Source organism: Paenibacillus sp. 598K (assembly GCF_003851045.1).
GTDB lineage: Bacteria > Bacillota > Bacilli > Paenibacillales > Paenibacillaceae > Paenibacillus_D.
On record NZ_BFBX01000073.1, the window covers coordinates 1 to 57671 of the forward strand.

Annotated in this window: 51 protein-coding genes (1 of these 51 running past the window's edge); 37 read left to right on the top strand and 14 right to left on the bottom strand. The window is 58.2% G+C overall.

The features are described from left to right. Positions 1–65 precede the first annotated feature (65 nt). A complete protein-coding gene (locus tag PA598K_RS20890) occupies positions 66–2036 on the top strand; it encodes an endonuclease MutS2 (RefSeq protein ID WP_260405521.1) in 1971 nt (656 codons plus the stop codon). Positions 2037–2041: 5 nt separating this feature from the next. On the opposite strand, the gene PA598K_RS20895 is transcribed toward PA598K_RS20890, so the two are convergent. After that, positions 2042–2704, bottom strand: a complete 663-nt coding sequence (locus PA598K_RS20895; protein WP_128658828.1) for a thiamine diphosphokinase — start codon at positions 2702–2704, stop codon at positions 2042–2044. 252 nt (positions 2705–2956) lie between these two features. On the opposite strand from PA598K_RS20895, the gene PA598K_RS20900 reads away from it, so the two are divergent. Next, entirely contained in the window at positions 2957–3631 is a 675-nt protein-coding gene (locus PA598K_RS20900) for a trimeric intracellular cation channel family protein (protein ID WP_128658829.1), read from the top strand. Next, positions 3628–4116 (top strand): low molecular weight protein-tyrosine-phosphatase, encoded by a 489-nt coding sequence (locus tag PA598K_RS20905; protein WP_128658830.1) that lies wholly within the window; start codon positions 3628–3630, stop codon positions 4114–4116. The genes PA598K_RS20900 and PA598K_RS20905 overlap by 4 nt, the downstream gene beginning before the upstream one ends. A gap of 42 nt (positions 4117–4158) precedes the next feature. On the opposite strand, the gene PA598K_RS20910 is transcribed toward PA598K_RS20905, so the two are convergent. Continuing rightward, complete coding sequence (locus PA598K_RS20910; protein ID WP_128658831.1) at positions 4159–4908, bottom strand: alpha/beta hydrolase; 750 nt, start codon at positions 4906–4908, stop codon at positions 4159–4161. 281 nt (positions 4909–5189) lie between these two features. On the opposite strand from PA598K_RS20910, the gene pdhA reads away from it, so the two are divergent. The 12 genes from pdhA to PA598K_RS20970 all read left to right on the top strand — a co-directional run bounded on the left by pdhA (position 5190) and on the right by PA598K_RS20970 (position 19121). Continuing rightward, entirely contained in the window at positions 5190–6257 is a 1068-nt protein-coding gene (gene pdhA / locus PA598K_RS20915; protein WP_128658832.1) for a pyruvate dehydrogenase (acetyl-transferring) E1 component subunit alpha, read from the top strand. A gap of 15 nt (positions 6258–6272) precedes the next feature. Then, a complete protein-coding gene (locus tag PA598K_RS20920) occupies positions 6273–7250 on the top strand; it encodes an alpha-ketoacid dehydrogenase subunit beta (protein ID WP_128658833.1) in 978 nt (325 codons plus the stop codon). A gap of 207 nt (positions 7251–7457) precedes the next feature. Continuing rightward, positions 7458–8783 carry a dihydrolipoamide acetyltransferase family protein gene (locus PA598K_RS20925; protein WP_128658834.1) on the top strand — a complete coding sequence of 442 codons (1326 nt, stop codon included), beginning with the start codon at positions 7458–7460 and terminating at the stop codon, positions 8781–8783. Positions 8784–8789: 6 nt separating this feature from the next. Beyond that, the gene (gene lpdA / locus PA598K_RS20930; protein ID WP_128658835.1) at positions 8790–10208 is read left to right on the top strand and encodes a dihydrolipoyl dehydrogenase; all 1419 of its coding nucleotides are present in this window, start codon (positions 8790–8792) and stop codon (positions 10206–10208) included. A gap of 495 nt (positions 10209–10703) precedes the next feature. Continuing rightward, positions 10704–11498 (top strand): thymidylate synthase, encoded by a 795-nt coding sequence (gene thyA / locus PA598K_RS20935; RefSeq protein WP_128658836.1) that lies wholly within the window; start codon positions 10704–10706, stop codon positions 11496–11498. A 20-nt stretch (positions 11499–11518) separates the two neighbouring features. Then, positions 11519–12016, top strand: a complete 498-nt coding sequence (locus PA598K_RS20940) for a dihydrofolate reductase (protein ID WP_128658837.1) — start codon at positions 11519–11521, stop codon at positions 12014–12016. Between the two features lie 149 nt (positions 12017–12165). After that, positions 12166–13653, top strand: coding sequence for a glutamate synthase subunit beta (locus PA598K_RS20945; RefSeq protein ID WP_128658838.1), 1488 nt, complete (start codon positions 12166–12168; stop codon positions 13651–13653). A 160-nt stretch (positions 13654–13813) separates the two neighbouring features. Continuing rightward, positions 13814–14131: a hypothetical protein gene (locus tag PA598K_RS20950; protein WP_128658839.1), complete on the top strand. Its 318-nt coding sequence runs from the start codon at positions 13814–13816 to the stop codon at positions 14129–14131. 30 nt (positions 14132–14161) lie between these two features. Beyond that, positions 14162–15253 carry a hypothetical protein gene (locus tag PA598K_RS20955; RefSeq protein WP_128658840.1) on the top strand — a complete coding sequence of 364 codons (1092 nt, stop codon included), beginning with the start codon at positions 14162–14164 and terminating at the stop codon, positions 15251–15253. A gap of 28 nt (positions 15254–15281) precedes the next feature. Further along, positions 15282–17744 (top strand): type IA DNA topoisomerase, encoded by a 2463-nt coding sequence (locus PA598K_RS20960; protein WP_128658841.1) that lies wholly within the window; start codon positions 15282–15284, stop codon positions 17742–17744. A gap of 35 nt (positions 17745–17779) precedes the next feature. Beyond that, positions 17780–18238, top strand: coding sequence for a GNAT family N-acetyltransferase (locus PA598K_RS20965; RefSeq protein ID WP_128658842.1), 459 nt, complete (start codon positions 17780–17782; stop codon positions 18236–18238). 103 nt (positions 18239–18341) lie between these two features. Next, positions 18342–19121 carry a MerR family transcriptional regulator gene (locus tag PA598K_RS20970; protein WP_185602137.1) on the top strand — a complete coding sequence of 260 codons (780 nt, stop codon included), beginning with the start codon at positions 18342–18344 and terminating at the stop codon, positions 19119–19121. 242 nt (positions 19122–19363) lie between these two features. On the opposite strand, the gene PA598K_RS20975 is transcribed toward PA598K_RS20970, so the two are convergent. Next, complete coding sequence (locus tag PA598K_RS20975) at positions 19364–20104, bottom strand: HAD family hydrolase (RefSeq protein ID WP_128658844.1); 741 nt, start codon at positions 20102–20104, stop codon at positions 19364–19366. Positions 20105–20245: 141 nt separating this feature from the next. Then, positions 20246–20467: a hypothetical protein gene (locus PA598K_RS20980; RefSeq protein ID WP_128658845.1), complete on the bottom strand. Its 222-nt coding sequence runs from the start codon at positions 20465–20467 to the stop codon at positions 20246–20248. Positions 20468–20652: 185 nt separating this feature from the next. On the opposite strand from PA598K_RS20980, the gene PA598K_RS20985 reads away from it, so the two are divergent. From PA598K_RS20985 to PA598K_RS21020, 8 genes are all read left to right on the top strand, one after another. After that, positions 20653–21375 (top strand): phosphonate ABC transporter ATP-binding protein, encoded by a 723-nt coding sequence (locus PA598K_RS20985; RefSeq protein WP_128658846.1) that lies wholly within the window; start codon positions 20653–20655, stop codon positions 21373–21375. Between the two features lie 82 nt (positions 21376–21457). Then, complete coding sequence (locus PA598K_RS20990; RefSeq protein ID WP_128658847.1) at positions 21458–22069, top strand: DUF3298 and DUF4163 domain-containing protein; 612 nt, start codon at positions 21458–21460, stop codon at positions 22067–22069. 241 nt (positions 22070–22310) lie between these two features. Then, entirely contained in the window at positions 22311–22874 is a 564-nt protein-coding gene (locus PA598K_RS20995; protein WP_128658848.1) for a response regulator, read from the top strand. 100 nt (positions 22875–22974) lie between these two features. Continuing rightward, the gene (locus tag PA598K_RS21000) at positions 22975–23463 is read left to right on the top strand and encodes a CcdC family protein (protein ID WP_128658849.1); all 489 of its coding nucleotides are present in this window, start codon (positions 22975–22977) and stop codon (positions 23461–23463) included. 85 nt (positions 23464–23548) lie between these two features. After that, positions 23549–25189, top strand: coding sequence for an APC family permease (locus tag PA598K_RS21005; protein ID WP_128658850.1), 1641 nt, complete (start codon positions 23549–23551; stop codon positions 25187–25189). Between the two features lie 149 nt (positions 25190–25338). After that, entirely contained in the window at positions 25339–26022 is a 684-nt protein-coding gene (locus PA598K_RS21010; protein ID WP_128658851.1) for an MOSC domain-containing protein, read from the top strand. 1 nt (position 26023) lies between these two features. Next, on the top strand, positions 26024–26773 hold the full coding sequence (locus PA598K_RS21015) for an SDR family NAD(P)-dependent oxidoreductase (RefSeq protein ID WP_128658852.1): 750 nt from the start codon (positions 26024–26026) through the stop codon (positions 26771–26773). A 64-nt stretch (positions 26774–26837) separates the two neighbouring features. After that, on the top strand, positions 26838–27839 hold the full coding sequence (locus tag PA598K_RS21020) for a phosphotransferase (protein ID WP_128658853.1): 1002 nt from the start codon (positions 26838–26840) through the stop codon (positions 27837–27839). A gap of 299 nt (positions 27840–28138) precedes the next feature. Here the strand turns inward: PA598K_RS21020 and PA598K_RS21025 are convergent, their stop codons facing one another. Continuing rightward, positions 28139–29119, bottom strand: a complete 981-nt coding sequence (locus tag PA598K_RS21025; RefSeq protein WP_128658854.1) for a YpdA family putative bacillithiol disulfide reductase — start codon at positions 29117–29119, stop codon at positions 28139–28141. Positions 29120–29297: 178 nt separating this feature from the next. Here PA598K_RS21025 and PA598K_RS21030 point away from each other — a divergent pair, with 178 nt between their 5' ends. From PA598K_RS21030 to PA598K_RS21055, 6 genes are all read left to right on the top strand, one after another. Continuing rightward, entirely contained in the window at positions 29298–29828 is a 531-nt protein-coding gene (locus PA598K_RS21030; protein ID WP_128658855.1) for an ADP-heptose synthase, read from the top strand. Between the two features lie 39 nt (positions 29829–29867). Next, positions 29868–30350: a hypothetical protein gene (locus PA598K_RS21035; RefSeq protein ID WP_128658856.1), complete on the top strand. Its 483-nt coding sequence runs from the start codon at positions 29868–29870 to the stop codon at positions 30348–30350. A gap of 4 nt (positions 30351–30354) precedes the next feature. Next, positions 30355–30906: a hypothetical protein gene (locus PA598K_RS21040; protein ID WP_128658857.1), complete on the top strand. Its 552-nt coding sequence runs from the start codon at positions 30355–30357 to the stop codon at positions 30904–30906. A 284-nt stretch (positions 30907–31190) separates the two neighbouring features. Then, positions 31191–32147 (top strand): AAA family ATPase, encoded by a 957-nt coding sequence (locus tag PA598K_RS21045; RefSeq protein WP_128658858.1) that lies wholly within the window; start codon positions 31191–31193, stop codon positions 32145–32147. Between the two features lie 15 nt (positions 32148–32162). Further along, entirely contained in the window at positions 32163–33305 is a 1143-nt protein-coding gene (locus tag PA598K_RS21050; RefSeq protein ID WP_128658859.1) for a DUF58 domain-containing protein, read from the top strand. Next, positions 33302–34615: a DUF4129 domain-containing protein gene (locus PA598K_RS21055; protein WP_128658860.1), complete on the top strand. Its 1314-nt coding sequence runs from the start codon at positions 33302–33304 to the stop codon at positions 34613–34615. The genes PA598K_RS21050 and PA598K_RS21055 overlap by 4 nt, the downstream gene beginning before the upstream one ends. Before the next feature lie 87 nt (positions 34616–34702). Here PA598K_RS21055 and PA598K_RS21060 read toward each other — a convergent pair whose 3' ends face one another. Continuing rightward, complete coding sequence (locus tag PA598K_RS21060; protein WP_185602138.1) at positions 34703–35785, bottom strand: diguanylate cyclase; 1083 nt, start codon at positions 35783–35785, stop codon at positions 34703–34705. A gap of 147 nt (positions 35786–35932) precedes the next feature. Between PA598K_RS21060 and PA598K_RS21065 the strand changes: the two genes are divergently transcribed. From PA598K_RS21065 to PA598K_RS21085, 5 genes are all read left to right on the top strand, one after another. After that, positions 35933–36637, top strand: a complete 705-nt coding sequence (locus tag PA598K_RS21065; protein ID WP_185602139.1) for a response regulator — start codon at positions 35933–35935, stop codon at positions 36635–36637. Positions 36638–36705: 68 nt separating this feature from the next. Then, positions 36706–37071, top strand: a complete 366-nt coding sequence (locus tag PA598K_RS21070) for a response regulator transcription factor (protein ID WP_128658863.1) — start codon at positions 36706–36708, stop codon at positions 37069–37071. Then, complete coding sequence (locus PA598K_RS21075) at positions 37064–39910, top strand: ATP-binding protein (RefSeq protein WP_128658864.1); 2847 nt, start codon at positions 37064–37066, stop codon at positions 39908–39910. The genes PA598K_RS21070 and PA598K_RS21075 overlap by 8 nt, the downstream gene beginning before the upstream one ends. A gap of 12 nt (positions 39911–39922) precedes the next feature. Beyond that, positions 39923–40915 carry a hypothetical protein gene (locus PA598K_RS21080; protein WP_128658865.1) on the top strand — a complete coding sequence of 331 codons (993 nt, stop codon included), beginning with the start codon at positions 39923–39925 and terminating at the stop codon, positions 40913–40915. An 86-nt stretch (positions 40916–41001) separates the two neighbouring features. Next, complete coding sequence (locus PA598K_RS21085) at positions 41002–43299, top strand: poly(ethylene terephthalate) hydrolase family protein (RefSeq protein WP_128658866.1); 2298 nt, start codon at positions 41002–41004, stop codon at positions 43297–43299. Positions 43300–43318: 19 nt separating this feature from the next. On the opposite strand, the gene xerS is transcribed toward PA598K_RS21085, so the two are convergent. Further along, the gene (xerS, locus tag PA598K_RS21090) at positions 43319–44398 is read right to left on the bottom strand and encodes a tyrosine recombinase XerS (RefSeq protein ID WP_128658867.1); all 1080 of its coding nucleotides are present in this window, start codon (positions 44396–44398) and stop codon (positions 43319–43321) included. Between the two features lie 889 nt (positions 44399–45287). Between xerS and thrS the strand changes: the two genes are divergently transcribed. After that, the gene (gene thrS / locus PA598K_RS21095) at positions 45288–47216 is read left to right on the top strand and encodes a threonine--tRNA ligase (RefSeq protein ID WP_128658868.1); all 1929 of its coding nucleotides are present in this window, start codon (positions 45288–45290) and stop codon (positions 47214–47216) included. A gap of 67 nt (positions 47217–47283) precedes the next feature. On the opposite strand, the gene PA598K_RS21100 is transcribed toward thrS, so the two are convergent. Both PA598K_RS21100 and PA598K_RS21105 read right to left on the bottom strand, forming a co-directional pair. Then, positions 47284–48225: a catalase family peroxidase gene (locus PA598K_RS21100; protein ID WP_128658869.1), complete on the bottom strand. Its 942-nt coding sequence runs from the start codon at positions 48223–48225 to the stop codon at positions 47284–47286. A gap of 131 nt (positions 48226–48356) precedes the next feature. Next, positions 48357–49064, bottom strand: a complete 708-nt coding sequence (locus PA598K_RS21105) for a MerR family transcriptional regulator (RefSeq protein WP_128658870.1) — start codon at positions 49062–49064, stop codon at positions 48357–48359. A 172-nt stretch (positions 49065–49236) separates the two neighbouring features. On the opposite strand from PA598K_RS21105, the gene PA598K_RS21110 reads away from it, so the two are divergent. Continuing rightward, positions 49237–51735: an ATP-binding cassette domain-containing protein gene (locus PA598K_RS21110; protein ID WP_128658871.1), complete on the top strand. Its 2499-nt coding sequence runs from the start codon at positions 49237–49239 to the stop codon at positions 51733–51735. Between the two features lie 150 nt (positions 51736–51885). Next, complete coding sequence (locus tag PA598K_RS21115) at positions 51886–52257, top strand: (2Fe-2S) ferredoxin domain-containing protein (protein WP_128658872.1); 372 nt, start codon at positions 51886–51888, stop codon at positions 52255–52257. On the opposite strand, the gene PA598K_RS21120 is transcribed toward PA598K_RS21115, so the two are convergent. The 5 genes from PA598K_RS21120 to PA598K_RS21140 form a co-directional block, all read right to left on the bottom strand. Next, entirely contained in the window at positions 52254–53339 is a 1086-nt protein-coding gene (locus PA598K_RS21120) for a sensor histidine kinase (protein WP_128658873.1), read from the bottom strand. The genes PA598K_RS21115 and PA598K_RS21120 overlap by 4 nt on opposite strands. Further along, positions 53336–54019 carry a response regulator transcription factor gene (locus PA598K_RS21125; protein WP_128658874.1) on the bottom strand — a complete coding sequence of 228 codons (684 nt, stop codon included), beginning with the start codon at positions 54017–54019 and terminating at the stop codon, positions 53336–53338. Before PA598K_RS21125 ends, PA598K_RS21120 begins: the two co-directional genes overlap by 4 nt. 71 nt (positions 54020–54090) lie before the next feature. Beyond that, positions 54091–56568, bottom strand: a complete 2478-nt coding sequence (locus PA598K_RS21130; protein ID WP_128658875.1) for an ABC transporter permease — start codon at positions 56566–56568, stop codon at positions 54091–54093. Further along, on the bottom strand, positions 56565–57242 hold the full coding sequence (locus PA598K_RS21135) for an ABC transporter ATP-binding protein (protein ID WP_128658886.1): 678 nt from the start codon (positions 57240–57242) through the stop codon (positions 56565–56567). Before PA598K_RS21135 ends, PA598K_RS21130 begins: the two co-directional genes overlap by 4 nt. Positions 57243–57448: 206 nt before the next feature. Next, positions 57449–57671, bottom strand: partial view of an N-acetylmuramoyl-L-alanine amidase family protein gene (locus PA598K_RS21140; protein ID WP_128658876.1) — the final stretch only. The gene runs 1214 nt beyond the window's last position; 223 of the gene's 1437 nt are visible here — the last part of the coding sequence; its start codon lies off the right edge, out of view; its stop codon occupies positions 57449–57451.

The window sequence follows — 57671 nt, forward strand, 5'->3', positions numbered from 1 at the left end:
TAGGCCTACTCGATGTTGTGGTCCGACGCTCCCCGTACCCAAAACGACCCTGGAGGCTAATAACGATGACAAAACTAACGAACGAAACGATAGATCGCCACACGATGACCCAACTGGACTATGATCAACTGCTGGAGCTGCTCGCCGCCGAGACGGTGTCGCCGCGCGGCGCAGCACTGGCCCGCGCGCTCCGGCCTGCTTCGGAGTATACTCGCGTGCGGTCGTTGCTGATCGAGACGGAGGAGGCGCGTCAGCTAATCGACAGCGGGGCGAGCGTGCCGCTATCCGCGATGAGCGGCGTCGACCCGCTGCTGGAGCTGCTCGGCAAAGGCGCCATCTATGGCCGCCAGGAGCTGGAGCAACTCGCCGCATGGCTGCAGGCGGTCAGGCAGATGCAGCGCTACATGGCCGACAAGGCTGAGCGAGCACTGTATCTCGGCGGCTATGCCGAGCGGATGGAGTCCTGTCCGCAGCTGCGCGAGACGCTCGAGACGAGCATCCGGTACGGCGAGATCACCGATGAAGCATCGCCGGAGCTCGGGCGCATCCGCAGACATCTGCGGACGGCAGAGGAGCAGGTGAGGCGGAGGATCGACCAGGCGCTCATGAAGCATCGCGACAGCCTGCAGGAGCTGGTCGTCAGCCAGCGCGGCGGCCACTATGTGCTCGCGGTGAAGCGATCGGCCCGCAAGCAAGTGAAGGGCGCGGTGCTGGATGAATCGGCGAGCGGACAGACGCTGTTCATCGAGCCGCAGGAGGTCGTCGCCGCACATGGCGAGTGGTCGTCGTGGCAGAGCGAGGAAGCGCAAGAGGAGAGCCGCATCCTGGCGCAGCTCTCGTCGCTGGTGGATGCGCATCATCGCGAGCTGACGGCCAATGCGGAGACGATGGCGCAATATGACTTTATCTTCGCCAGAGCGAAGCTGGCAGTGCGTCAGCAAGGCTGCTTGCCACGGCTGATGGACGCGCCGATCCTGCGTCTGCGCGGCGCGCGCCATCCGCTCCTCGGGGAGGGGACGGTACCGCTCAGTCTCCGGCTGGACGATACGGTGCGTCAGCTCATCATCACCGGCCCCAACACCGGAGGCAAGACGATCGCCCTCAAGACGGTAGGTTTGCTCGCGATGATGATGCAGTCGGGGCTGCTCGTGCCGGTCGATCCGCAGAGCGAGCTTGGCGTGTTCGACCTCGTCTTCGCCGATGTCGGAGATGGACAGAGCATGTCCCAATCGCTGAGCACCTTCTCCGCGCACATCTCGGCGGTGGCGGCGATGCTGGCGCGGGCGAGCGGTCGAACGCTGGTGCTGCTCGATGAGCTGGCGGCGGGCACCGACCCTGCCGAAGGCATCGCGCTATCGATCGTCATCCTGGAGGAGCTGGCGGAGCGAGGGACGAGAGTAGTAGCGACGACGCACTTCAATGAGATCAAGACGTACGCTGCGAATACGCCGGGCTGCCGCAATGCGAGAATGGCATTCGACCCGGAGTCGTTACGGCCGCTATACCGGCTGGAGATGGGCGCAGCGGGAGAGAGCCATGCGTTGGCAATCGCCGCCCGTTACGGTCTGCCGGCGCGCGTGCTGCGCAGAGCCGAGGCGAGACTGCAGACAGCGCGGAGCGGGGCGTGGCCTGACACGGCGCAGATGTCGGCGGCGAAGCCGACGGAAGACGAATGGCCTGATGACGAACAGGATGCCGTGAAGGCAGCGACGCGAAGCGGCGGTCGACCGACGGCACAACCGACGCTACGGCAAGGGGACAGCGTCTGGGTGCATCCGCTCGGCTGCATCGGGATTGTCTATAAGGGACCGGATCCGCGCGGAGAGGTCATCGTGCAAGTCCAGGGGCGCAAGCTGGCGTACAACCAGAAGCGGCTGACGCTGCAAATCTCGGCGGCCGAGCTCTATCCGGAAGATTATGATCTGTCCATCGTGTTTGATGCAAAAGAGACGCGCAAGCTGCGGAAGCAAATGTCTCGCAAATATATCGAGGGCGCGTCGATCGAAAGCGGGGAGGAGCCGGGGAAACGCAGTTAGGCTTGCTAGAAGCGCTTGGCGAGTGAATCGCTGGCCTGGATGACGAGCAGCCATCCGTCGTAGACCTCGATTTCGCCCTGCGGGGCGATCAATCGATTGCTGATGCCTAGCGACTCTCCCATCGAGAGCGTGGCATCCTCAAGCGGATACTGGAAGCCCGTGAGCCGGATGCCGCTCACTTGCGGGGTCAGCGGCAGCAGCGACACATAGCTGCGATCGCTGGCCTCGATGATCGCATGATCGACGACCATGGAGATCGTCTGGTACTCGTCGGCGATCTCGGCAGGGACTCCGCGCTGATGCGCTTGCACGAGCAGATGCAGATTGGCCAGCGTATGATCGAGTCGGCCGCCCAGCGCGCCTAGCAGCAGGATCTGCGTCGGCTGCAGGTCGAGGGCGCGTCGGAAGGCTAGCTCGGTGTCCGTGTGGTCTTTGTCGACCGGATCGACCGCCTCCGTCCGATGGCTGCCTTCTCGAATGTAGGTCAGCTCACTGTTGCTGACTGAGTCGAAGTCTCCGATCGCCAGGTCCGGTCGATGGTTGTTGCGGATCAGGTAGAGGGCACCGCTGTCGGCGCCGATCAGGAAGTCGTCCTTCCGGAGCAGTTTGAGGGCCCAGTAGCCCAATTCGCCGCCGGTGAAGATGACGGCTCGTCGATTCAGAGACATCTCGTTTCATCCCCTTTATGAGTAGATTAGGATTAAGGCGCTTACACGCATGTAATAAGTATAATGGCTGGGCGTGCTGTTGACCAGCGCCGACGCGGGTCATCAGCCTTTTCTTGTCGAATAGGGCGGTGACCATGCTTGCGCGGAGGCAGACTTATCACTACAATGAAAAATGACGGGGTGGGACAGCCTGCCGTTCCTTAATATAGAAGAGCAGGCGTCAGATTTGCAGGAAGCGGGGCAGTTAGCGCAATGGATTTGGATATTTTTAGTTGGTTCAGCATTATCGGCACGATCGCCTTTGCGGTCAGCGGCGCGATCGTCGCTATGGAGGAAGAGTACGACATACTGGGCGTGTTCGTGCTTGGTTATGTCACCGCTTTCGGGGGCGGCGTCGTCCGCAACGTCCTGATCGGCGTGCCGGTTACGAGCCTGTGGAATCAAGGTCTGTTCCTGAAGACGGCGATCATCGCGATGTCGCTGTTCTTCCTCATGCCGGCCAAGTGGATCTTGCGCTGGAAGCGCGGCGAGGTGTTCTTCGATGCGATCGGCCTCTCGGCCTTTGCGATCCAGGGCGCGCTGGCCGCTGTCGACATGGGGGTGCCGCTCGGCGCTGTCGTCGTCGCGGCGATGCTTACCGGCATCGGCGGCGGCATGATCCGCGATGTGCTGGCTGGGCGCAAGCCGCTTGTGCTGCGGGAGGAAATCTACGCGGTGTGGGCGATGCTCGGGGGGCTGGGCGTCGGACTCGGCTGGTTCGAGACGCCGGTGCAACTGTTGGTACTGTTCATGTTTATTATTACGATGCGGATGTTGTCGGTATACTACAAGTGGAAGCTGCCCAAGCGCTCGCTGAAGCTGGAGGCCGGCATCGCGGAGCCGCCGCGCCGCGCAATACGACGCAGCAAGAAGGAGAAGACTCGATGATTAACGTATTATTCGTATGCCTGGGCAACATCTGTCGCTCGCCGATGGCGGAGGCAGTGCTGCGCGAGAAGATCCGACAAGCCGGGCTGGAGGGCGAGGTGGCGGTCGATTCGGCCGGGACCGGGGACTGGCATCTGGGCAAACCGCCGCATGCCGGCACGCAGGAGCTGCTGCAGCGGCACGGCATCGGCTGGGACGGGATGACCGCCCGTCAATTTCGCGAGGCGGACTATGGCGATTATGACTATATCGTCTGCATGGACACGCGCAACCGCGCCGATATCGCCCAGTGGCTGCCGTCCGGCGAGCCGCCGGATCGTCCCGCCGTCCTGACCTTCATGGAGCTGCTGCCGGAGCGCGGCGTCCCGGATGTGCCGGACCCGTACTACACGGGCAACTTCGACGAGGTGTACGAGATGGTGGAGGCGGGATGCGATCGGCTGCTCGAGCGGATCAAGGCGGAGCGACATATCGCTCAGCGATAAGCTGCGGCTACACCGCCTTCGGTCGATGTAGTCCGAGCCTGTTCAAGTCAACGCCTGCTCGTTGAACCAGGCGAGCGCCGCCGGCACTTCTTTCTGCCAGAAGCCCCATACGTGCTTGCCGTCGCGCTCGTAGTAGACAAGCTCGGCGCCCTTCTCCTCGAACAGACGCTTCATGGAACGGTTGAGCGAGACGAAGTCGTAGATGCCGCGGTCCGTCTCGTAGGCATCCTCTTGCAAGCCGACCAGCATGTAGGCATGGAGCCAATCGAGCGCACCGGGCGCCAACGCAGCGACGATGTTGCGCGAGGCGGGATAGTAAGCGCCAGAGAGCGAGAGCAGATACTTGAACTTGCCGGGATAGCTGAGCGCGATATGCAGGCTGGCCGTCGCACCCAGCGAATCGCCGGCGAGCAGGATCTGGTCGGCTTCGGAGCGCACCGCATAGCGTGAGGCGACGTAAGGCATCATTTCCTCGACGAAAAATTGTACATACGCATCATGACGTTCGCCGTCAGGCGCATATTCGTCGGTGCGCACCGATTTGTCGACGTCGACGCCGACGATAACGACGGGCTCGAGCTCGCCGCTGAGGATCATCTCATGGGCTTGCGTCGCGATCCGGCCAAAGTTGAAGAAGTCTTCGCCGTCCTGGCAGTAAATGACGGGATAGCTTAGCACTTCGTTGTAGCCGGGGGGCAGGTATAGACGAAGTCCGCGCTCGCCTTCGGGCAAGTGACGGGATTCGACCTTGTCTTTCAGAATGGTGCGCTTGGCGGGTTGGTTGTCGCTCATCTGGCAATCTCCTTTGTCTCTGAATGGTTTGCATGGCCGATGGGTAAACAATAGGGAGGAAACATGCACCATTCGTGAATTTTTGATGAAGTTGTACCATTCTGTTATACATCTTTTCAAAGGCTGTATTATAAACATTGTCATCCTGAAAATCGTCAAAAGTTTAGAAAAAACAACGGTTTTTCCGAATTTTGCTTTGACCATTTTCGGTAAACAGGTTTATAATAATTCTATAACAGCGAAAGTAGATATTCAAATATCTTATCGAGGTGAACGTGAAAATGAGTAAACTCCCTTACGAAGTTCAGGTGGAGCCGGTTACCCCGCTATCCATACTGTCTCCAGAAGGCGAAGTCATCAATCCGGACCTGATGCCGGAGCTGACAGACGAGCAATTGAAAGAAATGATGTACCGTATGGTATTCACGCGCACTTGGGACGAGCGCGCTGTCAATCTCGGCCGTCAAGGCCGTCTCGGCTTCTATGCGCCGGTCTCCGGTCAGGAAGCATCGATGGTAGGCAGCGAGTACGCGCTGAACAAGGACGATTTTGTTTGCCCGGGCTACCGGGATATGCCTCAGATCGTATGGCACGGCCTGCCGCTGTATCAGGCGTTCCTGTACTCTCGCGGCCACCAGCACGGCGGCCAGATTCCGGAGGACGTGCATGTGCTGATGCCGCAGATCATCATCGGCGCCCAGATCCTGCACGCGACTGGCGTGGCGATGGCCTTCAAGAAGAAGGGCGAGAAGCGCGTCGCGATTACGTATACCGGAGACGGCGGTTCGTCCGAGGGCGATTTCTACGAAGGCTTGAACTTCGCTGGCGTCTTCAAGCTGCCGGTCATCTACGCGGTCCAAAATAACGGCTACGCGATCACGACGCCGTTCGAGAAGCAGACTGCAGCCGAGTCGATCGCTCACAAGGCGGTAGCCGCAGGCATCAAGGGCGTGCAGGTCGACGGCATGGACATCCTCGCCGTATACAAAGCGGTGAAGGACGCAGCTGAGCGCGGCCGTAACGGCGAAGGCGCAACGCTGATCGAAATCCTGACGTATCGGTTCCGTCCGCACTCGATGGCGGATGACACCTCCAAATACCGTACCAAAGACGAAGAAGCGGAATGGAGCCTGAAGGATCCTCTCGTTCGCTTCGGCAAATTCCTCGAGAGCAAGGGTCTGTGGTCCGATGAGGATACCGCTCGCGTGAAGGAAGAAGCAAAGGCAACGGTCAACGAACAAATCAAAAAGGCTGAAGCGACGGAAAAGATGACAGTGGGCGGTCTGATCGATTCGATGTTCGAGACGACGCCGCAGCATCTGCAAGAGCAAAAAGCCGATTTCGAATAGGAGGAACCAGCGATCATGGCTCAAATGAATATGAAAGAAGCGATCCGCGACGCGATGCGCGTCGAGCTCGAGAAGGATCCTAACGTTTTGGTATTCGGCGAGGACGTAGGCAAGGTCGGCGGCGTATTCCGCGCAACCGAAGGACTGCAAGCAAAATTCGGCGAAGAGCGCGTCTTCGATACGCCGCTGGCGGAATCCGCAATCGGCGGTCTTGCAGTCGGCATGGGCATCCAGGGCTTCCGTCCGGTCGCCGAGATTCAGTTTGTCGGCTTCATCTATGAAGCGCTCGACCAGATGTTCGTCCAGGCGGCTCGCATGCGCTACCGTTCCGGCGGCCGCTACAACGCGCCGATCGTCTTCCGCACGCCGTTCGGCGGCGGCGTTAAGGCAGCCGAGCTGCATACCGACTCGCTCGAAGGTCTGGCGATCCAGACGCCGGGCATCAAGGTTGTCATCCCATCCAATCCTTACGACGCCAAGGGTCTCTTGATCGCGGCGATCCGCGACAACGACCCGGTCTTCTTCATGGAGCATCTCAACCTGTACCATGCGTTCCGCGCCGAGGTGCCGGAGGAGGACTATACTGTCGAGATCGGCAAGGCCAACGTCGTCCGCGAGGGCAGCGACATTACGATCCTGACATACGGCATGATGGTTCACTCGTCGGTCAAGGCTGCGGAGGAGCTCGAGAAATCCGGCATCAAGGCGGAGGTTATCGATCTGCGCACGCTGCTGCCGCTCGATATCGACACGATCGTCGCATCGATCCAGAAGACCAATCGCGCGATCGTCGTCCAGGAAGCGCAGAAAACTTCCGGCGCGGCCGCCGAGATCATCGCCCAGATCAACGAGAAAGCGATCCTGCATCTCGAGGCGCCTGTGCTGCGCGTCGCCGGTCCGGACACGGTCTATCCGTTCGCCCAGATCGAGGACGCCTGGCTCCCATCGCCGAAGCGTATTATCGATGCGGTTAACAAAACGCTGGAGTTTTAAAAGATTGGTGGACCTGGCCTAAGAGGCACGGAATCGTTCTGTAGAAGCGAAGCGCTCGCCTTTGTCCCCGGATTTGCCCCGCTAACGGGGCTTATCTAATCCACAAATCTGGGGACAACAGCGATCGGAAGAACGATCCGTTGCCCGCAGGCTTGCAGTCCACCACGCTTTATAAAAGCTTGCACATTAAGTAAGGAGGTAATCCAGGTGGCCAAATTCGAATACCGGTTCCCAGAGCTGGGAGAAGGCCTGCATGAAGGTGAGATCGTCAAGATCCACATCAAGCCAGGCGATAAAGTGACCGACGAAGATATTATCATGGACGTACAAAATGACAAGGCGATCGTCGAAGTGCCGTGTCCTGTAGAAGGCAAAGTGCTCGAGGTGCTCGTCAAGGACGGCCAAGTGTGCCATGTCGGCGACGTCGTGGCGATCATCGACGCTGAAGGCGACGTGCCGGATCAAGCGCCAGCACCCGAGCCTGAAGCTGCGCCTGAGCAAGCGAAGGAAGCTGAGAAAACCGAGCTGCCGGAAACGAAAGGCTCGGAAACGGCATCGGCCGATAAAGCGGATGGCTCCTCTGACAAGGGTGCGGACGACGCTGGCAAAGCGCAAATCCTGGCTACTCCAAGCGTACGTAAGTATGGCCGCGAACAGGGCGTCGAGCTGTCGCAGGTCAAAGGCACCGGCAAAAACGGTCGCATCACACGCGAGGATATCGACCAATTCGCAGCGGGCGGCGGAGCTGCAGCTCCTGAAGCGAAGGCGCAGGAAGCGGCGGCTGAGAGCAAGAGCGAAGCGAAGCCGAAGACTGCCGTGCCTCAGGGCGACCGTCCGGAGGAGCGTGTGCCGTTCAAAGGTATCCGCAAAGCGATCGCCGGAGCGATGGTCAAATCGGTCTACACCGCGCCGCATGTCACCATCATGGACGAAGTCGACGTCAGCGCGCTGGTCGAGCTGCGTACGAAAGGCAAGCCGATGGCTGAGAAAAAAGGCGTCAAGCTGACCTACCTGCCATTCATCGTGAAGGCGCTCGTGGCAGCGCTGCGCGAGTACCCGATCATGAACTCGACGCTCGACGAAGCGAATCAGGAGATCGTGTACAAGAAGTACTACAACATCGGTATCGCTGCCGACACCGACAACGGTCTCGTCGTACCTGTCGTCCACGATGCGGACCGCAAGAGCATCTGGATGATCGCTGCCGACATCATGGACCTGGCGGTCAAAGCGCGCGACGGCAAGCTGTCTCCGAACGAGATGAAGGGCGGCACGATGACGATCTCCAACATCGGCTCCGCTGGCGGCATGTTCTTCACGCCGGTCATCAACTTCCCGGAAGTAGCGATCCTCGGCACTGGACGTATCTCCGAGAAGCCGGTCGTCAAAAACGGCGAAATTGTCGCCGCTCCGGTCATGGCGTTGTCCCTCAGCTTCGACCATCGTCTCATCGACGGTGCGACGGCTCAGAACTGCATGAACTATATCAAACGACTGCTCGCTGATCCCGAGCTGCTCGTAATGGAGGTGTAAGTCACCATGGTAGTAGGCGATGCTTCCCTGGATATTGACACATTAGTAATCGGAGCCGGTCCTGGCGGATATACCGCTGCGATCCGTGCCGCGCAGCTCGGTCAAAAGGTGCTCGTGGTCGATAAGGAAAAAGTAGGCGGCGTCTGTCTGAACGTCGGCTGTATCCCGTCCAAAGCGCTGATCTCGGCGGCGCATCAATACGAATCGATCTCTCACGGAGCAGATATCGGTATCAATGCCAGCGATGTTAGCGTCGACTTCGGCAAGGTGCAGGAGTTCAAGGACGGCGTCGTCAAGAAGCTGACCGGCGGCGTTGCTTCGCTCCTCAAAGCGAACAAAATCGATTACTTTAACGGCGAAGTCATGTTCATCAACGAAAACGAAGCGCGCGTCTTCAACGACCAAGAGTCGCCGCGCTACCGCTTCAAGCATTGCATCATCGCAACCGGCTCGCGTCCGATCGAGCTGAAGCCGTTCCCGTTTGGCGGACGGATCATCTCCTCGACCGGCGCGCTCTCGCTGCCTGAAGTGCCGAAGAGCATGATCGTCGTCGGCGGCGGCTACATCGGTATCGAGCTTGGTCAGATGTACTCCAAGTTCGGCACCAAGGTAACCGTAGTCGAAGGTCTCGACTCGATCCTGGCCGGCTTCGACGCCGAGATGTCCAAGCTCGTCGAGAAGAAGCTCAAAGCGCAGGGCGTGGAGATCTTCACCGGGGCCAAAGCGAACAGCGCAGAGCAGACCGACAATGACGTGACGCTCAGCTTTACTGTCGGCGACGAAGAGAAGCAGCTGACCGCCGATTACCTGCTCGTCACGGTCGGACGTCGTCCGAACACCGACGGCGAGCTGGGCCTCGACCTGATCGATCTGAAGATGACGGACCGCGGCTTCATCGAAGTCGACGATCAAGGCCGCACGAGCATCCCTCATATCTATGCGATCGGCGATATCGTCGCTGGTCCGGCACTCGCTCACAAAGCTTCGTACGAAGCAAAAGTGGCAGCCGAGTCCATCGCGGGACTGCCGAGCAAGATTGATTACAAGTGCATTCCGCTGGTCGTATTCTCCGATCCGGAGTGCGCGAGCGTAGGCTACAGCGAGAAGGAAGCCAAGGACAAAGGCCACAATGTCAAAATCGGCCGCTTCCCGTTCAACATCAACGGACGCGCCTTGTCGCTTAATGCAACCGAAGGCTTCGTGAAGATCGTCTCCGACGCCGACAGCGGTCTGGTGCTCGGCGCGCAAATCGCCGGCCTGGAAGCTTCTAACCTGATCGCCGAGCTGGGTCTGGCGATCGAGATGGGCGCTACGACTGAGGATATCGCGCTCACCATCCACGCGCATCCGACGCTGGGCGAGATCCCGATGGAAGCGGCAGAGGTTGCGCTTGGCCATCCGATCCACACCTTCGTCAAAAAATAAGGCAAGAATAAGGCAAGCGATAGAGCTTGCGCTATAGGTTAGCAATGGGTTCCCAAGCAGTGGCGGGCAGCGTGATACGCTGTCTCCCGGCTTGGGAACTGCTCGTTGTAGCTTCACGTCGTTTGTTGGCGGAATAGCGAAAGAAAGTTAAAGAAACTTTCGTTGGGGAGCCGGAGTTGGGCTGATCGGGTGGAGTAACGAAACAAACTTTCGTTGTAAGGCCGAAGTGGGCGCGTTTGGCTGGAGTAACGAAAGAAATTTTCGTTTGTTTAGGCTGTCGCCATGGGGCAATAGCTTATTCTTCACTCTCCCCCCTTGCACACTTCTTTGGACGCTCCCGGGAGGGCGGCGCAGCCCTGGTCATCGCATAGTGATCGGCTGTTTTACCTTGCGTGAAGCGTGTTGGAAATGCATGGCGTCGTTGCAAAAAGTGTCGCTCCGTCCACAGTGGCTATGGTATGATAATAAGAGTAATGAAAGTAAAGAGGTGTCCGTGTGAAATCGTATCTTGAGTTGCTCCGCGATATACTGGAGAACGGCGAGGCGCGCAGCGACCGGACCGGAACCGGGACGTTGTCGGTGTTCGGTCGCCAGCTTCGCTACGATCTGTCCCAAGGCTTCCCGGTCGTCACGACCAAGCGCATCCATATGAAATCGGTCATCCATGAGCTGCTCTGGTTCCTGAGCGGCGATACCAATGTCCGTTACTTGCAGGAGAATGGCGTCCGCATCTGGAATGAATGGGCGGACGAGAACGGCGATCTCGGCCCGGTCTACGGCTCGCAATGGCGGGCCTGGGAGACGCCGGAGGGCAAGCGGATCGATCAGATCGCGGGCGTGGTCGAGAGCATCCGCAATAACCCGAGCTCGCGTCGCCATCTGATCAGCGCCTGGAATGTCGCCGAGATCGACCATATGAAGCTGCCCCCATGCCATTACACGTTCCAATTCTACGTTGCCAAGGGCAAGCTGTCCTGCATGTTCACGATGCGCTCCTCCGACACATTCCTGGGCTTGCCGTTTAACCTGGCGCAATACGCGCTACTCACACATATGATCGCGCAGCAATGCGATCTGGAGCCCGGCGAGCTGATCTATTCGGGGGCCGATGTGCATATCTACAACGACCATCTCGAGCAGGTGAAGCTGCAGCTCACCCGCGAGCCGCTGCCGTTGCCCAAGCTGGTCATCAAGCGCAAGCCCGATTCTATCTTTGACTATCGCTACGAAGACTTCGAATTGATCGGCTACGAGCATCATCCGGCCATCAAGGCGACCGTCTCCGTATAGCTGCTTAACAGGAGGCCCACATGACGATTACGATGATAGCCGCGATGGCCCGCAACCGGACGATTGGCATCGACAACAAGCTGCCGTGGCGGATTCCCGACGATATGGCCTTCTTCAAGCGGACGACGACCGGCACGACGGTGGTCATGGGACGTAAGACGCTGCAATCATTTGGCGGCCCGCTCAAAAACCGGCGCAACGTTGTCCTCACCCGTAGCATAGACTTACAGGAAGAAGGCTGCGAGGTAGTGCGCTCCGTCGAGGAGGCGTTGGAGACGCTGCGCGGCGAGGATCTGATGATCATCGGCGGCGAGCAGATCTACCGGCTCTTCCTACCCTATGCCGATCGGCTGCTGCTGACCGAGATCGACGAGGATTTCAACGGGGATACGTACTTCCCGGCTTTCAGCCTTGATGAGTGGGAGATGACCGAGCGGACCAAGGGCGTCCGCGATGAGCGCAATCCTTATGATTATTACTATACGACGTACACGCGACGGCCTCATTCCTCTGAATAATCCGAATGAATGGCAGTAGAGTGCAAATGATTATGCGGATAATCCATTCCTGATCGATATGTAACAGGCTAAGATATTGTATTATAGTGTAAATCGGTCCTTATCAGTAAGGACGTATAGCCCGCATTAACGGATGGAGGAAAGCGATCATGTCTACACCAACTGGATTTATGGAATATAAACGCGAGCTCGCTGCAGACCGCGATCCGCTGGAACGGATCAAGGACTGGGAAGAGTTCCATCTGCACACGTCGGAAGAGCAACTACGCACCCAGGGCGCGCGTTGCATGGACTGCGGCACTCCTTACTGCCATACCGGCATCGAGCTGGCAGGCTCGGTCTCCGGCTGCCCGGTCAACAACCTGATCCCCGAGTGGAACAACTTGATCTATCGCGGTCGCTGGAAGGAAGCGCTCGATCGTCTGCACAAGACGAACAACTTCCCCGAGTTTACCGGCCGCGCTTGTCCTGCGCCTTGCGAGGGCTCCTGTACCGTCGGTCTGATCGGCGATCCGGTGACGATCAAGTCGATCGAGCAAGCGATCATCGACAAGGGCTTCGAGGAAGGCTGGGTCGTGCCGCACCCGCCGGAGATCCGCACGGGCAAACGCGTCGCTGTCGTCGGCTCCGGTCCTGCCGGTCTGGCTGCCGCCGCTCAGCTCAACAAAGCCGGTCACAACGTGACGGTGTACGAGCGCGCTGACCGGATCGGCGGCTTGCTCATGTACGGCATCCCGACGATGAAGCTCGACAAGGGCGTCGTCCAGCGTCGCGTCGACATCCTGGCTGCCGAAGGCATCGAGTTCGTCACGAACACCGAGATCGGCAAGGATATCGAAGCGAAGCAACTCGTCGATGACTTCGACGCCGTCGTCCTGTGTGGCGGCGCGACCAAGCCGCGCGAGGTCGCGATCGAAGGACGCGAGCTGAACGGCGTGCATCTGGCGATGGACTACCTGAATGGCACGATCAAGAGCTACCTGGACTCGAACCTCGAGGACGGCAACTATATCTCCGCCAAGGACAAAAACGTCATCGTGATTGGCGGCGGCGATACAGGCACTGACTGCGTGGCTACTGCGCTCCGTCACGGCTGCAAGTCGATTACGCAATTCGGCACTGTCGCCAAGGCGCCGCTGGAGCGCGATCCGATCACGAACCCGTGGCCGCAATTCCCGCATGTGTACACGCTTGACTATGCGCAGGAAGAGGCCAAAGCGATGTTCGGCTCCGACCCGCGCGCATTCTCCGTGCTGACCAAAAAGTTCGTCGGCGATGAGAATGGCAACCTGAAGGAGCTGCACACCGTACAAATCGAGCGTTATATCGACGAGAACGGCCGCAAGATCTACAAGGAGCTGCCAGGCACAGAGCAGGTATGGCCTGCTGATCTGGTGCTGATCGCAATCGGCTTCGATGGACCGGAGACGACGCTGGTCGAGCAGCTCGGACTGGACCAGGATCGTCGATCAAATGTCAAAGCAGCTTATGGCAAGTATGCGACGAATGTGGACAAAGTGTTCGCTGCTGGCGATATGCGTCGTGGTCAAAGCTTGATCGTCTGGGCGATCAACGAGGGCCGGGAAGCGGCCCGGGAAGTGGATAAATATTTGATGGGCTCGACTGTATTGCCATAAGCGGCATATGCGGAGCGAGTTCGGACGAAAAGCGCCTTCGGGCGCTTTTTATATTGCCGCCGAACATACAAGAGGATTTCTCAAATGATCCATTCGGGTTATAATGGGAAGGACGCATAGGCGGGGATGGACCGCAGCAATGAGAGAAAGGTGAGCATGCATGATAAAGTACGGCTCGGAGCAGGTGAGTCACCTGCGATTCGCGAGCTTCGACGCGAGGCTGGAGCGCCGCAACGAGCAATGGATCGATGTCGTCCTGCGCTTCGAGCTGGCGGCTGGCTCGGACGAGACGCCGGCAGATCTGATCGATCTGACCGCGCTGGTCATCTGTACGCATCAGGGCCAGATCGCCCAGATCGTGCCGCAGGATGAGGAGATCGATTGCGAGTACCAGTTCACGTCGGAGGAGAAGGTGCAAATCACTGCCTATATCGAAAGTCCGACGATGCAGTCCCGCATCCGTCAGGCTGCGGGCTGACGATACGCGGGTTGAGAGGGGGCAGCTTCGGTGAAGAGCGAAGCAACGATCCTGACATCTGGAGAGCTGCAGAGGATACGGAGCTATGTCCAGTACAAATACGCCGGCTCGCCGCAGCGGCAGCCGGAGATCATCGCTGATGCGATCCGGCGCGTCGTCCTGCGCGAGCTGCCTGAGCTGCCTGCGCGACAGCGGCAGACGATCGCCTCGTCGCTCATCCGGCAGCAGGTGCTCGGCGAGCGTCGGCCGGTGCGCGCCGAGGACATCTGGCAGGCCTGTCTGGCTGAGCTCGTGGAGCCAGGCGAACAAGAGGTGCAGGCTTTGAGCGGCTGGCTGGAGCGACGACTCGGCACTACGCTGCCAGAACGTCGGCTGCGACAGCTGATCGCGGGCTATCGCGCGGCGCCGGAGGCGTGCCGGTGGTCGGACGTGATGGCGGAGGTGAAGCAGGCTGCCATCGAGTCGGCTGCGAGCCAGACTGCGGACATAGCGGAGCGGACGACTCGGCATCGGCCGTGGCTGGCGCTGCTCGGATACGCCATGCTCAGCGTGGCGGTCGTCGCAGCGGCGCTGCTCTATGTTCGATTGACTGCGCCGACTGCGGTCCTGCGCGAGCTGCCCGAGGCGCTGAAGCTGCGGACGCCGCTCGTCTTCCACTATCAGCCGGCATTGCCGGAGGGCATCGTCAATGAACTCCCGGACGAGCTGCGTTATGTCGCTGTCGATGAGGCGGCGCTGCAGGCCTATCTGACGGGGCGGCATTCGCTGCTCGCGGACGAGCCGTATTATAGCGCGATGATGACGACAGCCTGGCGCTACGATATCCATCCGCTGCTGCTGTTTGCGATCGCCGGTCAGGAGCAGGGCTTCGTGCCGCGCGATCATCCGGAGGCGGAGCGGATCGCCAACAATCCATTTAATGTATATTATAGCTGGCAGAGGTACAATACGACGATCGACGACTCGGCGGAGATCGCCGCCCGCACGGTGCTGCGCTGGGCGCGCGACCGTCCGCCGGGGACGGAGGCGCTCGCCTGGATCAATCGCAAGTATGCGGAGGACCCGACGTGGTCGACCGGCGTACGCCGATTGTTCGAGGCGATGACCGCTGCCCAGCCTTGACTATGACTGACCAGCGGGAGCGTGAGACATGAAAACCTTGATCATCGCCGAGAAGCCCGACATGGGCCGGACGATCGCCGCCGTCATCGAGCCGAGAGCGCGCAACAAGCGGACGCATCTGGAGGGCGAGACGTATATCATCACCTGGGCGATCGGCCATCTGGTCACGCTGGCAGAGCCGGATCGCTATGATGCGCGGTACAAGAAGTGGAAGGCTGAGGATCTGCCGATCATTCCGGACAAATTCAAATTATGGCCCAATCCGCGCACCAAGGATCAGCTCAAGGTGATCGGCGAGCTGGCCAAGAGCTGCGGACAGCTCGTCAATGCATGCGATGCCGGACGCGAGGGGCAGCTAATCTTCCATCTGATCCGCCAGCATCTGAAGCTCAAGCAGCCCGTGCAGCGGCTCTGGATCTCCGATCTGACGCCGGAGACGATCCGCCGCGGCTTCTCGAGTCTGCGCAGCGACACCGAATACGACCCGCTCACACGCGCAGCGAGAGCGCGCAGCGAGGCGGACTGGCTGATCGGCATGAACGCCTCTCGCGCCTTCACGATCCGTCACCGGGCGCTGTTGTCGGTCGGACGCGTACAGACGCCGGTGCTGGCGCTGCTCTATGATCGCCACCGCGAGATCCAGGCGTTCCAGTCCGAGACGTATTATACGGTGCACGCCGTCTTCCTGCAGGACAAGCTGACCTACAGCGGGACATGGCAAGGCGAGCGCATCACCGATCGGGACAAGGCCGAGGCGCTGCGAGCCAAGGTACATGGCAAGCCGGGCGAGATCGTATCCTATGAGGTCAAGGAGAGCAAGGAATATCCTTACCGGCTCCATGATCTGACGCTGCTGCAGCGCGAGGCGAACGGTCGCTACGGCTTTTCGGCCAAGAAGACGCTGGACATCGCCCAGGGACTGTATGAGAAGCACAAGGTGATCACCTATCCCCGGACCAACTCCAACTATGTTACCGAGGAGAATCTGCCAGTGATGGGCAAGGTGCTGCAGATGCTCGGGACAACCGGCGAGTATGGGGAGCTGGCAACCAATGCCGATAGCGGCAGAGTCCATAAAGGCAACCGGGCCGTCTGCAATCCATCCAAGGTCGAGGATCACCATGCGATCCTGCCGACGCCGAAGAAGCCTGGGCAGCTAAGCGCCGAGGAGCAGAAGATCTATGATCTGATCGTGCGTCGCTTCCTCTCGCATTACTATCCGCCCGCCGTATACAGCAACCATGAGGTGATGACCAAGGTCGAGGAGGAGCTGTTCCGCACGAAGGTCAAGCAGCAGCTCGAGGTTGGCTGGAAGGTCGTCCAGCAAGGACAGGACGCTGACGAGGGCAAAAGCAAGGGGCGGCGCAAAAAGCCGGGCAAGGATGAGGAGGACCAAGAGGAGGAGCTGGTGCTCGAGGAGTTCTCCGTCGATCCGGCCAAGCCGGTCATGTGCAAGGAGGCCGAGGCGCGGGAAAAGGCGACGCAACCGCCCAAATCGTACACAGAGGGCACGTTGCTCAAGGCGATGGAGACGGCCGGCAAGTCGATGGAAGACGAGGAGCTCAAGGAAGCGATGAAGGATACCGGGCTCGGCACGCCGGCGACGCGCGCGGCGACGATCGAGCGACTGAAGCAGGTCGGCTACATTACGCTGAGCGGCAAAAAGTTGGACATTACCGTCAAGGGCTGCTCGGCGATCGAGCTGATCCGAGGCGCCGGCGTCGAGCTGCTCGCCTCGCCGGAGATGACCGGTCGCTGGGAGCAGCGGCTGCACCAGATCTCCAAGGGCGAGGCGTCGGATGCGCAATTTATGGAGAAGGTGAAGCAATTCGCCTCGATGATTGTCGCCAAGGTGAGCACGCAGGCACCAGCGCCTGCCTCGATGTTCGAGGGCGACGAGGGCAGCGGCAAGCGTGGCCAGAGTCGGGGCAAAACCGGGCAAGGCAAGGGCCGCCAAGGCAGCCGGGAGCAGTCGGGATCGAGCCCAGGCGGCGCAAGGAGCGGATCGGCCCGGGCGAGCACAGCGACCAGCAGCCGAGCAGCGGGAAGCAGCCAAGCGGGTGGCCGCGCCGGAGGAGCGACCGGGTCTGGATCGGTCCGAGCCACTGCTGCGGCAGGGGCGACCAGGTCATCCGGGGCCGGATCTGCTCGCGCCGAGGTGGCGGCAGGGGGCAGCGGCACTTCCGTCAAGGCTACCGCCAAGCCTGCTGGCGGATTGACGGCGCTGGCCCCATGTCCGCGCCGAGGCTGCAGCGGCCAGCTCATCGAAGGCAAGCGAGGCTACGGCTGTACCCGCTATCGCGAGGGCTGCACCTTCGTCATCTGGAAGGAGCAGCAAGGCAAGAAGATCTCCCAGACGATGCTGAAGGCGCTGATCGCCAAAGGCGAGACGAGCAAGCTCGCCTTCAAGCAGCCTGGCGGCGAGAGCCGCAAGGGCCAGCTGCTGCTGGCCAATCGCGAGAGCGGCGAGCTGCGTATCCGCTGGGAATGATAACGCTGGGAAGGGTAGCTAAGAGGAGGGAGCAAGTGGACATTCGGCAACTGGGATCAGAGGAGCAGCTACCGATGGAGCTGCTGCTGCTTGCCGATCCGTCGGAGCGGCTGGTCGAGGATTATGCGCGGCGCGGCATATGTTATGTCGCTTGGGACGGGCAAGCGCCGATCGGCGTCTATGTGCTGCTGCCGACCAGACCGGATACGGTCGAGCTGGTCAATGTAGCTGTCGCCGACGCCATGCAAGGCAAAGGCATCGGCAAGCAGCTTGTCCTGCATGCGGTCGAGCAAGCCCGCGACATGGGCTATGCGACGATCGAGGTGGGCACCGGCAATACGAGTATTGGTCAGCTGGGACTGTATCAGAAGTGCGGCTTCCGCATGGTCAGTATCGATCGGGACTTTTTCCTCCGTCATTATGAGGAGCCGATCTATGAGAACGGCATGCAGGTGCTCGATATGGTGCGACTGTCGCAGGATCTGCACAAGTAAGGCTTGCACCTCCCGTTGCGTCATGGAGTATGCTCGTCTTGCAAGGGTCGATCGGCACATGCCGTGTCGATCGACAAGCCAGCGATCAAGGGAGGACGAAGCAATGACCACACGTAATGGGACCTATACCGTCGGGGAATTCGCAGCGCAGACGCGCTGCTCGATACGCACCCTGCACTATTATGACGAGATCGGCCTGCTGCGCGCCGAGCGTGATCTCTCAAGTGGCCATCGCATCTACCGGAGCCGGGATCTGTACACGCTCCAACGGATCGTCAGTCTGAAGGCGCTTGGTTACAGCCTGGAGGAGGTCGCGGACATGGTCAGGCGTCCGGAAATCGACGCCTCCCTGCTAGATGGACTGCATACCCAGCGGCAAGCGATCGAGGCGAAGCAGCGGCAATGGGAGCAGACGAAGCTGGCGCTCGAGCGGGTCATCCGGCTCGTGGAGGAGGAGGGCAGTGTCGACAGCGACGTGCTACTCAGTCTGATCCACAGCATGCAGACAGAGGACGAGCAGCGACAATGGCTGGAGGAGCGGACGACGCCGGAGCTCGCGGAGCAACTATTCAACCGCAGCGAGGCGGAGAAGACCGAGGACGATCGATCCTACATCCGGTTCGTACGAGAGGTGAGACGGCTCGTCGGGACGCCGGTCGATACGCCCGAGGTGATGGCGCTGATGGCGGGTCAGATCGAGCAGGCGCACGATCAGGTCGGCGCGGAGCATGAGCAAGCGGTCTCGGCGCTCGCCTCGATCGATCCGGAGGAGCTGAAGTTCATGACGAGCTCGCCGTTCACGGCGGAGGAGGAAGCGTGGCTGAATGAAGCGATGCTGCACTACATGACCGAGCAGTTCGGCGCGGGCAATCTGAAGCCGTAGCTACGGAAGCGACTCTGCGCTGCAATTATGGGAGCAGGGCCTGTCGCTCGCGCAGAGGAACAGATAGAGGAAGCTTCCGACGAGGAATCCGTTCACAAAGAGCGCTCAACGCATAAGCAAAAGGACCTTGCTTGCCACGAATCGTGGCGGCAAGGTCCTTTTGTCAAGGGGCGGATATCAGTCAGTAAGCGGTGCGGCGAGGACGAAGCGAGCGTAGGAACAGTCCGGCGCTGCCGCGTCTCTCATGGGGCAGGACGGTTCACGTAGCCGTGGATCGTCTCCGGCACCTCGCGCAGATGGTTCAGGGTGAAAAAGGCGCCACGCGGCTCTACGGCAATCTCAATGACGTTATAGAGCCATTCGACCTCTGTAATCATATGGATGGCATGCAGTCCCGCCGTGAGGGCAGGCACGACATCGGTGCGGATCGAATTACCGATCATCCACGTATGATCGCGGTCGAACGGACCTCCGCTAATAATCTCCTCAAGCGCTTCGATATTTTTGTGTCGGCGCACATAGATACGCGTGTCGAAATATCGCTGCAGCTGCATCTGCTCGATCTTGCGGTTCTGGATGAGCAACTCTCCGCCAGTATACAGGTGCAGCTCATGACCCGACTCGGCTAGCGCATCGAGCGTCTCCTGCATATGCGGGTAAGGCTCGACTTCATGCTCGTACACGCTGCGTCCGAGCTGCCACAGGCTATTCTCCTCGATGGTGTCGCGCCGACGGCCGGTCAGCTCTGTAAAATAGCGGTACGTCTCGATGAAGGACTGCGGGAAGTGGTCGCTCTTGAAGCCGAGGACATCGATGCCGGCGATATCGATCTCCGTCTGCTTGTCGCGTACGGCGTCCGCTGTGACGCCGTACGAGCCGAACCAAGCGAGCATCTGTGCTGTGAAGCGGTCGATGACTTGGTAGAAGTATTTGTTGCAATAAATTAATGTATCGTCTAGATCGAATAAGATCGTCTGCTTCATAACGGGTACTCCTTATGCCAGGTTAATGTTCTCTTCCCACAATGGTACCCAATAAGCGACGGGTCGTCAAACCCCGCGCCTCAACGTAGGTATGTCGGGGCATCAACTTATCAACTCTGGCGGGGCGGCAAGCTCCCCGGGTCAGGCGTGCTTCAGCTTCTGTGCGAGCAGGTTGTTCTTGATGAAGGCGATGCGTCGCCGCACGTAGAAGTCATGGCTGTCGCCCTTCAGCTCGCGCGGGGTGACCGTCCCGCCGCCGTCGTTATCGATAATGGCAAGCGTGCCGTCCGAATAAAACTTAAACGTTAAATCCCGATAAGGTCGATGCTTTTCAATAAACCGAAAGTTTTCGCAACTGCGCATGGGGGTCATCCTCCTTCAAATTACCAGATTAAGAACGCTTGTTCTGTTTTTATTATAGCAAACATTTGTTCGGGTGGAAAGAATTTTTTGTATAGTCTAAACTAGATGAGAATCATGGTTGCGTAAGCGGTTTACATAGGGCAATAACAGGACTTACTTGAATGACTGGCAAAGGAGCACCGGAGATGATCAAGGTAAAGCGCATGACCAAAAAAATACCAGGCGGCCCCAAGGTGCTGTCGGATATTAGCTTCGAAGCGTTTAATGGCGAGTTCATCGCTATCACCGGCGCCAGCGGCAGCGGCAAGTCGATGCTGCTCAAATGTCTGGCGATGCGGGAGCCGTGGACCGGCGAGTATGTCGTGGACGGCGAAGATATCATGAGCAACAAATTTATGGGCACCCGCAAGGTGCGGCGCGAGTTCGCCTATCTGGAGGAGAAGCCGCTGCTGAGCCCGAACAAGACGGCGCTCAAAAACGTGCTCATCGGCTCCCGCTATCAGACGCCGCTCTGGCGGATGGCGACGGGCATGGTCCGCAATGACGACTACATGGGCGCGATGGATATGATCGAGAAGGTCGGCTTGCTGGACAAGGCGAGGCAGAAGACGGACAAGATGAGCGGCGGCGAAAAGCAGCGCGTCGCGATCGCGCGGGCGCTCGTGCACGGCGCCAAGGTGCTGCTCGCGGACGAGCCGGTATCGGGGCTGGACCCGCATGCGGCCGAGGAAATCCTCAAGGATCTGAAGGCGCTCTGCAAGCAGCAGCGCATCATCGTCATCTGCGTGCTGCACCAGGCGGACTGGGCGGAGCGATTCGCCGACCGCATCCTCGGCTTGAGCGGAGGCGAGCTGGTCCTCGACGTCCGCGGACGCCGCCTCACCCAGCGCGAGAAGATGATGCTGTAGGCAAGCGTTTGCCGGCGGATTGCACGAAGGCAAGGGGGACGGCATACAATAGAATATTCTCGTATAGGCAGGTGTCTATTGTATGGCTTTTATCCGTCCCGCAGTTATCGTGCCGTCGCATATCACGTATCCGAAGATCGAGATCTGGATGCCCGTCGTACAGGGCTTGCCGGACCCTCGCGCCCAAAGTCTCATAAACGAGACGATCCGTAAAGAAGCGAACCGGCTGGCCGGCGAGCAAGGCAGTCTCGACGAGCCGCACGGCGAAATGCTCGGCTGGTTCGAGGTGAAGACCAACGAAAAAGGCGTGCTCAGCCTCTCGCTGTTCAACTATGCGTACACCGGCGGCGCGCATGGCATGACGCTGCAGAAGTCGCTGACCTTCCTGACCCGCACCGGCGAAGTGTATACGCTGCCGCAGCTGTTCAAGCCGGGGAGCGATTATGTCGGGCGTATCTCCAAGCAAGTGGCGGCGCAGATCGCCGAGCGCGATGTGCCCGTCCTGCAGCCGTTCGAGCGGATTCGCCGCGATCAGGATTTTTATATCGCCGATCGCTCGCTGGTCGTCTATTTTCAGCTTTACGAGCTGACGCCGTATGTGTACGGCTTCGCTTACTTCCCGATCTCGGCCTATTCCCTGCAGGACATTGTCGCCGAGGAGGGGCCGCTTGGGCCGATGGTCGTCAACGACTGATTGCAGTTTCTCTGCGTCTCAAGCGTGGGGGAGTCGTCGGAGCGATGATGCCGCTTCGGCGGCTTTAACGCGCGAATAAAGCACTTGCGAAATTTGGTTCAAAGAGGAAGAGAAGACGGTCGCTTGGTGTCGGTAAGTTTGAATTATTAGGAAAATTTTATATTTTTCTACCCTTTGAGGCAGGGTTTTGAAGAAATGTTGTCGAACTCTTCTTGAAACGAAATTCAAGGAGTCATATCACATGGTTTACATATTTGTGACGCTACTAATCGTACTGCTCGTGCTGATGGCGCTCATGTATCGCTCCAACCGCATCCATCATTCCGCCATGCAGGAGGCGGCCGCGACTTCCGAGGACAGGGAGACTGATCAGCTGGCGCATCCTTACGAAGAGCTGCAGCTGGAATGGCGTCCAAGCGAGGGCGAACGACCGGCCAAGCCTTCGATCATGATCGTAGACGATCAAGCGATGATCCGAATCCTGCTGGTTGAGGTGTTCGTTTCCTGCGGGCTTGAGGTGTATGAGGCTGGTGACGGCGAAGGGGCGATCCGTCAGTTTGCACTGCAGCCGGTCGATCTGGTGCTGATGGACCTGAAGATGCCCGAGATGAATGGCATCGAGGCGCTGGTGCAGCTGCGGCGGCTCAAGCCCGATCTGATCGCGGTCATGATCTCGGCATACGGCGAGCCGGAGGATGTCGAGACGGCGGAGCAGCTCGGCGTCACTCGCTTTTTCGACAAGCCGTTTGATATCGATGAGCTGAAGCTGCATGTGCTGCATCAGCTCGAGCAGTCCCGTGGCTAGCCTCCCTCTCGGCTTGCTTGCGGGCCGGATCTGAAGTACGATAAAAGCAATGCCTGCGCAGCCAAGCGAATAGGCTGCACTGATGTATGGGAGGAACGCCATGGCATCTACAATAACGATTCAAACGCTGTCGATCCTGGTGTCGGGATTGGCCGGCGCCAGCCTCATCGTCTTGCGCTTGCGAGCGGCCAGACGTCCGACATCGCTCAAAAAAATTATTATCCCTCCGCTCGGCATGATGACGGGGTTTATTATGTTTGCGCTGCCGATGATGCATATTCCCTGGCTGTGGGGACTATCTGCTTTTGGCACCGGATTGCTCATGTTCTCCTTCCCGCTGATCGTCACCACTCGTCTCGCCCGCGTCAAGTCGGATATCTATGTTATCCGGTCCAAGGCGTTCGTGCTTATCATGGCGTCTCTGCTCGCGCTACGCGTCTCGGCCCACTCGATGGTCGAACAGTACATGACGGTGCCGCAGACGGGAGCGATCTTCTACCTGCTGGCGCTCGGCATGATCCTGCCGTGGCGACTGGCGATGATCGGCGAGTATTTGCGACTGACTGCGCCGCTCTCGAAGTCCGAGTAATAACTAGACGCAGTAATCGCCAGACGCCTCAGACAGGTACTAGATAACGCCACCTCCTTCATACAGTAGTGGAGGAGGTGGAGTCATGTACATCTTGTCAGCAGGTCTGGCGCTATTCGCGTGCGCCTGCATTCTGAGCATCCTGCTTGCGGCTCAGGCACATCGGCGGATACGTGCCGCGTCTCTGGGAGCTGCGCCGGTCGGTACGCCGTATTTACAATATTTAGAGGACAAACGTCAACTGAACGCTTACGGCTACGCCCAGTTGCTCCGGCGGGGACGAAGCGGCTTCGGTTCTTTTTCGATGTCGTTCGCGACGATGTCGGTGTTCGGCTGCGCCGCGCTGTATTTCGGTCCAGTTTACGAGCTAGCCGGTCCGTGGGCGTATGGGCTCGGACTGCCGCTCGTCGCGCTGTTCGCCGTCATCGTCGGCGCGGCGGTGGCCGAGTTGGCGAGCTCGATGCCCACTGCCGGGGCGTGTTATCACTGGAGCCGCGTGGCCGGGGGACGAAGCTGGGGGCGGGGCGCGCTGCTGCTGCGGACGCTCAGCGATATCAGCATGCTGGCGCTGCTCAACGGCGCGGCGGCTATGCTGATCGATATGGCTGCCGCACGCTGGATCGGCTACGCTGCCGGCGGCTGGAGCGTCCTGCTCTGGACGGTGGGGCTGCTCGTCGGCCAGGCTGCCGCCGCCGCGTTCGGCCGGCCCGGCGGCGATCGCTTGTTGGGCGGCGTCTCCTGGCTGCAGGTCGGCCTGGTCGTCGCTGTCGTCGCAGGGCTGCTGCTGTTGTTCGAGCCAGGCCTCCAGCCGGCTGCTTATCTGTTCTCCGCCGGGGCGCATGGCAGCGGCGACTATGGCTGGCTGCAGCTGGGGGCGGCAATCGTGCTGCTGCAGCGTTTTTTTGTAGGCGCAGACAATGCGGCAGCCGGCTCGGAGGAATCGAGCGGACCGTCGGTGCAGGTGCCGTGGGGCATCTATCTGAGCACTGTGTATGGCTTCATCCTCGCCTATGTGTTGTGCGTCTTCGTGACGCTCTCGATCACAGGGCCGGTCGCGGGGGCCGGCGGAGGCGGCCTCTTCCTGGCTTTGATCTCCGACATCTGGGGCTCGCTCAGCCCTTATGCGTCCACCGTGCTCTATGTGAGCGTGATCGTCTGTCTGTGGACGAGCGGGCTCGGCGTGCTCACGGCCTCAAGCCGCCAATGGTTCGCCTATCATCGGGACGGCCGCAACTCGTGGAGCCGCTGGCTCCAACACATCGACAGCCGGCGGCAGACGCCGCAGCGTCTGATCCTGCTGCTCGCGGCTGTCGCAGGCGGCGCGGCGGCGGCGCTCTGGCTATGGCAGCCCTGGGCGGCGGCAGGCCAGAGCCGGCTCGTCTACCTGAGCGCGGCGAGCACGATCGGCTTTAATCTCTCGCTGCTCATCCCGCTGGCGCTGCGCTACCGCCTGACCGCTCCTGCGCCGGAGCGCGGCGCCCCGTGCTGGCAGCTGGGGAGTCTGTCGCGGCCGCTGCGCCTGACCGCGATCCTCTGGCTGCTGACGACGGCACTTGGCGCGGCGATGCTTCTATCGCCTACGGCCAGTGGTCATCTGGCACTGACACTGCTCGCTTTGCTGCTGCTATGGTCGTTAACCCGGCTGCTGTCAGGTCGCTGGCGTGTCGCAGCGCCGCCGGGAAGGGCGGAGCTGCTCGCGCAGGAGCGAGGCTACAGGCAGCTCTGAAGCTGCTATGACTGCTTGCGTCGTTGCAGCTCACTGCTGCGTTTGCTTGCGGCACATGTCGTCGATATAATACTACTTAAACGGTCGCGCCAAGAGGCAGGACATGGCCAGGCGAGTCAGAGACAAGTGGCGACGGAGGCGGAAGAGCGATGAAAGCGACATTGGGCACGGTACACGCGGTGCAAGTGGGCGAGCCGCAGCAGGTGAGGCATGGCAGCAAGCAAGTAGCTACAGGCATCTACAAGCGCGCCGTACAAGGCTCGATCTATGTGGGCAAGGAAGGCTTGCCGGGCGACCGGCAAGCCGATCTGGTCCACCACGGCGGCGCGGACAAGGCGATATGCGTCTACTTCCTGAAGCATTATCCCTACTGGCAAGAGTGGCTGGACAAGCCGCTCGGGGAGAGCGCCTTCGGCGAGAATCTGACGATCGACGGCGGTGACGAGACGCAGATCTGCATCGGCGATGTGCTGCGGATCGGCGATTCGTCGGGACCGCTCGTCCAGGTGACGCAGCCGCGTGTCCCTTGCTTCAAGCTCGGCGTCCGGCACAGCGAGCCGAAGCTGCCAGCGCAGGTGCTGCAGACCGGGTACTGCGGCTTTTATCTCCGGGTGCTCGAGCCCGGGCAGCTCGGGGCGGGGCAGCCGCTCGTCTTCGAGAGCCGCGATGCCACCGGGATGACGATCGCCGAGGCAATGCGGATCATGATAATCGATCGCAGTGACGAAGCGGGCGCGCGGCGGCTGCTGGCGATCAAAGCGCTGTCGGACAGCTGGCGCGAGATGGCGCTCAAGCGGACAGGGCAACGAGAAGGCTGCGAACAGGAGGGATAATATGAAGCAGCGAACGGCATGGATAACAGGCGCAGCCGGCGGGATCGGCAGAGTACTGGCGGCGGCCTATGCCGAAGCGGGCTATCGGACGGTGATCACGGACAAGGATGCGGCTGGTGTCGAAGCGCTGGCCGCCGAGCTGTCGGAGCGTTTCGGGGCGGGGAGTGTGCTGGCGGTGACGGCCGATCTGGGCGTGCCGGAGCGCATCGAGGAGCTGGCGAGCGCAGCGTTCGCTTGGTCGGGTCGTGTCGATGTGCTGATCAACAATGCGGGCTTTGGCATCACCAAGCCGCTATTCGAGCTGAGCTGGCAGGAATGGGACCGCGTGCTGAACGCCAATCTGCGCGGCGCCTTCCTGTGCGCCAAGGCGGCGGCAGCGCAAATGAGAGATAGCGGCGAGGGCGGGAGCATCGTCAATATCGCCTCGACTCGGGCGCTGATGTCCGAGCCCGATACAGAGGCTTATGCCGCCTCCAAGGGCGGTCTGACGGCGCTGACGCATGCCTTGGCGGCATCGCTGTCGCCTTATCGGATCACCGTCAACAGCATCAGTCCGGGCTGGATCGAGACGGGCGACTATGCGCAGCTCCGCGATGTCGATCATCAGCAGCACTGGTCGGGCCGGGTCGGCCGTCCCGAGGATATCGCCAGAGCCTGCCTGTATCTGACCGACCCGGCCAATGACTTCGTCACCGGCACTAATCTGATCGTCGACGGCGGCATGACGCGCAAGATGATCTACGAGCCCTGAGCGGGCTGAACAGCAAGGCGCGGCAAGTCCAAGAGGACTTGCCGACGATAGGAGGAGCATCGGATTGTCCACGTTAATCGAACCGGATCTGCCCGCATTCCTGGACCAGTACGACTGGCCGGAGCCGTGGCAAGCTTATACTGCCGAGAGCGGCATGAACAACACGACAAGGATGGTGGCCTGCGGCGAGAACCGCTATGTGCTGCGCATCTACGACAATCACAAGGACCGCGACAAGGTGCTGCTCGAGCATGCGGTGCTGGCGGCGCTCGGCGAGGACGCGCTGCCGGGACTGCGCGTGCCGTGTCCGGTACGCAACCGCGAGGGAGGCACGGTGACGATCGGGCCGCTGGACAAGCTGGCGGCGCTCTACCGGTATATCCCCGGCGAGCGCGCCGTCTCGAGCCGTCCTGCCCATGTAGCGGGGCTCGGGCGAGCGACGGGACGGCTGGCGCGGGCGTTGGAGCGGATCGAGCTGCCGCTGCAGCCGATCTACCCGCCCTACTATCGGCTCGAGGACGACTATCAGGCGTTCGACGCCGCACGCCTCCGCAGCTTGGCCGAGCGCGACGGGACGCTGCGGCCCTTGCTGCCGGAGCTGGAGCAGCTGCAGCGCGAGCGCCATCTGCTGAGCCAACGGCAGCCAGAGCTGGAGCGCTTGCCGATCCAATGGATCCATGGCGATCTTGTGTTCAATAACACGCTGGCCGTTGGCGACGAGGTGATCGCGATCCTGGACTTCGAGTATTGCACCCGCGATCTGCGGGCGATGGAGCTGGCTGTTGTGCTGGCGGAGTTCGTAGGTCCAGACAGCGAGCGTTCGCTGCAGCAGATCGGGTGCTTCGTTGACGGCTATCGCCAGGAGGTACTGCTGCTGCAGGGCGAGCAGGCGATGCTGCCGTCGCTCATCAAGCTGCGTATGCTGGATGTGTGGCTGCATTTCGCCCACCGCTACGAGGAGCGGCTGGACGGACCCGAGGTGTGGCGAGGTCAGATCTTGCGAGCGTCCGAGGTATGCGACTGGGTCAACCGTCACGAGGTGCGCCTGCTGGAGCTGCTCGGCTGAGGGCGGATACCTCTTGCCCGGTGCAAGATGGGCTTCGTGAAGCAGCTTGACGCTGAGGCTGACGGAGTCCGACTTGTTAAGATGTCCTGCACACAGGGATCGCAGCACGACAACGATCAATAGGGCAATGCCGGGAAGCTTGCAATCCCGGGCATTGCCCTATTATGATGTGCGAGGCTGCTGTGTACTCACCGACTCCGGCTAGGACGGCACACCTAGATAGAGGGGGGACAGGCTCCCTTTGGCATCGCGTCGCAGTTTGGCTATCATTCGGCTGTCACGCTCCCCCCGCAGTCCACTCAGCTGCGTTGCGAAGCGAGGTGCGCGGCGATCTTGCGGCCGTGAAAGCGGCCGGTCTCGATGAAGATCTCGTTGGCCTCGTGGCGGGAAGCGACGACGCCGGCGAGATAGATGCCCGGTACATTGGTCTCCATCGTCTCCTCACGGAAATACGGGTAGCCCGCATCCTCGATGGCGACGCCAGCCCGGGTCAGGAACTCGCGGTCCGGATGGAAGCCGGTGAGCGCTAGGACGAAGTCGTTGGGCAGCGCCCGGCGCTCGCCCGTCTGCTCCTCGACGACGATCTCGCGCTCCCGGATCTCGACGACTCTCGAGGCGAACCGCATCGCGATCCGTCCCTTGGCTACCTTGCTCTCGAAGGTAGGCAGTACCCACGGCTTGATGCTGCGGGAGTAGCTCTCGCCGCGGTAGACGACCGTGACGCGCGCGCCGACACGCTCCAGCTCGAGCGCCGCATCGATGGCCGAGTTGCTGCCGCCGATGATCGCCACCTCCATGCCAGTGTACGGATGGGCCTCCCGGAAGAAGTGGCTGACCTTGTCTAGGTCCTCGCCGGGGATGCCGATCAGATTGGGCTGGTCAAAATAACCGGTCGCGACGACGACGCTGTCTGCGGCGAAGCGCGAAGCTGTGCCGAACCGGTCGACGGTGTCCAACTCGAACCCGCGACCGGTCGGCTTCACGTCCAGCACCGTCTCGTATGGCCGAATACGAAGCTCATGACGCAGGGCTACGGTACGATAATAGTTCAGCGCCTCCAGGCGCGATGGCTTCTCCTGGGCGGTCGTGAACGGCACATCGCCGATCTCGAGCAGCTCGGGCGAGCTGAAAAATTGCATATAGACGGGATATTGCGAGATGGAGTGGACGACATTGCGCTTCTCGATGATGAGTGGGTCGATGCCGCTCCGCTTGAGCTCGAGCGCGGCGGATAGCCCGCACGGACCGGCGCCGATAATAATGACTTGTTCCTGTTGCATGCTTGCCTCCTGAGTCAGATGATTGCTATCATTGTATCCAATCCGCACCGCGCGGGCAATCCTTTGATGCGGGAGCGGTGCTCGGTCGTGTGATTCGTTGCGGGTCAGGTTGTATCTTTGCACCTGCGAATGATGTATAATGTAGGCTAATGACTTGAAACAGACAGGGGGAATGGAGATGCGACGGCGCTTTGTTATAGAAGCGGTGATGATTGCAACTTATGGACATCTGCTGGTGCCGGTGCGTCCAGTCGATTATGTCGTGCCGTATTCATCGATTATGGAGCTGTACGATATGAGCGAGTCTGCGGAGCCGGTCATGGAGGATCCTACGGAAGACAAGCATGTCAAAGCGAAGATTGGCGAGCTGATTTCGTTTTTTCAGGACCCGCTCAACCGCAAAAAAATCGAGCGCGCGCTGCAAATGCCGTGGCGAGAGAGCTCGTCGCTCTTGCTCAACGAGCTGATATCCTTTACGGTCGTGCTCGCAGTAGACAACGAGCAATACGGGGAGCTGTTCGACCCGATCGAAACGGAGCAGATCCTGACCGCGACGCGGCTGCAGATCCCGATGCTCTCCGACCAGATCGATCTGCAGGACCGGATCATCGAGGCGGCGGTGCCGGTGCAGATCTATGATATCGAGGACTTTGACTTCGCGGTGGAGGAAGGCATCACCGAAGCCGACTGGGAAGTGTCGCGCGATTAGCCGTCTTCCTGCGAGGACGTATGAGTTAGGAGGAATGGCATGACAAGCTCGGCCAATGAACGGGGAGAGATCTTGCTCACCCCGCACCAAGAGCATCAGTGGCAGCGACGGATCGAGGAGCTGCAGCACTGGATGCAAGCGGACAAACCCCGCAAGCGCGGCAAACGGATCGTACAGCTCGGCGAGGAATGGGTCGATTGGGAGCTGTACCCCGCACTACAACTGCTCAATGATAAAGGGATCGCGACCGAATTTTCCTGCGCTGGCGTCAGCTGCGCCGACGAGCCGCATGATCATTCGCTGTACGCTTACCTTACGATTCCATATAGCGTCAAGGCGGAGGCGTTTATCCGTCACGTCATACGAAGAATGCGCCACCGTATTTGCGTCACCTATGAGCCGCTCCGGCATCGTTACGATCTTTCATCCATGCGGATCCAGCAGAACCGTTCGTTTTGTCTATTGTTGCATGCCTGTGCGCGGGACTTTGACGATAAGAAGGTGCTGACCAAGGAGGTGTGAGACCTTGTTATCCCTTGCCCAAAACATCCTTGCCTACTTCCTGTTGGCGATCACGATCTTCGTCGCCGCCACCGGCGGTTGGCCATGGGTGCCGCTAGGACTGTTCATGGCCTTCGTACTGCTGTCGTTGTCGCGGATCCTCGATACGCTGGAGACGATGAAGCGGCATCAGCTCGGTCTGCCGCTGGACAGGAAGGCGATTCAGCTGTTGGAGATTCGGGCGATGAAGTACCGGATCAAGTCGGAGTCGCTCCAGCTGACGCCGGAGGAGGATCCCGAGTACAAGCTGCTCATCCTCGATCAGGAGGCCTATGTGCGGCTGAGGTTGCTGTCAGCGTATATCCAAGAGCAGCAAGAGGCAGCCTTCACGTTCCAGTTCCCCGGCGAGCCGCCGCTGCAGCTCTCATGTGAGAGCGGGTATGCCAGAGGCGTCGATCTGTTCGAGCATCATCATCTGGTGTATGCCAAGCTGTCGGCGCTGCCGGTTCGTTGGTGGACCGATGAGGATGAGCTGAGGATCGAGCACCGGCCTTTTCGCGGTAAACATGAGGTGTGATGGGGGAAGCATGAACGGTCTCAGAGGAGCAGGGAGATCAGCATGACTTATTCATATCGGGATGACAAAAGGACAGTCTGTGGAGCTCACGGGCTGTCTTTTTGTCGTGAAATTTTCCAGAGGCAAGAAAGTTCCGTCGGCGTTACGTTTGCGATCAGGGTGGAAGTCTTTTATTTAACGTCATTAGTTAACATAATTATTATTATGTTTGAATTGATGCCCTTTCCATCATCAGGAAAGGTAAGGTATAATAGGGCGGACAACGTGAGGAGGAGAGGATAACTATGGAGCTTGCGGCGATACGCGATCTGGCCGACCGCATCCGGGTCAATGTGGGGCGCGTCATCATCGGCAAGGAGGAGGTGGTGGACAAGCTGATGATCGCGCTGATCACCTCCGGCCACGTGCTGTTGGAGGATGTGCCGGGCACAGGCAAGACGCTGCTGGCCAAAGCGATGGCGAGATCGCTCGATTGTCAGTTTAAGCGCATACAATTCACCCCGGATCTGCTGCCTACCGACTTGAGCGGCATCCAGTTCTATAATCAGAAGACGTCGGACTTCGAATTCCGACCGGGTCCGCTGTTCGCGCACCTGCTGCTCGCCGACGAGATCAATCGGGCGACGCCGCGGACGCAGTCGAGCTTGCTGGAGTGCATGGAGGAGCGGCAGGTGAGCGCCGACGGCGTGACGCGGGCGCTGGAGCAGCCGTTCCTCGTCATCGCCACGCAAAACCCGGTCGAGCATCAGGGCACCTTCCCACTGCCAGAAGCGCAGCTGGACCGCTTCCTCTTCAAGGTAAGGATGGGCTATCCGTCCTCCGAGGAGGGACTCGATATCCTGAAGCGATTCCGCGCCGAGCAGCCGCTCGAGCAGATCGAGCCGGTCGCCTCGCGCGAGGAGCTGATCCGCGCGCAAGCGACGTACACCGTTGTCCACGCCGGCGACGATGTGCTGCGTTATCTGCTGGAGCTGGTGGAGCGGACGCGCAGTCATGCCGATGCCGCGGTCGGCGTCTCTCCGCGAGGCAGTCAGGCGCTGCTGCGGGCGGCGCAGGCGCACGCGATCCTGCGCGGCCGAGACTATGTCTCGCCGGATGATATCAAGGCGATGGCGCAGCCGGTGCTGGCGCATCGGATCGTGCCCGCCGCTTCCCAGCGCAGCCGTCCCGGCGCGGCGGAGCGGCTGGTGGCGACGCTGCTGGCGGAGATTCCGGTGCCGACGGAAGAGTACGCGCAGTGATGGAGGTGACCTGACGTGCATATCCACTGGCTGATTCTGATCGCGGCGGCGTTGTACGTCGTCCAGGGACAGATCTTCTACCGACTGGGTCAGAGGAAGCTGACCTATGATCGCACCTTCAGCGAATCGACTTGCTATCAGGGCGACCGGATCGAGATGGTGGAGGTGATCGCCAATCGCAAGCTGCTGCCCTTGCCCTGGCTGCGCATCGAATCGATGCTGCATGCGGGCATGCGATTCCAGGCCCAGCATAACCTCGACATTAGCAACGGACTGTTCGTACAAAATCATAAAAGCTTTTTTAGCCTGCTGCCCTATACGCGGGTGACGCGCCGCCATCATGTCACCTGCACGCAGCGCGGCGTTTACCGAATCCATGCTGTGTCGCTGACATGCGGCGATCTCTTCGGTCACTATAACAAGAGTAACAGACAGTCATTCGACACCGAGCTGATCGTCTATCCGTCGCCGCTGCCGGGTGAGGAGCTGCGCATCCCGTCGCAGAGCTGGCAGGGTGATGTGACAGTGCGGCGCTGGATCGCGCCCGATCCGTTCATGGTCGCCGGTGCCCGCGAGTACCGCGCCGGGGATTCGCTGAAGGATATCAACTGGAAGGCGACGGCGCGCACTGGCGCGTTGCAGGTGCACCAGCATGACTATACGGCCGATCAACGACTCATGCTGCTGATCAATATCGAGGATCATGAGCGGATGTGGGGTACGGTGCAGGAGACGGAGCGGGTCGAGCTGGCGATCCGTTATGCCGCTGGACTGGCTCAGTATGCGCTGTCGCAGGGGATCGAGACCGGCTTCGGCACGAACGCCAAGCTGGAGGAGGGGCCGCGGCAGCCTGTGCGCTGTGAGCCTCGCAGCGGAGCTGACCAACTGACGGCGCTCTATGAGCAGATGGCCAGGCTCGTCATCGAGCCCGGCGCTGCCTTCTACACGATGCTGGAAGACGAGGCGGAGCTGGCGGAGCGGACATACGATTATCTGCTGATGACCGCCTTCGTCAGCGAGCAGATGGAGGCAGCGATCGAACGGCTGCGGCGCGACGGCCATCGGGTCGAGGTGCTGGACCTGAGGGCATTGCCCATCCCCGAGGAAGAAGCGCAGGAGCAGACGACGTTGCGCGATGCGGGAGGGGAGGCCGTATGAAGCCAGCGATCGTACGCGTCGGCATCACAGCATGGCAAGGCGCAATGGAGACATTGATGTTCTACCCGGTCGCGCTGCTGTTCGCGGTGTATCTGCTGCCGAGCCCCGCGGTGTGGCTCTGGAACGCCTCGCTGCCGCTGCTCTACGGACTCGGATATGCGGCCCATGCCTGGCTGAGGCTCGACCGGGTGTACAAGCTGACGGCCTTCGCGCTCCTGGGCGGCATCGGCTGGAGCGTCCTCTGCTTCGGCAGCGGATGGCAGACTGCGTTGCCCGCGCTCTGGTCGGTGCTGGCGCTGGTGCGCGGCGCAAGAGCGGCCAATCAAGACTGGGCGGTCCGCTTCTCCATCTCGCCGATGCTCGTAGGACTGGGGATGTACTTCGTCCTGTCGGTGGCGGCGAGCTTCCGTCCCGAGCTCGGCGACCATATATGGCTGCTCGCCGGACTTGGTCTGGCCGCGCTGACGGTCGTGCTCTATCGCTTCAATGCCGATGCGATCCGGGAGCAGACGCTCTCGGGCACGCGCAAGGCCGAGCTGCCGCGAGCCGTCACCTGGCTCAATCGGCTGCTCGTGCTGGCGCTGCTGCTGCTCGCCGTCGCGATCACGCTGATGAGCTATATCCAGCAGGCCTTCGCCTGGCTGAAGGCAAGGCTGGCCGAATGGCTCAGCCGCAGCCCGGGCGAGCCTGAGCCGCCCCCTGTACAGCCGGAATCGCCGGAGATGTCGCCGCCGCCGATGCTCGGCGAGCCGCCTGGCGAACCGGCTGCCTGGATGCGCTGGCTCGAGCAGGCGGCGATGATCGCCGTCTATGTCGCGCTAGGCGCTCTGCTGCTCTTCGCGCTGTATGCGCTCGGCAAGCGGCTGCCCGGCTGGATGCGTCGGCTGTACAAGACGCTCGTCGCCTGGCTCAATCGCGAGGGTCGAGATGGAGAGAGCCTGGGTTACGAAGATCAGGTGGAGAGCCTGATCCGTACCAAGGAGCCCCAGCGAAGCGGTAAGCGATGGCAGGATCGACTGGCTGACTGGAGCCGCCGCGAGCCGCGCTGGTCCGAGCAGCTGACCGACGAGGAGAAGGTGCGTTATCTGTACCGCCGTTGGGTGCTCGAGGCCCGGCGCGAGGGGTACGAGCTGAAGCGTCATCTGACGCCGCTGGAGACGGTCGCGGACATCGAGCGGTGGCGCGGCGGCAGCGCGGTCGAGGGGCTGCCGGTCACCCAGCTCTATGAGCAGGTGCGCTACGGGCAGCGATCGGTTCACGCCGAGCAGCTGCGCGAGCTGGAGGCGCGGATGAGGCGGTATATGAAGTGACTATAGCCCGGCGACGGCTAAGCAATATTTAGAGCCCGGCGACTCGCGCGCCGGGCTGTTGCTGTTCGTGTTTTGCGTTGCCGTTGTTTATTCGCAGACGCGATTGCGGCCTTGATCCTTGGCCCGATAGAGCGCTTCGTCTGCTCGCTGGACCAATTCATTGAGGCTTTTGGCATGCGAGGGGAAGCAGGACACGCCGATGGAGATCGTCAGGCGGATCTTCGTGGCGCCGTCGGGGAGCTCGAACGGATGCGCAGCCACTTCGGATCGGATCTGCTCCGCTATGACGAGAGCGGTGTCGATATCCAGGTCGGCGAGCAGCAGCGAGAACTCCTCTCCGCCGTTGCGAGACACGGTATCCTGCGGACGTGCGTGCCCCTCCAGCTGCGTGACCAACTGCTTTAGTACGGCGTCGCCGGCTACATGTCCGTAGGTATCATTGACCTGCTTGAAGAAGTCGATATCGACGATAAGCAAGGACAAGGGAAGCGACTCGCGATTCGCCCGCTTGAACATGAGGAGCGCTTGCGCGTCGAAATGTCTGGCATTGCCGGTACCGGTCAAAAAATCGCGCGTCACCATCGTCCGCAGTTTGCGCATCGCATCGTTGGTGGAGCGCAGATGATAATAAAAATTGTAGAACACAAAAACGCCAAGACACGATGCTAACCAGAAGGCGGGGATCAGATTAAACCAAAACATGGGACCCGGCTCGGGCATAAGCCAATAAATGAGCGCCGACGTCTGCAGCATTGCATATAACGTCATCCAGACGAGCTTGGTATACGGCTTCAGGCGCAGCGTCGAAAGCCAGCCGCAGACAAGAGCGATAAGCACGACGTTGACGCCTGCGCTCAGAGAAGCTGTGTTCAGATCGAAGAAGATGATCCTGCTGATGCCGATCAGCACGCTGGCTATAAGGGAGGGCAGCGGACCAAAAATAAAGGCAATCAAAATAAGCGGGAGCGCTCTCAGATCCAAAATGAGCGTATCGTCCAGCTTCACAGAGTAGATCATGAGCAGTGTGCCGAGCACGCCGCCGCTTATGCCGGCGATCCATTGTCTCACAAAGGCAGAGCGAGGTAGGATTGCGGAATGGCTCATGATATAATTGATCACGTAAGTGAATGTCATAATAATGCAAAGGTTAGCGAATAAATCTTTAATCAACCCAATCCCTCGTCCCATGTCAATTGACAGAACATGCAAAGTCTCCCTATAATATATCATCGTTCGCGACTGACAGCTACTTATTATAGTTTTCGGACAGAGAAGATGGACGAAATTTCGCGAAAACAGACGCAAGGGGCTGTTTCCATGAACAACTATCGCGATGCTTTAATACAACATGTCAGGAAGCAGCTGCAGCACTGGGTAGGCAGCGGGCAGGCGGCGGTGTCCGGCGAGGAGGTGCAGCGCTTCCTGCATTCCTTGGTCGGCACAGCGGGCACGATCGGTCTCGCCGGGTTGTCGGAGACTGCGCGCCTGCTGATGCCTGCGGCAGAGGAGAGGGCCTCCGTCATATGGGAGCCCGACGAGCTCGAGCAGTTGCTGCGGCCGTTGCTGGCGTACACGACTGCTGAACCTGCGGCTCGCTCGGGCAGCTCTGCGCCCCGAGCGATTGGTCCGGAGGCAGAGGTAATGCTCTTGCTAGACGAAGCGGCAGAGGCAGCCGAGCTGCAGCGGAGGATCGCGCCGCTGGGATGCGCCGTCACGGTTGTATCGATGCCAGAGCAAGCGCTGCAGCGCTTGCTCGCGCACGCCCCCGACGTATTTATCGCCGATGCGGCATCCGGAGGACTCGATACGTTGGCGGCGGCGGTTGGCAAGGGAGCGGACCTGGTCACGGCCGTCACGCTGATCGGCAGCGAAGATAGCGACAGGATACGTATCCAGGCTTACCGGCTAGGGGCCGACGACTATCTGGTTCGGCCGCTCTCCTATCCGTTGCTGATCGCTGTCCTGGAGCGCCAGCTCGGGAAGCGTCGACGCGTTGTACGCGACGACTCAATGGATCGGTGACGAGGCTCAGGCATGCCGATGCGCAATCATAGGATGGTATGAATACTAGACGAAATGGAGATGACAGCATGAAATCCATCTTGCTGGCAGAGGATGAGCCCATCCTGCGGATGCTGGTCGTCGACTCGCTCGAGGACGAAGGCTACGAGATCGATGAAGCAAGCGATGGCGAGGAAGCGATCGAAAAAATCAAGGCGAAGGCGTATGATCTGATCATCCTGGACTATATGATGCCCAAGCTGACCGGGGTCGAGGTGATCGAGCAGACGCGTCGTCTGCCGGACCGAGCGGCAGCGAGGATCCTGATGCTTTCCGCCAAAAATCAGCAAGCTGAGCAGGATAAGGTGATGGCCGCCGGGGCGGACGGCTTCATGTCCAAGCCGTTCAGTCCGCTCGATCTGATCGACAAGGTAGAGGCGATGCTGAATGGATAAGTTCAACAAGTATTTTCGCAAGAGCATCACCCGACAATTCATGGCGCTCATGGCGCTGACCATGACGCTGATCCTGTGCGGCGCGGTATTCGTCTTGTGGAGCACCGTCAACATCATCCAGAGCTATGAGACGAACAGCGGCGAAACCCGCGAGAAGCAGGAGCTGGTATCGGATATTTCGAATCATGCCAACCAGATCATCATGCGGGTTCGCGGCTATTATGTGTATCAGACGCAATTCGAATACGACCAGATCTTCATCGAGAGGCAGGCGCTCGATACAGCGTTGGATGCGATCAAGCAGTATCCGATGAGCGATTCGGAGCGGGAATTGATGGAGCGGATCGAGAGCTTCTTCACCTCGTTCTTCAACGAGTTGCTGCCGCAAGGGATCGCCTACGCCGAAGCGGGCAATTACGAGGCCTTGCGCACGTACATCTCCGCCGAGGGCGACAACCCGGTCAATAAATTGCTCGAGTACTCCCGCACCTTCGAGCATACCGTGCAGAAGATGGCCTCCGACGAAAATTTGCAGCTGGTGAAGGACTTGACCTATCAAGGCGGAATCTTCATCGGCTATATCCTGTTGGTGTTGGTCTTCTCCCTCTTCATCACCCGCAAGATCGCCAAGGATATCGGCTATCCGCTCAGTCAGCTCACTCAGCAGGCGGAGCGTTTCGCGGCAGGCGAGATGATCCAGGTGGACGTCGTGCGGCGGGTGGACGAGATCGGCGGGCTGTCCGAATCGTTCCATGCGATGATCAAGCAGATCGTCTCCAAGGAAGAGGAGCTGGTGTCGCAAAACGAAGAGCTGCAAGCCCAGCAGGACGAGCTGCAGGCGCAGCAGGAGGAGCTGCATGCGGCGCTCCAGCAGATGGAGCACAACGAGCATTATCTCGAGAAACGCAATCTGCTGGTGCAATCGTTGTCCAACACGCTGAACAAGCAAGAACTATTATCCAGCATCATCCGCCACATCGTCGACATCGTCGGCTACGACAAGGGCATCATCGTCATGAATACGCCTCAGCACGACTATGCGGCCGTCGGCGTGTCCGCCAAAGGAGCTGCGCAGCTGATCGATTCGATCGACGATGGCATGGTGCTGCGCGCTGCCCAGACCAGGGAGCCTTACTGTGTGACGCGAGCATGTACGCCAGGCGAGCAAGGCTATCATGAGGAGCAGCTGTTCGCCAGCGAGCTGATCGTGCCGATCCTGGATGCGCAAGAGGAGATGGTCGCTTGCATGATCCTGACCAAGCTCGGGCAATCGATTGCCAAGCATGAGCCGGTGGAGGTGGCGGGCATGGCCCGGCAGGTGTCGCTGGCCTTCGACAAGCTGGCGATCTATGAATCCTCGGAGCGTCAACGCCAGATGACCTCGGATATGCTGAATACCATTCAGGAAGGCGTGCAGTTGTTCGACCTGGAGGGTCGCACGCTGCAGATTAACAAGAAGCTAACCGAATTTTTTGGCTTCCTTCCATCCAATGGCGAGTCGATGCAGCTGCCGCTCCATGACTTGCTCGACAAGCTGTCGGGCGTGGTGGCGGAGCCAGAGGCGCTGAAGCAATTTATTACAGAACGGGTCCTCGGCTGCCGGTCAGCCGATGCCAGCGGATTTACGTATGAGATCATCGAGCCGGATCGCAAGTATATCCAGATGTATTGCGAACCGCTCTATCGCGAAGGCGTCAAGTTCGGCACCTTGCTTGTGCATCGGGATATTACCAAAGAGTACGAGGTTGACCGTATGAAATCCGAGTTCGTCAGCACGGTCAGCCATGAGCTGCGAACGCCGCTGGCCAGCGTCCTGGGCTTCGCCGAGCTGATGCTGCATCGGGAGCTGAAGCCGGAGCGGCAGCGCAAGTATATTTCGACGATTCACCAGGAAGCGAGACGTTTAACGACATTAATCAATGACTTCCTCGATTTGCAACGGATGGAGTCAGGCAAGCAGACGTACGATATGAAGCCTGTTTCGTTAACGGCATTAATCCATGAGGTAATCGAGCTGCACCGCATCGGAACTTCCATCCATGAGATCGTCTGGGAGAACGATGACAAGCCGCTGATGCTGCTGGCGGATCAGGACAAGCTGCAGCAGGTGCTGACGAATCTGTTAAGCAACGCGATCAAGTACTCGCCCGAGGGCGGTCGAATTACAATTACCAGTCAGGCCGAGTCGGAGCAGTATGTCATTCGCATCCGCGACGAAGGTTTGGGCATTCCTGATAATGCGCTGCCTAAATTGTTTAATAAATTTTATCGCGTCGATAATACGGACCGTCGGGAAATCGGCGGCACTGGACTGGGACTGGCGATCGTCAAGGAGATCGTCACCCGCCACAAAGGGACGATCGAGGTCGACACCAAGCTTGGGGAAGGGAGTACGTTCACGCTATGTTTCCCTGCGCAGCATATACAGCCGGCGGTAGAGACGGAAACGGAAGCGAGCGAGCACATGCCGGAGGCGTCGGTCGAAGTGATGCTGATCGAAAACGACTACAATCTGTCGATCATGCTGCGCGATGAGCTGCAAGCGAGCGGGTTTCGCGTCTATCTGTATACGCAAGGCCAAAAAGCGCTCGAGGAGATGGATGCGCTCCGGCCCGATATCGTCGTCATCGATCTTATGCTGGAGCCGGATACGAGCGGCTGGCAGGTCATCGAGCAGATGAAAAAAACCGACACGCTGCAAAACACGCCAATCATCATCTCCAGCGCATTTGAGGAAAAGGAAAAAGCTGCGCAGTGGGGCATCCGGGAGTTCCTCGTGAAGCCTTATCTGCCCGGTCGATTGACCGCGACGATCCAACAGATCTTGCGCAAAGGGTAGAGGGGGATTGCTATGAAATCCAATCGAAAGGCGCTCTGGGGCGTATGGGTGATGAGCTTGGCGCTCGTCGCTGCCTGCTCGAACGATCCGGCTCCCGGCGCAGATCCGCCAGCGCCGCCAGGTCAGCAGGAGACGCTGCCGGAGGAAACGCAAGAGACGGATACAGACGAGCAGCTCTTGGGCGAGTTCCGCCAGACGATCCGGGATGCGACAGGTCCAAGCGAGCTGATCGCGTTCCTCGACGAGCGACTGCCAGTCGCGAGCGAATCGGCCGCTGACCGTCTCCTGCTCGAGCTGGAGGCTTACTACGCGGAAGACTTGCCGAAACTCCAGGGACGCTTCCTGACCAATGAAGTACAAGAGAAGTTCTCGATGATGGGCGATCCGACGAAAGTGGAGCAGATCACCGATGACGAGTTGAGAGCGTGGACGGAGCAAGCGGAAGCGGGCCATTATGTGCTGGTGCAGACAGCGGGCGAGGTGTATCCGGTCGTCGACTATACAGCGCTCGATAAATACCGGCGCTATCTGTCGAGCGATCTGTCGGACTATTTGAAGCTGATGACGATGGACTCGCAGCGACTGAAATCCGGGACGACGGATTCGGCTAGCACATTGGAGGCTGTCGCCGAACGGGCGATAGCGTCAGAGCAGTATCTCGAGCGCTACCCTGAGGGGCTGAAGCGGGACGAGATACTGAGCGATTATATCAACCGCACGGAGTATCTGCTGTTCGGAATGGCTAATGGACCTCGCTTCGACCTCGATAGCGGCATCTTGTTCGACGAGTATCGGCAAGTGTTCGAACGGATCGCCGATACCCGGGGCGACACCTACACGGGAACGCTGGTCCGAAGGTTGCTGGAGTTGCTCGGCGAGTCCGATCAGAAGCTGATCATCGTCAGCTCCCATGATCGCCGCGATGTCCCGGCGATCGCCGAGCTGCGAGATGGCCTGGCCGAGCAGATCCGTGAACACTACGGCGAGCCTGCGGCCGCATCTTAGGGTGTGTCTGCACACCCGCTCAGGGGCATCTAAGACTGCCTTTTTCGCCCCCTGCGGCGTCACTTTCGCTTGCTAAGGAGACGAACATGCTTCGAATTCGAATCAGAGAACGTATCAGGCGAATCCATACCGACGATTCGCCTGCTTCAATGTCTGCGACGGCCGGCGTCGCCAGCATGGCGTTGCTGGCGCTGCATGAGCTGGGGAGCAGCATCTACACCGGCCTGGGCTGGCTGGTCGATAATACGCTGACGATGCTCGTTATGACTGCTGGTCTGGCGGCACTGCTCGTACTGGCGTATGTTCCGGCGCTGCTGCTCGCCTTCCTGCCGATCCGTCTGCCGCGGATCTGGCTGTCTGTCGTCATCGTTATGATGTCTACGCTGCCTTTCGTCTTCACCTATGCGAACATGAAGTGGCTATGGGGCGGCATCCTGCTGACCGCTCTGCTCTGTATCGGAGGCTCCTCCGTCGGCGGCTTCATCTATTGGCTGCTGCATCGTCCGCGCACCGTATACAGCCGTGCGATGCTGGCAGTCTGTGGCGTCATCCTGACGGTGCTGGGCTACTTGGCTGTGGCAGCGAGCGGGCTACAGACCTCTACGGTGCGCGGGGAAATGACGGTCATCGAGCCGTCGCCGCTCGCCGGGCTTACCGACCCTTCCGAGCCTGGACCGTACGAGGTGACGACGTTGACCTACGGCAGCGGCACTGACCGATTCCGGCGAGCGTTCGGCGCCGATGTCGATCTAGTGACGGAGCCGGTGGACGCCTCCGCCTTCGTGACGAGCTGGAAGCCGCTGCGCACATGGTATTGGGGCTTCGATCAGCACGAGCTGCCGATCAATGGCCGCGTCTGGCTGCCGCAGGGCGAAGGCCCGTACCCGGTCGTGCTGATCGTCCATGGCAATCATACGATGGAGGACTTCTCCGATGTCGGCTACGGCTATCTCGGGGAGCTGCTGGCCAGCCGAGGCTTCCTGGCGGTGTCGGTCGATCAGAACTTCGTCAATTACTCTGTCCTCTCGGGACTGCCCAATGACGACTATATCCTGCGTGCATGGCTGCTGCTGCATCATCTGCAGGCTGTCGATAAGCTCTCGCAGGCGCCAGGAACGGTGCTGAGCGGCAAGGCCGATCTGTCGTCGATCGCGCTGATCGGCCATTCACGCGGGGGGCAGGCGGCGGCGCTCGCTGCCGGCTATGAAGCGTACTTCACCGTGGCGGACAAGGAGCAGTATTTGACGGGACTGGACTATGACATCACGTCTGTGGTAGCGATCGCACCGACCGACAAGAAGCTCGAAGAGCGCAACCTGAGACTTAATGACGTTAATTATCTCGTGCTGCACGGAGCCAACGACTCGGATGTGAGCTCCTTCGACGGCGAGCGCCAATATAACCGGATCGTCTATCCGACAGCCGGGAGCGAGCCCCTCTTCAAATCGGCGCTCTATATCGATGATGCCAATCACGGCCAGTTCAACACCGCCTGGGGTCGGATGGATATCAAGCTGCCGCTGCGCTGGCTCATGAACCAACGGGAGATTATGCCGGGCGAGGACCAGCGCAAGATTGCCAAGACGTTCATCAGCGCTTTCCTGGAGGCGACGCTGCATGAGAAGCGCGAGTATGCGCCGCTCTTCCGTGACTATCGTCTGGGCGGCCACTGGCTGCCGGATACGACCATGAGGCAGCAATATACCGATACCGAGATGATCACGATCGCGAACTATCAGGAGGATAGCAATCAGGATACGGGAAGTGGGCGCGGCGTGACGCTGCATGGCGAAGGACTGTCGCGGTGGGAGGAAGCGGATCTGAAAAATCGTCAGAACGGCTCAAAGCATAATCGGGTCGCGTTGCTAGGCTGGTCGAGCGAGCATGAAGACGTGCAAGAAGACGAGGAAAAAGCAGGGAGCGAGGAGAAATCTGGCGAGGAGGGGGGCAAGCGGGATACAGGAACAGCGGCTGCCTATGAGCTGAAGCTCCCGCAAGGAATGAGCGCCAGGCTATCGACAGCGTCGGAGCTCGTCCTGGCGCTGGCTCCGGCGACGGCAGACGGTCCCGAGCTCGACTTCAGCATCGTCCTCGCTGATGCGGACGGCGCGACAGCGACGCTCTCGCTGGTCGAGGCCGCCGAGCAGCTCAAGCCGCTCCTGACCAATCGATTCCTGAACGGCGGACCGCTGAATCGCTGGATCAAAAACGGCCGGCTGCAGCCGTCATCGGAGATTGTTCTGCACGACTACCGGTTGCCGCTGGCCGCCTTTGCGGAGCAGTCGCCCGCGCTTGACCCGGCCCGCATCGTTAGCATCCGGCTCGTCTTCGATCGGACGCCGGGCGGAGAGCTTGTGCTGGACAATGTGCGCTGGCAGCCTTAGAAGGCGATGAGCGCGAGTACTAATCCTTGAGCTGATCGATCGCCTCGGACATCGTCTTGTCGGTGAGATGCGCGTATATCTGCGTCGTTTCCGGCGAGGCGTGTCCGAGCTGCTCCTGCGTTTTGTAGATGTCGTTGCGCAAGTAATAATCGGTGGCAAAGGAATGCCGCAGCTTATGCACAGACAGGTAAGGCTTGCCGAAGCGCTTGGCGTATTTGATGACCATCGCCTGGATAGCCCGCTTGGTCATCCGCGAGCCTTCCTGCTTGCCGTTGGCAATGGCGAGGAACAGCGCCTTTTCGCGGCGCGGCGCTTTGTATACCGTCTCGCGAACCTGCAAATAGTCCTTCATATCATCCACAGCCTCCTGACGAAAGTACACGGGAGACTTGAACGTGTCGTCATTGTCGCCCTTGCGGTAGACATAGACGACTTTTTTCTTGAGATCGATATCCTCGATGTTCAGGTTGACGACCTCGGATACGCGCAAGCCCGAGTTGAGGATCAGGATGATGATACAGGCGTCGCGAACCTTGTTTTGCTCGTAAGCATAGGAGGCTTGCTTGTTATTCGCAACGTCGAGCGGATATTGCCGCTTGATATAATCGATGAAGGTATAGATCTCGTCCTCCTGCAGCAGCTTGCCCTCAAGCTTGGCCGCCGTGTCCTTGGGCTTGTGCGTCCGCTTGATCGCCACCTTGGCCATCACATTGCGTTTGAGCAGCGGGTAGAACTGTTCGTCCTCGGCGATCTGGCTCAAGTAGTGGAACAACGAGCGGAGCGACGACAGCTTGCGCGAGATGGTCGTGCGGCTGTTGGTCGTCTCCTTGAAGGCAGAGAGGAACATTTTGTAGTTGTCGATGCTGTCCATATGCAGCTTTTCCAAGTCGATCAGCTCGATGTCGCGGTTCGTCAGAGCTGCCGACAGTCCTTCGGCGCGCAGCCAGTTGAAGAATGTCTCGTAGTCGCGGACATACTCCAGCAGGGAGGAGGGGGACAGATCGGGCAGCTTGTAATTGATAAACTTCTCGACATACCAGGGCATGAGCGGCGTACGCTTGTCGAGCTCCTGGCGGTCCTTGACTTTCAAGATGTTCATGTCCATTCACCTCACTTCCTTATCTTAGCAGGGGATATTATAAGTTGCAAAGAGCGACTTGGTTAACATAATTATTAATATGTCTCCTTGATCTATACCTTCGATACCTCCTTGTTGCTGGTAGTCAAGTGAATCACTAGACAGGAATCGCCAAATTCAATCAGACATCGACCGGACGTCGGCGAGGGTGATTAATGACATTAATAATAATAATAATAGTTAATGATGTCAGTTAACATAATAATTATTATGTCTCTATTCGCCTGTTTTCGAAAATAGACTTGACAAGTGGAGGGGCGATTCCTTATGATGTGTGAAATGAAAGGCAAGGATCAAGGACATGATGTCTTACCCGGTACGGTCCAGAGAGAGAGGTCTCGGCTGCAAGCCTCTTCCGTCAACCCTAAGACATTACCCCCTTGTAGCTGCGCAGTTGAAATCAGGCTTAACCAGCCTGAGTGTAAGCTTCGCCGGGTGTTCCCGTTACCGAACCTCATGAGGATCCGCATCATGCGGATTAAATCAGGGTGGAACCACGAGCGCGCTCGTCCCTTTGCGGACAGGCGTGTTTTTTGCGTTTTTGCTATTCAAAGGATCATACTAAAAGCTGTTATCAAGGACATGAATGTTAGTTTCGCGTACCGTTACAGAGAAAGAGGACTCGGCTGAAATCCTCTGCGGCGACGCCTGGCATTTACCCCCTTGTAGCTGCGCGGTTGAAATCAGGCTGAATCAGTCTGAGTGTAAGCCCTGCCGGGCGTTCCCGTTACCGAACTTCATGAGGATCCGCTTCATGCGGATTGAATTTGGGTGGAACCACGAGCGCGCTCGTCCCTTGCGGATAAGTGCGCTTTTTGGCGTCTACACTACACCAACGGAGGTTAAAATCATGTCGAAACTTAACAGTATTAACATCACATTAGTGGATGGCAGCAGTCGGGAATACGATCGGGGCGTAACGCCCGGACAGATCGCTGAGTCGATCCGCGCGAGCCTGCTGAAGGAGGCGGTCGCTGCCATGGTCAATGGGGAGCTAGTCGATCTGAATCGGCCTGTCCGCGAGGATAGCCAGGTGGAGCTTGTACTGATGGACAGTCCGCAAGGATTGGAGCTATGCAGACATAGCGCAGCTCATGTCATGGCGCAGGCGATCCAGCGCAGATACGGCCGACATGCCGTAAAGCTTGGGATCGGACCAGTGATTGCGGACGGCTTTTATTACGACGTAGGCATCGAACAGTCGCTAAGTCCTGAGGATCTGGCGGCGATCGAGGCCGAGATGCATCGGATCGTCCAAGAGAATCTGCCCATCGTCCGCCGCGTCGTCTCCCGGGAGGAGGCAGTACGCCTGTTCCAATCGCTCGACGAGCCGCTGAAGCTGGAGCTGATCCGGGAGTTGCCGGAGGATGCGGTCATTACAGTCTATGAGCAAGGAGAGTTCGTCGATCTGTGCCGCGGACCGCATCTGCCCTCGACAGGTCGACTGAAGGCGTTCAAGCTGCTCAGCGTAGCCGGCGCATACTGGCGCGGCGATGCCAGTCAAAAGATGCTGCAGCGCATCTATGGCACAGCGTTCCCGACAAAAGGGGAGCTGGAGGCGCATTTGCATCTGCTGGAGGAAGCGAAAAAGCGCGACCATCGCAAGCTGGGCAAGGAGTTGGATCTGTTTATGTTTTCGGAGGAAGCACCCGGCATGCCTTTTTATTTGCCGAAGGGGATGGTGCTGCGTACGAAGCTGGAGCAGTTTTCTCGAGAGGAGCAGCGCAAGGCTCATTATGAGGAAGTGCGTACACCGTTTATGATGAATCGCCAGCTGTGGGAGCAATCCGGCCATTGGGAGCATTATCATGAGAACATGTATTTCACAGAGGCGGAGGATAATATGTTCGCGCTGAAGCCGATGAATTGTCCCGGTCATATGCTCATCTTCAAAAACCGGCTCCGCTCCTACCGGGAGCTGCCGATCCGCATCTCGGAGTTCGGCCAGGTGCATCGCCACGAATATTCGGGGGCGCTGAACGGCATGATGCGCGTGCGCACATTTTGTCAGGACGATGCCCATCTGTTCGTCAGGCCGGATCAGATCGAGGACGAGATCGCGCAGATCATGCAGTTGATCGATCGGATGTACCAGGTGTTCGGCTTTGCGTACAAGATCGAGCTGTCCACTCGACCGGCCCAATCGATGGGCTCGGCCGAACTGTGGGACGAAGCGGAGGCCGCGCTACGTAACGTATTGGACAGTCTCGGCATCGCATATCGGCTGAACGAGGGCGACGGCGCATTTTACGGGCCCAAAATCGACTTCCATATCCTCGATGCGCTCAAGCGAAGCTGGCAATGCGCAACGATTCAACTCGACTTTCAGATGCCGGAGAAATTCGATCTCTGGTATATCGGGGAAGACAGCCAGAAGTATCGTCCGGTCGTCATCCATCGGGCGATCTATGGCTCCCTTGACCGGTTTGTCGGCATCCTGACAGAGCATTACAGCGGCGCGTTCCCTACATGGCTGGCTCCGGTGCAGGTGAAGCTGCTGCCCGTGGCGGACCGACATCTCGACTATGCCGACAAGGTACAAGCGGCGTTGCACGAAGCGGGAGTTCGCGCCGAGCTAGACGCCCGGAGCGAAACGCTCGGCGCCCGGATCCGTGCCGCCCAGTTGGAGAAGGTGCCCTATATGCTCATCCTCGGAGATGAGGAGGCCTCAGGCGACACTGTATCGGTGCGACAGCGCGGACAAGGCAATCTCGGAGCAAGCGGGCTCTCCGCATTCATCGCCAAGGTCATCGAGGAGATACGAATGAAGAGGGGGTAGAGGAAGGTCCGAGACGTCATCAAATGACGATTAGTCAGAGACGGCTGGGACGGTTGCTCGCAGCCTGCTAACGACTGTCGCTGCGTCGGTGGAATGACTCGGCATAAGCCAAGTGGCGGAAGTGCAGGATCGGATCGTCGGACAGCTCAACGCCGTCCACGACTGCGGTCGGATCCATGAGCAGACCGGACGGCTCCTGAATCGCTGCCTCGATGACGAGTCGTCCGGCATCCAGCCGCTCGCGCTCCTCCGGCCATGGCCGGGTACTGTCGTCTGTCGGATCGTCCGGCTCGCCGAGTACGATCTGCAGGGTGAAGGAAGCGGGACCGCGCTGCAGCCGCTCCGTCATCTCTTGCTCCAGATAGTCCGCCGGCCGCTTTGCGGCTTCCATCAGCGACAAGGTATCCACGCCTGCATCCGGCATCCATTCGAACTTGACCGGCCGCCGCCGACCATCGGCATCGACAAGGTAGAAAACGTGGATTGTGAAGTACCGGTTGGTCGCATAGCTCGCTGGCGGGAGGAGTCGCTTGATCTCCAATAGGCTGCGCTTGCTTTCCGAGAAGTGCTCAGCGGCTTCCTTGAACATATCCAGCACAGACAACTGTCCCGCCTGCGCTTCATTGACGGCGCGCACAAGGTCCAGCAGCGATTCGGGCGTCTGCGCAAAAAAGATCGGAAACGTCACGCCGACTAGTGAAGTCTTGACGCCTCCCGGCAGCTGAAATTGAACCGCCATGCCCTTGGCGGGGGAGAGCAGATCGGCCAAAGCAGGGTCGCTGGAATTACCGGAAAAGCGCACGATTGCATCGACCGCTCCTCCTTGCAGATGAGGCGCGGTCGTATAAGGGGCGGCTTCGCCGCTGGGGTGAAAAACGGCTCGGTAGCATGCGCCCTTGGCATGCACTCGGCGATAGCCTGGATGAATACCGGACAATGCTTCCATCGCATCGATCATATCCACAGCCATCGGGCATTGTCGTGTTCGCTCAGCATCGTTAGCGTTCATAACGGGATCACCTCGCAGATAGAGTTACGATTGATGTACCCTTTATTTGGGACGGTTATGCAGTCGTGAGGGCAAAGTTATTTTAGGATGGAAATAGGTTAACATAACTAATGTTATGTTTCATTTTCGGGCTACTCCAAAAAACCAAGGTAAACCGATAGCTCTGCAATCGCATCAAACTGAAGTCGGAGCTTGGCTTGCAGCTTGTCAACAGCCAACTGGAAAGAGCGCTCAACCGCTTGCAGACTGTGGGTCTCGAGACTTGCTAAGAGCTGTCTCATTTCATCAATGGCGTAGACCGTCTGTCGCAGGCTGCTGATGACAATAATTTTGCGCAGCTCCTGGGGTGTGTAGAGTCGGTAGCCGTTGTCGGGATGACGGGTGGAGCGGATCAAGCGTTCCTTTTCCCAATGACGAATGGCCGACGTCCGCACGCCGGCGATCCTGGCCGCTTCGCCGATCGTTAGCGACGGCTTGCGGATCTTCGACTCCAGCTCGTGCGAGTTGGTGTCCCGAATCATCGCCAATACGGAGGAAAGACGCCGTTTCTCGACCTGGACCTCATATTGCTGCTCGTTGAGCAACCATAACATGTCATCTGTCTGTCCACGCCGTACGCCCCGCATCACATCGTACGCAACCGGGATGCTGAAGGCACGCAGCATGGCCCGGATCGTCACGAAGGCTTGCAAATGAAGGTCCGTATATACTCGCTTGCGGTTGCCCAAGGCTCTGGCGATCGGCGGGAGGAGATCGAGTTCCTCGTACCTGCGCAACGTTGTCGTGCTTACCTGGAGGCGCTCGGCCATCTGCTTGGGGGAGTAATAAGTGGTTGGCATATTGGTTGTCTCCTTCAAGTGAAACCTTCAAGTGCTTGGACACCTATTTAAGCGGATTTGCTTCGTAAAATCAAGGGACAGCTTCCTCTCATCCGAAAGATTGCATCAATGTTATATGATGAGGTTATCTTCTGGGAACACCATACGACGCCAGAGATGAGAGGAGCACTTAATGAGCAAACCTATCGTTGTTCGAGATGCTACGGAGAAAAATCTGGCCCATGTGACACTGGAAATCCCGCGTAATCAACTGGTCGTCTTCACCGGTGTGTCCGGGTCGGGCAAGTCGACGCTCGCGGTCGATGTGATCTTCAATGAATGTCAACGTCAATACCTCGAAGCAATCGGTATGCAGGGGATCCGCAAGCCGGCGCTGGAGAAGCTCGAGCATGCTTCGCCAGCCGTGATGATCTCGCAGACGGATACGAATCGCAACCCACGCTCTACAGTCGGTACAGTAACAGACATCTACACCGATCTGAGGATGATCTATGAGAAGCTGGCGGTTCGGCATTGTCCGCATTGTGAGAGGGAGGTGTCTGCTGCCGACTGTCCGGAGCGGATCGTCAAGCACAATGGAAGCTGGATGGTCTATATGACCTGCGTCCATTGCGGCGAAGAGATGGAGAAGCTGACGCGGACGCACTATTCGCACAATACGAGCCAAGGCGCCTGTCCGGTCTGCGAAGGTCTCGGCGAGGTGGTGTCGCTGGCCAAAGGACGCATCCTCGACGAACGGTTATCACTGGAGGATGGGGCCGTCGACTACTGGACACACCAGTACAAGGCGTATCAGATCACCGCGGTCTATCAGGCGATGGCCCACTATGGCGTGCCTGTCGCACCCGGTACGCCGGTAGCGGACTATAGCGAGGTTCAACGAACGATCCTGTGCGAAGGAACGGATAGCGAGGCGGTTAAGCTAGCATTCCCTGATCATCAGCCGCCCAAGACGGTCGCAAGCGGCAAGTTCGAAGGCGTCTATACTACCCTCTGGCGGCGTATCGCAGAGAAGGGAAGCGAAGCGATGCAGCACAAAGGGTATATCGAAACGAAAGGCTGTCCGTCCTGCAACGGCGAACGTCTGACCCCGCTCAGTCGCGAGGCGACCGTGGCGGGCGCCAGGCTGCCCGAGCTATCGGCGCTCTCGCTCGAGAAGTTGCTCCGGTGGAGCGATGAGCTGCACGAGAGGATCGGAGGAAGCATCGCTCCCAGCATCAAGCCTTATCTCGTGGATATGCATACGAAGCTGCATCGCTTAGGTCGAGTAGGATTGGGCTATCTGACGCTTGATCGACAGACGATCACCTTGTCAGGCGGCGAGCTGCAACGCGTCCGCCTGGCAGCAGCGCTGGACTCTGAGCTGACAGGGATCATCTATATCCTCGACGAGCCGACGGCTGGACTGCACCCGCAGGACACTGCGGGCATCGTCGAGCTGTTGGTGCGGCTGCGCGATGTCGGCAATACGGTGTTGGTTATCGAGCATGACCCGGAAATGATGCGCCAGGCCGATCACATCATCGATGTGGGACCCGGAGCGGGACTATATGGCGGTACCATCATCGGACAAGGGAGCTGGGACGAGCTGTTGTCGCAGGAGAGCTCGGTGACCGGGCGCTATCTGAGCCAGCCTGCACCTCCGTTGCGCGAGCCGCGCACGCCAGGCGCATCCTGGATCGAGATGAAGCGGGTGAGTCGGTATAATCTGCATCAGCTCGATGTGCGATTTCCTACCCGCTGCCTGACGGTCGTGACCGGTGTGTCCGGATCGGGGAAATCGACACTCGTCTTTGATGTGTTGGCCAACGTCCATGCCCAGCCTCAGCATGGGGAGATGACCATCTCCGGCATGGATGGATTGAATCGCATGGCCGTCATCGAGCAGACGCCGCTGACACGGATGAAGCGTTCCAACGTCGCGACTTATAGTAACATCTATGGCGCGATTCGCAAACTGTTCGGCAGTCTGGAGGCGGCGAAGATGAGGAAGCTGTCGGCCTCGCATTTCTCCTTTAATTCGGCTGGCGGGCGCTGCGAACGTTGTGAAGGTCTGGGTGTCGTAAGCAGCAGTATGTTGTTCTTTCAGGATGTGGAGGTTGTCTGTCCAGCCTGCGGCGGCGATCGGTTCATGGCTGAGGTGCTGGAGGTCAAGTATAATGGGCGTTCGATCAAGGATGTCCTGGCGTTATCGATCACCGAAGCGGCCGAGCTGTTCGCAGGACATGCCCGTATGGCGTCGAAGCTTCGTCTGCTGCTCGAAGTCGGATTGGGTTATCTGACGTTAGGTCAGACGTTGACGACGCTGTCAGGCGGAGAGGGGCAGCGGCTTAAGCTGGCGAAGGAGCTGATCGAGCATGCCGGCAAGCCTGGACTCTATCTGATGGATGAGCCGACGGCTGGCTTGCACCCGCTGGATGTCGATCATTTCCTCGTGTTGCTGCATCGATTGGTGGAGGCGGGCAGTACGGTGATCGTCGTCGAGCATAATCAGCAGGTAATCGAGGCGGCTGATTGGATCATCGATCTTGGACCAGGAGGCGGGGACCAGGGCGGCAAGCTGATGTTCGCTGGTACTCCGCAGCAGATGCTACGCGATAGCGGTTCGCCGACAGCTGAAAGTATGCGCAAGCAGCAGTGGACAAAATCGTCGCTCAATACGCTTCGGTGATTGTCTTCCTTGACGAGTCACTTGAGTTCTTGAAAGATGAATAACCCGGCTCGGAAATTAGAGTCGGGTTTCGCTGCTTGAACATGAGGTGAAAGTTGATTATAGTAAAGTTGATTGTAGTTGTGGCAGAGGAGGGAGAGTTCATAGACGATGACCACATGGAATCTTGAGCAAACCCAATGCCACTTGTTAATCTGTAATGGCGGCAGCTGCATGAAGCGCGGCGCAGAAAAAGTAACACAAGCGATTAACGATGAAATTGCCAGGCTTGGTGCCGACAAGTTGATTCATACGACACGGACGCGCTGCAATGGCCGTTGCGCAGACGCTTGCGTCGTAATCGCGTATCCGGATGGCGTCTGGTACGGCGATATGACGCCAAAATCGGGACGCAAACTGGTACGCAAGCAGCTGCAAGGCAAACGGCTAAAGAAACGAATTATATATTCGTATAAAGGAACATTTATTGCTGCAAAGCAAACGCGTAAAGGCAAGAGCAAAAAAGACGGCTTGCTTTTTTAGCTGACTACTTTTACACAAAACCCGTATTTTGTACATATGTATGGATCTTTGTTTTTGACCACTAAACAAAAAAAATACCCCCGCCGCCCGCCGTCATCAAATGGTTCCGAGCTGACCTTCATATAGCCGCCTTGCTCGGTAATGATTTTCCTGGTCAAATATAGACCAATGCCCACACCGTCTGTACCCATCGCATCAGCTCCACGATAAAATCGTTTGAAGATTTGGCTTAATTCATGCTCCGGTATGCCTCTACCGTTATCTTCGATATCGATTCTGACGAACATCTCGTATTTGTACATCGAAACCTGGATGATCCCCGCCTCATCTGTATATTTCACCGCATTGTCCAGCACATTGACGATCGCTTCTCCGGTCCATTTCACATCATGCTGCAATTCGATACGCTGCTCGCCGCTGAATTGAATTTCTACCTGCTTCTTCTCCGCATGAGGATACATCTGCTTGATTGCTGCGAACACGGTTTGGCCCAGATCGTTTGGCCCTGCTTGAATGGTAATAATACCGCTCTCTAGCCGCGACATCTTGATCAGATTATCCATGAGCCAGGTCAGCTTCTCTGTCTGACTGAACATAATTCGCGTGAATTCCTGGCGCTTATCCGCTGCTAGCTCGTTGTCCATTAATAAGCCATTGTAGATGGTCAGATTAGCCAATGGTGTTTTCAACTGGTGGGCTATATCCGAGATCAGCGATTTCACTTCCTCGCTCTCCTCTTTATACCGCTGCTTCTGCATCCGTAAGATCCCCGATAACTTCAGTACTTGCTCCTGCAGCTTGGAGAGCATCGTATCCTCGGATAGGGAGAACGATTCACTATCCTGTCTATCGATAATCGATTGAACCGTCAACGACAGCTTCATTAAGATCGAGATCATCTGCTCACGAATAACCAGCATGAAGCCCGCTACGATACCAGCTGCCGCCACAGCGAACAGAATCGATATTATCATAACGGTCCTGCTCGCTTCATATTGAATCAGGGAATAGATAAAGAAACCGCATGTGATCACATACAGCGCCATGCTAACAAGAATAATCCGGGTAAAGGGGCTTCTCAAGCTTCACTCCCCCACGTGTACCCGATACCAAAAACAGTCTTGATATAGACATTATGTTTTGGATCGTCTTCGATTTTATTACGTAATCGCTTGATATTCACACTTAATGTATTCTCATCCACGAAGATGCCATCCCAATCCCATAGCTTCTCAAGAATCATCTGTCGGGTCAACACCATCTTGTGATTACGGGAGAGAATCGTTAAGAGCTTGAATTCTGTAGACGTTAGCTTAATCTCCTGATGATGCTTGTACACCTTCATCTTGTCGTAGTGAATCGTTATGTCCCTGTAGGAAAAAAGCTGCGGGGCATCCTCGCCCCGAGCTCTGCGGAGAATCGCCTTCAGGCGCTGGCTTAATACCGCCATACTGAACGGCTTGGCCATATAATCATCCGCCCCGGATTCGAAGCCCACCACCATATCCTGCTCCGTATCTTTGGCTGTCAGGAATAGGATGGGAACAGTAGAGAGCTGGCGAATGTCCTTGCACAGCTCAATGCCGCTTCGGTCTGGGAGGTTAATATCCAGAATAATGAGGTGAACCTCATGGCTTCGGAATGCATCCAGCCCCTCTTCACTCGAGAATGCAGATACTACATCGTAATGTTCTCTGCCCAGTGCATAAGCAATTCCCTCGTTTAATAATCGATCATCCTCCACAATGAGAATTATAGCCATGTTGTCCACCTCCATTCATCCTGGTTGCTGTAGCCTAATTGTCCGATCTGCAGACTGGCTTGATAACCATCTTACCCCACTTCTCTCAATCGTTCTACAATACTCAGCTTCTTCGATCTATTATACGCGATAATCGGTACACTCAGGCAAGAAGCGAATACCAGCACCAATGCAATCAGCATAGGAAGGATAGGTAACGTGTAGATGGCATAATCGGCTTCCTGGCTGAATACGTAAAACGCGCCATAGCTGATCAGGGTTCCTAGCGAAGCGATCAATACAGTCGAGATGACGGCATAGGCCACCCCCTCCAGCACCAGCATCTTGCGCAATTGGCGCTTCGTCATGCCGATGCTCTCCATCACTGCAAATTCATGCTTGCGTACGACAACACTTGTGAACATCGTGCTAATGAAATTGAGAATACCAATCGCGGCAAGAATTAACGTAATGGCGCCACCCAGCAGGTAGAAAATGATTTTGGCAGACCTTAATTGCTCCGCCCATTGCAGCTTTGATGTCAGTTCGATCTCTCGATCCCCAGCGATTAACGTCTCGAGTTGCGCTTGAACCCGCTCCTCTTCCTTCTTATCCGCCTGAATGTTCATCCTGTACAGTATCGGATCGTTAACGAGTTGTTGCAGAGCCTGATGACTGACATACACATTGGGTGCCATTCCGCCGAACGATACCTGGAATTGCGGACTCACGAAACCACCAATCTCAAACTCTCGAGAGGCGCCACCTTCCTTAAAGGTAACCTGAAAACGATCCCCTCTCGTAAACAGTTCTTCGCTTGCGCTCAGCAAGGCAATCTCGCCTTTCTCGAAACGCTCAACATCAATTGGCGTTTCAAGGCTCTTGTTTAATTCAGTTACATATCGCGTATCTATCCCGATTAACAAGGACCAGAACATCCCCGAGTTTTTCAATTGATCGTCCGTGGGGCGTTCCATATTGTATCGTGTTGTCAGATCATCGACGAATTTTCCAAATACTTCATCTGTATACGTCATGCTGGCTCCACGATCGATATACGTTTTCCTGACATCTTTGACGCCTTTCATTTGCTGTACGGCTGTCGCCATCTCCTCCGTCAAATTCTGCTTCGGTTCCCCCTTATAGCCGAATTCGACCGTCTTGTTCATGATATCAAAATCATTATCAATGTAACTGTCTACAAAATTATCTGTGTTCATGCTCAAGACAAGTGTGTTGACCGTCAGGAAAATGGTCAGACCGATGAACAACGACAGGAATACGGTGAATGCCCGCTTCTTATCCCGAAAAATATTACGTAATGCCATTCGATGGAGCTTGAAGCCATGTCTGCTCTTCTTCGTTGTTGTCCTCACATATTTGGCTGCTTCCACAGGGGAAATCTTCGCGGCAATTCGAGCCGGCTTCCTGCACCCAGCCATAGTCGTCAACCAGGCAAACAACACCGCTCCCGCATAAATAACGGGATGGAAGGAAATCTCAACATCCGTATCCAACGTAAAGGCTTCAATAGCCATCGGCACCGCCACCAGGGAAGTAATCACACCGGCAGCAACACCTATCGGTATCCCGATCCATGCTAACCGGGCAGCCTGGCCATTCACCATCCTTATAATCTGTTTTCTGGTCATCCCGATGGTCTTGAGCAGCCCATAAAATTTGGTATCTGTAGCTACGGATATATATAGCACATTGTAGATGAGCAAATAGCCACTAAACATGACAAATACGATGATTCCCGCGATACCCAGCATGGTTGTGACTTTGGATTCGTTCTGGGCTGTCATTGCGGAATAGCTTAGCAATTGCTGATTCTCACTCAGCTTCAAGTCCTGTTCTAGCTGGCTCATATTCTGATCGAGGTCGCTTCCTTCTGTGAATAGTAGGGAGGCTACTCTACGCTTGTCATCAACGTCCGCCACACCTACAGATTGTGCAAATTCATTCGATACAATGATCACCCCGGCATTACCTGAGCTCAATTGCGAATAGTCCGTGTACCAGCCGCTGAGAATGAACGATTCCTTGTGCTCCCCCGTTTTGCTCCGATAGGTTAGAGGAACCTCAATCCCAATGGCCGGGTCTGTAATATCCAGCTTGTCCAATATCCAGGTCGGAACGATCACTTCATTGCGTTTCGCAGGATAAGCATGGACCTTGTTACCCAGCAATGGCGCTCTCATCCTGTCCCACTCCGACTCATCGTACAGTTGCATCGTGAGATCCAGATCCCCCATCTCTTGCGTGGGAATCACTTGCGCCACTTGGGTATCAAGCCCAATATGACTCACATACGGCAGCTGCTTCAGCCGTTCCAGCTGTTCTTGAGAGGGCCGGGTTAATGCGGCATCCGCTACCGTGCCAATCATCCTTAGCTCCTGCATATCGAAGGTTTTTATGAAGCTCATTCCGATCGTGAATACGGAGGTCAGCAACCAAGTGGTGAGCAAGACAGCCAGGATGACATAACGATTTCTTGTCCGGTTGGCTTTCAAGCTTTGACGAATCAGTCTTTTAATGATGCCTTTGTTCGAATTAGGAAACATCATTCCTGTTTCCCCCCAACAACCTTACCATCTCCAATATGGATGATCCGATCGGCCAATTGAGCAATTTCTTCGCTATGTGTGATCATCACCATCGTCTGATTAAATTGCTTGCTCGTCACCTTGAGCAGTCCGATGACCTCCTGACCTGTCCGGCTATCCAGGTTCCCGGTAGGCTCGTCCGCAAGTATAATAGAAGGCTTCGTGGCCAGTGCCCTGGCAATCGCAACCCTCTGTTGCTGTCCTCCGGACAACTGACTGGGCAAGCTATCCAGCTTCTCTGCCAATCCCAGCGTTCTAACAATATGCTCTATATACGCTTGATCGATGGTATTCCCGTCCAGCTCGATCGGCAGCACGATATTCTCATAGACATTCAGAATCGGAACAAGGTTATAGTGTTGAAATACAAACCCGATCTTCCTTCTTCTAAATACGGTCAGCTCGTCATCATTCATATCGAATATCGATTTGCCATCTACGATGACCTGCCCGCTTGTCGCTCGATCCAGACCGCCCAGCATGTGCAATAATGTGGATTTGCCGCTCCCTGACGTACCGACGATAGCCACAAAGCCGCCTTCTTGAATCTCTATATTTACCCCATCGAGCGCCTTCACCTGATTCGGCTCCTTGCCATATGTCTTCCTTAAATCCACAGTGCGCAATATACTCATCATGATCCTCTCCATCCTGCAGCTTCATCCTACAATTTGAATTTTACCCGCTACTTCTTACATTCTCGTGACAAGAGGACAAATTCAAAAAAGCCCGCTGAGAGCCCCTGGGACAGTAATTGCGAATCAGATGCTCAAACAAAAAAACCTCCCCCTTCGAAAAAGAATCGAAGAAGGAGATTCAGCTTACGTAAAGAATTTACCCTTCAGGCAAATCCAAAATACTCTTTCAGACCATTTACAACGCCTTGTGCAATTCGCTGCTGCATGTCATCGGTAAACAACTTTGCTTCTTCCGCAGCATTGGAGATAAAGCCGGCCTCTAACAGGACGGAGACCATGTTGGCATCGCGAAGCACCTTCCACCCCGCCTGTTTCACGCCACGATCCCTAAAACCTGTCGCTTCCAACAAATGCTTGTGGATGATC

What these genes read in the sequence shown, in the direction of transcription:
- PA598K_RS20890 (WP_260405521.1), top strand. Translation starts at nt 66, where the DNA reads ATGACAAAACTAACGAACGAAACGATAGATCGCCACACGATGACCCAA.
- PA598K_RS20895 (WP_128658828.1), bottom strand. Translation starts at nt 2,704, where the DNA reads ATGTCTCTGAATCGACGAGCCGTCATCTTCACCGGCGGCGAATTGGGC.
- PA598K_RS20900 (WP_128658829.1), top strand. Translation starts at nt 2,957, where the DNA reads ATGGATTTGGATATTTTTAGTTGGTTCAGCATTATCGGCACGATCGCC.
- PA598K_RS20905 (WP_128658830.1), top strand. Translation starts at nt 3,628, where the DNA reads ATGATTAACGTATTATTCGTATGCCTGGGCAACATCTGTCGCTCGCCG.
- PA598K_RS20910 (WP_128658831.1), bottom strand. Translation starts at nt 4,908, where the DNA reads ATGAGCGACAACCAACCCGCCAAGCGCACCATTCTGAAAGACAAGGTC.
- pdhA (WP_128658832.1), top strand. Translation starts at nt 5,190, where the DNA reads ATGAGTAAACTCCCTTACGAAGTTCAGGTGGAGCCGGTTACCCCGCTA.
- PA598K_RS20920 (WP_128658833.1), top strand. Translation starts at nt 6,273, where the DNA reads ATGGCTCAAATGAATATGAAAGAAGCGATCCGCGACGCGATGCGCGTC.
- lpdA (WP_128658835.1), top strand. Translation starts at nt 8,790, where the DNA reads ATGGTAGTAGGCGATGCTTCCCTGGATATTGACACATTAGTAATCGGA.
- PA598K_RS20940 (WP_128658837.1), top strand. Translation starts at nt 11,519, where the DNA reads ATGACGATTACGATGATAGCCGCGATGGCCCGCAACCGGACGATTGGC.
- PA598K_RS20945 (WP_128658838.1), top strand. Translation starts at nt 12,166, where the DNA reads ATGTCTACACCAACTGGATTTATGGAATATAAACGCGAGCTCGCTGCA.
- PA598K_RS20950 (WP_128658839.1), top strand. Translation starts at nt 13,814, where the DNA reads ATGATAAAGTACGGCTCGGAGCAGGTGAGTCACCTGCGATTCGCGAGC.
- PA598K_RS20960 (WP_128658841.1), top strand. Translation starts at nt 15,282, where the DNA reads ATGAAAACCTTGATCATCGCCGAGAAGCCCGACATGGGCCGGACGATC.
- PA598K_RS20970 (WP_185602137.1), top strand. Translation starts at nt 18,342, where the DNA reads ATGACCACACGTAATGGGACCTATACCGTCGGGGAATTCGCAGCGCAG.
- PA598K_RS20975 (WP_128658844.1), bottom strand. Translation starts at nt 20,104, where the DNA reads ATGAAGCAGACGATCTTATTCGATCTAGACGATACATTAATTTATTGC.
- PA598K_RS20980 (WP_128658845.1), bottom strand. Translation starts at nt 20,467, where the DNA reads ATGCGCAGTTGCGAAAACTTTCGGTTTATTGAAAAGCATCGACCTTAT.
- PA598K_RS20985 (WP_128658846.1), top strand. Translation starts at nt 20,653, where the DNA reads ATGATCAAGGTAAAGCGCATGACCAAAAAAATACCAGGCGGCCCCAAG.
- PA598K_RS20990 (WP_128658847.1), top strand. Translation starts at nt 21,458, where the DNA reads ATGGCTTTTATCCGTCCCGCAGTTATCGTGCCGTCGCATATCACGTAT.
- PA598K_RS20995 (WP_128658848.1), top strand. Translation starts at nt 22,311, where the DNA reads ATGGTTTACATATTTGTGACGCTACTAATCGTACTGCTCGTGCTGATG.
- PA598K_RS21000 (WP_128658849.1), top strand. Translation starts at nt 22,975, where the DNA reads ATGGCATCTACAATAACGATTCAAACGCTGTCGATCCTGGTGTCGGGA.
- PA598K_RS21005 (WP_128658850.1), top strand. Translation starts at nt 23,549, where the DNA reads ATGTACATCTTGTCAGCAGGTCTGGCGCTATTCGCGTGCGCCTGCATT.
- PA598K_RS21010 (WP_128658851.1), top strand. Translation starts at nt 25,339, where the DNA reads ATGAAAGCGACATTGGGCACGGTACACGCGGTGCAAGTGGGCGAGCCG.
- PA598K_RS21015 (WP_128658852.1), top strand. Translation starts at nt 26,024, where the DNA reads ATGAAGCAGCGAACGGCATGGATAACAGGCGCAGCCGGCGGGATCGGC.
- PA598K_RS21025 (WP_128658854.1), bottom strand. Translation starts at nt 29,119, where the DNA reads ATGCAACAGGAACAAGTCATTATTATCGGCGCCGGTCCGTGCGGGCTA.
- PA598K_RS21030 (WP_128658855.1), top strand. Translation starts at nt 29,298, where the DNA reads ATGCGACGGCGCTTTGTTATAGAAGCGGTGATGATTGCAACTTATGGA.
- PA598K_RS21035 (WP_128658856.1), top strand. Translation starts at nt 29,868, where the DNA reads ATGACAAGCTCGGCCAATGAACGGGGAGAGATCTTGCTCACCCCGCAC.
- PA598K_RS21045 (WP_128658858.1), top strand. Translation starts at nt 31,191, where the DNA reads ATGGAGCTTGCGGCGATACGCGATCTGGCCGACCGCATCCGGGTCAAT.
- PA598K_RS21055 (WP_128658860.1), top strand. Translation starts at nt 33,302, where the DNA reads ATGAAGCCAGCGATCGTACGCGTCGGCATCACAGCATGGCAAGGCGCA.
- PA598K_RS21065 (WP_185602139.1), top strand. Translation starts at nt 35,933, where the DNA reads ATGAACAACTATCGCGATGCTTTAATACAACATGTCAGGAAGCAGCTG.
- PA598K_RS21070 (WP_128658863.1), top strand. Translation starts at nt 36,706, where the DNA reads ATGAAATCCATCTTGCTGGCAGAGGATGAGCCCATCCTGCGGATGCTG.
- PA598K_RS21075 (WP_128658864.1), top strand. Translation starts at nt 37,064, where the DNA reads ATGGATAAGTTCAACAAGTATTTTCGCAAGAGCATCACCCGACAATTC.
- PA598K_RS21080 (WP_128658865.1), top strand. Translation starts at nt 39,923, where the DNA reads ATGAAATCCAATCGAAAGGCGCTCTGGGGCGTATGGGTGATGAGCTTG.
- PA598K_RS21085 (WP_128658866.1), top strand. Translation starts at nt 41,002, where the DNA reads ATGCTTCGAATTCGAATCAGAGAACGTATCAGGCGAATCCATACCGAC.
- xerS (WP_128658867.1), bottom strand. Translation starts at nt 44,398, where the DNA reads ATGAACATCTTGAAAGTCAAGGACCGCCAGGAGCTCGACAAGCGTACG.
- thrS (WP_128658868.1), top strand. Translation starts at nt 45,288, where the DNA reads ATGTCGAAACTTAACAGTATTAACATCACATTAGTGGATGGCAGCAGT.
- PA598K_RS21100 (WP_128658869.1), bottom strand. Translation starts at nt 48,225, where the DNA reads ATGAACGCTAACGATGCTGAGCGAACACGACAATGCCCGATGGCTGTG.
- PA598K_RS21105 (WP_128658870.1), bottom strand. Translation starts at nt 49,064, where the DNA reads ATGCCAACCACTTATTACTCCCCCAAGCAGATGGCCGAGCGCCTCCAG.
- PA598K_RS21110 (WP_128658871.1), top strand. Translation starts at nt 49,237, where the DNA reads ATGAGCAAACCTATCGTTGTTCGAGATGCTACGGAGAAAAATCTGGCC.
- PA598K_RS21115 (WP_128658872.1), top strand. Translation starts at nt 51,886, where the DNA reads ATGACCACATGGAATCTTGAGCAAACCCAATGCCACTTGTTAATCTGT.
- PA598K_RS21125 (WP_128658874.1), bottom strand. Translation starts at nt 54,019, where the DNA reads ATGGCTATAATTCTCATTGTGGAGGATGATCGATTATTAAACGAGGGA.
- PA598K_RS21130 (WP_128658875.1), bottom strand. Translation starts at nt 56,568, where the DNA reads ATGATGTTTCCTAATTCGAACAAAGGCATCATTAAAAGACTGATTCGT.
- PA598K_RS21135 (WP_128658886.1), bottom strand. Translation starts at nt 57,242, where the DNA reads ATGAGTATATTGCGCACTGTGGATTTAAGGAAGACATATGGCAAGGAG.